Consider the following 57,671-nt stretch of genomic DNA (forward strand, 5'->3'; position numbering starts at 1 on the left):
TTGCACAGGGCGTTGGTTTTCGCAATATGAAAGGTAAATAGAGACCAATGTGATAGGCCGAGCAGGAGGTTCTTCTTGTCTCTTTGCGGAGGCATGGGTTTGAAGGTAGCTCTTCGAGCTACTGCTCAGACCGTTCAGCTTGTTCTCGTCTCCGTGTCAAGGCTTCGGCAATGCTTCTGTCCCTTGTCTCCTGTTCATCTCGCTCCCTCTGAGATAACGGTAAGTCCAGTCCTAAAGCTCTCAGGACACTCTTTATCTCTGGGTAGGTCATATCTTTGTCATGGCTGTATGTTCTGTCCCCCATCTCGGTCAGTAATGCGGTGAGGTCGACTTTATTCAGCCCTGCAGCTTTCACAGTTGCGGTCAGAGAGCGTTTGAGCTTTTCCCTCCCTTGCCAGTCACCTGTTAGGTTGTAGTAGTTTCTGTCTACGATGTTCCATGCTCTGACAAGGAGCATTACTGCCTTGTCCCATTCTCCGTACTTGGCGTGGAGTTTAAAGAAGTCGATATGTCTGTGGTACTTCGTGCGTAGCTCGTTGTAACTTTCCTTTATCTGTGCTGCTTTTTGGAGGGCTTTCTCTTTGCCGTCTTCAAGTAAGGCTTGATGTTCTACTTCCTGTTCGGGGAGGAATAGCTTTCCGTGCGCTTTCAAAAGCATGCCGTTCCTTTCCAGCGTACTCACAGCACGAGACACAGAAGGAAGTAGCAGGGATAGTGATGTTGCCAGCTCTTGGGCGGTTGTAGCCTCTCCTGTACGGATGGCTTCAAGCATGGCTCTTTGGTTTTTACTTAGTCTCACTGGAGGGTCTCAACGGTATGGGCTTAGTGTTAAGAGGGAAAAGTGCAACTTGCGCTTCTTACGGTTAACGATAAGGATGTGATGTTAAGTAGCAGAAGTGCCATCAGCACTTTTTGTGGTTAACGATAGGGTATTTCTTCTGTTTTTTCCTGTTGGTGTTAAGTTTAGAAATCCCAGATTGGACTCTTTGTAGTTAACGCTAAGGTCGGTCTTGAGATGTTAAGTGTTGGGAAGTTCTATAAGAACTTTTGCCCTGTTAACACCTGTATGCTGGCTTTAAGTGTCCGCAAGGAAAAGGGAGATACTGTATGGGGCAGTAATAATGGTTCGGATGCTCGGAGCCAACATTGACTACAGCTCTAAGTTAAGTAGACAGGGGAGGTAAGTCCTCATCAATACCAGTACCTGTACCAGTCCCAGATATGGAGTAAGAGTAGAGCCATTAGTAAGCTGCTATCCAGAGAGACTAATAGTGTAACTTTAAGCTGTCTTAGGGGAGGCTCTCGGTCACTCCCCCATAGGCAGGAAAAAAGATTCAAGCACTGAAGCCTATCATGCGGCCTGCTTTTGGTGACCCATGAGTCTGGTTTCTGCTGCTGTCATTACTTCGGAGCAGGCTTTAGTGACAGCTTGCAGCTCCTCTACGCTCAGACCATCAAGAGCTGTCATGTCCAAACCCAGAGCCAGTACCTTGCGGATGGCCTCAAGAGCAACGTTCTCAGTAGTCAGTACCGCATCCTCCACAGGGAGAGACTCAGGCATCAGGTCTTGCTGGAGGTGGCTGTCTCCCTCTATGACCAGAGGTTCGTCAAAGATGCCGCCTATCTCGGCTTCAAGGAACGCTGCTGTCTCCTCATCGCTGACTGCATGCCAGTTGTTGGTTCTCTTTGCGACGACCTCAGGCTGGCTTGCAGCAGCAATGACCACGGGCTTTGCTACCTTCTCGGTAGTGTCGTGCTTGGCTTTGAGGTCTTTAACTACGGCCTTGATAACCGTCACAGAGAAGCCCTTGCCACGGGAGCAGAGCTGCTTGCTCAGCTTAACGATTTCACCTTGTGCCAGTTTCTCATCAAGCCTGTCAGCTACCCAATTGTCACGCTCACACTTGAGGTCGTCGTTGATATCCTTGAGAACCATCTGAGCGTAACGCTTGGAGCATGCACAGGCCTGCATGACTTCGTTTGTATCAATGACCCAGACCCGCTTGTCTGCCTGTTCTGCCTCGTCCTGTATGAAGGTAGAGTACTTGTGTATTGCCTTCTTCAGGTCATCCTCACCACGAGCCAGTGCAAGGCCATTAGTTGAGTTCACTTTCAGGGATTGCATGAAGGCAGACCGGAAGTCACCCACCTCTACCACTTCCACCTCTACCTCCTTCAGACCTACGCTGTCGCATGCCTTGAAGCGGTGGTAGCCATCAACGAGCCAGAGCAGGGAGTCATCATCGGAAGACTGGACGACCTTGAGAGGCTCCTGTAAGCCAATCTCTTTGATGGACTCAATGAGTTGCTTGATGTGGGACGCATCCTCAGAGACGCGCTGCTGCAATTTGTAATCGGTGGTGATGGTGGACAGATTAACCTTAATCCTGGTCATGATTGATTGCCGTATTGAGAGTTGGTTTTGAGAAGAGAGGGAGTGTTCGCAAAGAGGAAGACAAGATAAGGACTGGAATTACCTGTTACTTCCTCCTGTTCCCGTAGGTCAAGCCTTTGAGTTCAGTCTCAAGGCCTAGCTCATCGCACTTATCGAGGTACGCTTCAACAAGCCCATGGTCTTGCAGTAGGTCAAGCATTACAGAAGCTCGAACTGTACTGCTGGCAGGCTTCCTTTCACCTTTGACATAGTAACTGATCATTGTTGTACCCACACCAAGCATACGGCAGAGGTCAGATCGGGTGACTCTGAGCTTGTCCGTGAGGCTGTCGATGTATTGGACTTTCTTGTCTGGCATTAGGTTCTCCTTTGAGTGACAGTGTTGAAGCCTGTGTGATACAGGGTGAGCTATGCCCCTACAATACATAAGCAGGGGCATAATGTTTTGTGTGTTTTTGGGGGGATTAAGTAAGCGTTAGGATGTCATTGGTTTTGCCTAATGCAATGTCGGTCAATTCTTTTTCCAGTTCAGTTTTACCTTTACCCCAAGTCATTGCATGTCCTTCGTATAGTCCACTATGACGTTGCCATGCGTCATCCTCTGGGTAATACAATGCATAACCTTCGGTTAATGCGCCATGCAAGGCGGTGATTGGGCGGCAGTGATGCTCTTGTCTCTCATACTTTTCAGGTATGGTTATGTGCATCCAAGCGACAACAGGTTCGTATGTAATAGCGCAAGAGTCGGCATCATCGTGCTTGCCGCAGTCAACGACGTATGCCTTGAAAGTTGCAGGAGTGGTTGTGAAGATCTTTTTTGTATCGTCCATGTTGGACACCTTCGCTTGATGTTTTGGGATAGAAGGACGTTTGTATTATTGCTTTACTGCGTTTTTAGGGCAATTGGGTGGGAGGTAAAGGGTTTGTCAATTTGGCGAGTGTGATACCTTCAACCACCATCCATGCAATTCAACCTTGCAGCCTGCAGCCTTCTGTCTATTGATGAAGTATTCGAGCTGCTCTGTGTTGAGCTTGGAGACATTACAGAACATGACGCCACCTCACAGAGAGGCAGCGTTTTGGATGGTGTAGGTGGTGCCTGCATGACGGAAGGTATTCCAGTCACCGTTAAGCATGCAGTCACGAGCGAAAGACTCAGCGTTGAAGTACTGGAGGGCTGCACCAGACAGGCCTAGACATTCCTCTGCGTACTCGTAAGCCAGAGAATCAGGAGCCTCGTCAGTTACCATGACCTCCTCGTATTTCTCTATGGCATCTGCAAAGGAGAGCTGGTTGTTCTCGATGAGGTAAGCCAGTGCGGCCTGCTCGTAACCAGACATAGAGGCCAGACGCTCAGCCATCTCGAAGTAGTCTTCAAGCTCACGGCAACTGTCGAGCATCTCCTGTGAACCTTCACCATCAATGAACTCAAGGCTGTGTTCGTAGTCGCCGCAACAGTTACGCACACGGTCAATGAACTTCGCTGCTTCGAGCTTGGTGTTGTACTCCTCCTCGTTAGAGAAGTAGAAGGCTGGCAGGTCGTAACCGTAAGGCACTGCACAGATGATCTCTGAGTCAGTACAAGGCAGAGCCAATACGGTGCGCTCCAGCTTGGCAGCTCTCACAAGATCACGAACTTCACGAACCTGACCAAGCAATACGCCGATGATCTCGTTATGACCAAAGGTTTCACCGTGAGCGTTGAGCTGTGCCCAAGTACGAATCGTTGCCAGATCAGCGAGGCATTCAGAAGCCCAGACTTGCAGAGTGAAGACAGTTTCAGCGTTGAGAGGCGCATCAATGAGGGCATTAAGGAGAGCCATCAGGGACTTAGAGGTCTCAGCCTTACGTTCTGCGATAGTGCAGCCTTGGCCTGCTGCCAGCTTTTCATTACGTACCAGGCTGACACGGGCAGGGCGAAGGTTAGATACGATGTCACGCAGAGATACACGAGCCTGCTCGATGGTAGCGATGGAGGCTTCAGGCAGGGAGATGTTCAGAGATGCCTTGGTCATGATGTATTGCCTTTATGGAGAAGTTTGAGATTCGAGAAGAGATAAAAACGAAGGCTTGCGCTTTCGTCCTTTAATGGATGACCACCTATTGAGAGTTGGTGGCTGAATGCATCCACTGTGTGCCACTGGAGAGAAAACCAGAGACACACGATTGATACACTCGTTCGCTTGCCATCATCTACCTATCACATTGTTAAAGACCACCTGAACACAGGCTCATGCCTCACCTACATCTAGCCAACGATTATCACTGCAAGCTCGCCTCAGGCCGTAACCTTTTGGCTGCTTCCCTCTCCTTACACAATCCCCTGTTATCCTCCCCTCTCTGAATGACTGAGTGCCAAGCTCCGAGGTGTGCCATAACAAGGAACTTTCAGGCTGAAGTAGGCAGGTGACTTAGAGATGACCTCTTGAGAAGACCCTGCAGCTACCCTCGAAGGTTCGCTATGGATGAGACCGATTGTTAAAGAAGGCGTGAACACATCTCGTCATGCCTGCCTCGATAAGAGGACTTGGGGTCTTGCTCTTTCTCTTTGCGGATTTACCGCTAATGAGTGAGCAAGCCTGAAGTTGTGAGGGTTGGAGCCTCTGTGACTGGCTGCCGTCTCAACTTGGTGCCCATTCTACTGCACAAAGTGCATATGTCAACACGTCAAAGGTCATAAGATATAGATTTTGTAATTCTTGCAGGTGCGCAAGGGTGGCTTAGTGTGTGAACTAAGGGCATAACTTCGTGTGTTTGCCTCTGTGTGTATAGAGAAGGAGGCTAGACCAGTGAGGAGGCGGTGAGATAGCTTTGGGATAGCAAGGTGTTTTGCTCTGGGTCGCTGATGTCTACCTTGTAAGGCTCTCACAAGAGGCTCAGTGGCAGCTCAGAGCCTTTTCTGCTTATGCGGGTGTCAACGCATGGCCTGTACCAAGAGTGCGGCACAGAGTCACACAGAGTCATTTATACGACAGTAGACCCATTCAGTACCGGTAAACTCAATTACCGGCACCAAAGCGAAGGCTGCGTTTATATCCTTTTTACTGGTCTCAAAAGGTTCTCATGGCCTGCTCTGGGAAAGCGTCGGGAGGGCTACGGGGGAAACTGCAGCCCCTTATATATTAAGAGGCCACACGATTTTTTGTGGCAAAAACCTGTCGGGTTGCTCAGTGCCTTACTCTAAGCAAAACAGGTGTCGTACATTAGGTAAAGACAAAAACAGGGGAGCGTGATGCTTCCCTTTGGTTTGGCTTAACCGAGGTAAATGTCTTCAGATGAGAACTCCCGTGGAATACTGTGGGCTTCAGAAGGACACTTACCATTCTCACACAGCGTTGCCCAGAAGGCTTCACTGAATGAGGAGCAGAGGAACATATATCGACAGGCGTGAATGAGCCTTGGACGATCCCAGTGGGTAGTTCCCTGTCTAACCTTATAGTGGTCTTCCAGTTCGTAGAAGGTGATTGGTTTGTTGCTCATCCAGTGGTCATCAAGGAGCTTGGACAGCTCATCCATCATTTCCTCTGTTACGTCGAAGAACTCTCCATAAGGCTTATGCCAGTCAAGACCTTCATCGAAGAGAGGGTAGACACCTTCAGACCAAGCGTAGGCATAGTCTGCACCGATGGTTGCGGTGGTGTTCACATTAGCCTTGAGAGCCAGAATGTTGAACTTCTGGTTCAGGAAGAGCATTTTCTTTATGTCGTCCATTCGTCTTGTTCCTGTTGTTGTCGTCTAGTGGCCTATATCTACCTTGGGGCAGCTCTTTGTTGTTTCAAGGGTGTTCTGGTCTGGAGGCGTAAATAAGGAGGAGGTGGTAGAAGACAATGGCAGGAAAAGCGAACAGGTAGCATCGTTTACAACATAGAGCTAAACACCTGTCGGTGTAAGGCACTAGGTCAGCACGATGCTACCTGATAGAGAAGGAGGGGGGGAGGTGCTGGAATGTGTACTACCACAGTCATCACAGATAGAGGTCTGTGTCTGTCTACTCTCCAGAGTAAGCACAGAGTACAACCTAATGCTGTCTTATAGGTGTCTTTCGGTGTACTCCCCTTTAAGGCAGGAATTATTATTTGTACATTCAGTGAGCAATTTTACCTCTATTTCTTCCCAATCGACTCTCCTCCGCATGGCTAGTTTTTCACACCGGCAGGGTGACTTAATAGCCTCCACTGGGCAGGAAACTGACCACCTATATACAGGAGAACACAGGAGAACATCAGGAGGACTCAATGTCTTGATATTAGTAGGTTTTTCTTGATTTTGAGGTGGCCTTTTTATACCATCGCGGTTACTCGTAAAGCTGACTAACCTTCGCTGTGTCATACACGTTTATGGCGGGTGTGCGGAGGAATACAATACCGAAGGGCACAGGCAGGCCTAATTACCCTGCCTCCTGAGGAAATAGTCTGCGACCACAATTGCCGTGGTTGAGAAGCACCTGCCGCCAAATTCTCAAATTCTCAATATCGGCAAATAAAATGAATAACGCTGTACACCAGCAATCCGTCCGTGAGGCGGTGCTACGTGTGTTGGGTCATTCCTGCAAGAACAGGAACATCGCAGACCTCGTAAGTCGCCTGTACCACTGGTCACAAACTCCTACAGTTATCAAACGTGGTGGTTTCTTCTGGAAGTCACGCTCAGAGCTGACCGAAGAGACAGGCCTCAGTCGTTACCAGCAAGAAGGCGCACGTACTTGGCTCAAGTCCAGAGGATTCCTGGTGGAGACCAAGCAGCGTCTCTGGGGATACTGTGAGCGTATCTGGTTCAAGCTCAACGTAGACGCACTGTTCGCTTTCCTTGGCCTTTCTGTGCCTGATGAGGGTGATGGCACTCCTGCTGGAGTGGAGCCAACACAGAGCCAGTCAGAAGCCTCTAATGAGCAGTCTGCAGCACTTCCTTCACCCGCTCAAGTTCCAACTCCAACACCAGTAAAACGTCAGGCCAAGCCCAAGGCCAGCACCAAGATCACTGTCAACGAAGCTCGTATGTTCGAGGCTCCACTGGTGCAGCGCACTGTACGTAACACCTCTGAGTCTTTCGCCATCGCCTGCTCTGGCAATTATGGTGTCTACCACATGCTGTCAGGTACCCAGCGTACTGCCTCTGAGTGGCATGCAGCTTTCTCACGTCATCTTGTGAATGAGTGGAGGAAGGAGAGAAACCAGCAGGCTTGGCTGACAGAGGACGCTGAGATCGATGCACTGACAGACGATTGTTGTGAGTGGTTGATAGATGGTGAGGAGTGGCTGGCATGAATACCAACAAGGTTCTTCTCTGCATCAAAGGTGCCTTGGTCACTCTGTCATTGGTGACTACCTTCATGTTCCTTCTAGGTATCGGCTCAGGGTTCTCGGCGTTACTCATTGCTACTGCTGGTACTCTGGTGCAGGCCGCATGCCTGATCTTCATGCCAGTAACCATCTCTGAGTCATGGCAGCAGGGAAGACTCATCAATGCGGTACTCTCAGTCTTGGTTATGGTAACGGTGGTACTCCTATCGGTAGTGGGCAGCACGTCGATACTCTCTGGTCTGGTAGCGGAGCAGGAGCAGCTTTCAGGTCAGCGTAACGCAATGCAGGCTCTGGCAGACTCCAAGCTTGACTCAGCGAACAAGCTCATCGAGTTGGGTTACATCACCAAGGCTCAGCCTTTGCTTGAGGAGTCGCAAGGACTACATGCTCTTCTCAGCGACATGGAGCAGCCTTCAGGGTTCTATATGGCAGCTCAACGTATCGCTGGAGACAGGGCTGATGAGCTGACCACAGGTATCATCGTCATCCTGTCGTTACTCTTGGATACCGTGAGTATCCTTCTAGTGTCGCCTAGAGCTTCTTCAGTCACACCTGTTACCACCTTCGATACTGGTTACCCAAACTACTCCTCCCCTGTTTACGGCAGGCCTGAGGTCTCTCTGGTGTTGTCTGCGGTGGAGCAGGGATACATTGAGGCTCCCACTGTAAGGAACGTGAGGATGCTGCTCAACTGCGCTCAGGGAAAGGCGGTGGAGGTTGCAAGAATGTGCAGGGAGGCAGAACAGAGCCTCTGATGGGAGGCTTCGCTGGTTCAATATCTGTCATTGAGAGATATTGCCTTTGTTGTTCTTACCAGTCTTCAGAAGAAAGATTTAATTATAAATCGTTCTTTGGTTAGCGTAGACAAAGAGTTTAAATGTGTGCGCTTGTTTCTTCAGCTTCTATAAGCTCGTCATGGTGTAAAACTTGGAGAAAGTTCACTCCGAATGCTTCAGCAATGGCTTCTTGGTACCAGATGTTTTCCCCTTTTTTACCAAGGAACCCAAGCTCAATGGCGGTTATAAAGAGCTTTTCTAGCGAGCTGACATAACCCTCTATTATTGGGTCATCTTGGCAGTGTTGCCTTGCCTTGTTCACAACAAATGCAAAGTCGATTAAGGGATCGAGGATGACATCATCAAACTCCGACTTTGACTCTTCTGGTATTGAGGAAAGAATGAAAAAGCTATTGGCGTCAGATCGAGGAGATATGAGGGTTTTGAAACCAACCGCTCTTGTTTCACCTTTGTCGAGATTGCCTCTGGTAGGGATATACCAGCCGCAAGGTGTTTCAATTGCTTTTCTGAGGACTTCGGTTGCGTCCTTCACAGCTTGGTGGTGTAGTCCTCGCAGATAATGCTCTTCGTCCTGTTTCTTTTGTTCTTCCATCGCCTTGACTTGAAGCTTCAACGCTTCCGAAGACGCGGCAACTTCTTTCCGTGTTAACTCCAATTCATACCTATTGTTTTCCAAGGCCATGCGTCCTTGGGCTAAAGCATGTTCATTTTGTTGGCGTGAAACTAACATCTCCTCTTTGTTTTGACGCAGCATTTGTCGAGTCTGGCTGAGGCTTAAAAGTAAGAGAATGACTGTGAAGAAGCTGAGTAAAGGGTTTAAAGAGCCTCCTAAAAAGTCTCCAAACCACCCCCAGTGTTCAGGGTTCTTTGAAAAGTTAAAGTACTTAAAGCCGCCAAACCAGAACCAATACAGACAGGGGAGGGCTAATACTGGAGCGGTTACAAACCACATAAGTCCTCCGAGAGCTTGGTTATGTTCTTTCTCGTCGGAGGCGTCTTTTTCTTTGAGAGCTTTAAGTTCTTGCTGAAGGTCTTTTATTTGCTGTTGATGTTCATCAGGCTGGTTCATTTCGCCTTTGCCTTTTTATTGTTTTATCTGTTCTGGGTATCTTATCAAAGAAGATGGCGGGATAAGAAAAGGTTAAAGGGATGGCTGCCCTGAGGCGTCAACAGTAAGTGCAAAAATGACAATAATTACTGCTACACAAACTGCTACACATCTTGCTACACACGCTCCCGTAAGCCCTTGATTTCTGGTACCTTTGGTTATTGTCACTGTGGTTAACAAATCACTACAGTTCAGCAACATCAAAGCACACTTTTTGTGGACTTTTGATGACAGGCATTGCGGTTGACACGTTCTGGTAGTAATAAAGACGAATAAGGAACGGTGTTTTGTAGCGCTTTTTGTTGCATAGAGACGATGCGCTGATTCCAACATCTGGCAGGTGATGTATCATCCGCCCATAGATAATTCAGAGAATGAAGGCAGGTATGACGAGCCCGGTGACTGATTCAACCCCGGAATTTCAACCTTGCACCATTACCGTGCTCGGTGGTGGCAGTTTTGGTACGGCCCTTGCGGATATCGCTGCCCGCAAGGGGCATGTCGTACGACAGTGGATGCGTTCCGAAGAGCAGGCTGCGGAGATGAACCGCACCCATATCAACCAGCGTTACCTTCCCGAATATGAGGTGAGTGAGCAGATTGAGGCGACCAGTAACTTTGATTACGCGGTGTCCGGTTGTGATCTGATCTTTGTGGCGATTCCCAGCCAGCACTTCCGCAGTGTGGTCAGCCGGCTGCAGGGCAAGGTTGGTGAGGCGATGATTATCAGCACCACTAAAGGTGTTGAAGCAGAGACCTTCGATCTGATGAGCGAGATCCTGCACGAAGAAGTGCCGGGTAGCCGTATCGGGGTATTGAGCGGCCCGAATCTGGCCAAGGAAATTATGGCCCGGCAGATCACTGCTACCGTGATTGCCAGTGAGGATGAGGAACTCTGCCAGCTGGTGCAGGACATTCTGCACTGTGACTATTTTAGGGTGTATTCCAATCATGACCGCTACGGTGTCGAGCTGGGCGGAGCCCTGAAGAATATCTATGCCATAGTTGCCGGTCTGGCGACAGCTCTTGGTATGGGCGATAACACCCGCAGTATGTTGATTACCCGTGGTCTAGCGGAGATGAGCCGCTTTGCCGTGAAGTTGGGGGCTAACCCGCTCACGTTCCTCGGTCTGGCCGGGGTGGGTGATTTGATCGTGACCTGTGAATCCCGCCTGAGCCGTAACTTCCGGGTGGGTTATGCCCTGGGTGAAGGGAAATCACTGGAACAGGCGCAGCAGGAGCTGGGCCAGGTGGCGGAAGGTGTGAACACGCTGTCTCTGGTACGGGCCAAGGCCCGGGAGATGGATGTTTATATGCCGATTGTTGATGGGCTGTATGCCATCATTATCGAGAACAAGAATATACGGGATGTCACCAGCACCATGATGATGCGTGAGCAGAAAACCGATGTGGAGTTTCTGCTGCAGGACAACATCATGGCGCAGAACAGTGTGACCCACTGAACACTCAGACCAACGCAAGGAGCCTGCCATGAGTGAGAACCAGGATGCTATGCATACCCTGAAAGAGAATGTGTCTTCCACCTCCATCTGGATGCGCATTGTTTATATGGTGCTGTTTTATATAGCCGGCCATATTGCCATTGCCCTGATCCTGCTGATTGCGGTGGCACAGGCGCTGCTGACGCTGGTTACCGGTTCGGCCAATCAGAACCTGCTGGAATTCTCCACAGGCCTGAACCGCTATCTGCACCAGATGGCCAGCTTTATGACCTTTAACAGTGAAGAAAAACCATTCCCGTTCACCGATTGGCCGGGACAGGATAATCACTAAGCCAGCAGCGGCCGATAAGTAGTGGGTGAACCACCCGGAAGCCTGAGGAGTCGTACCAATGAAGTTGTTTGTGATGCGCCATGGACAGGCAGAGGCTTATGCCGCTTCCGATGAACAGCGTGTTCTTACTGAAGAGGGGCGCGAGGAAGTGGCGCGGGTGGCTCAGTCTCTGATCGGAGTTAAGCTGGACGGGATTCTCTGCAGTCCCTACCAGCGCGCCCGTGAAACCGCCGCGATTGTGGCAGGTGTGCATGGGGGCGGGCTTACGCCCAAGGTGGTTGATGGCTTTACCCCGGATTCTGCTCCCAGAGAGGCCGTTGGCCAGCTGCCGGAAGAGGGTGTCTGGCTATTGGTTTCCCATATGCCGCTGGTCTCCCGATTGACCGGTTTGCTGGTGGATAGTCATGAGCACGCCGGTCCGGGTTTTAATACCGGGATGATTACCGAACTGGATATGGATTACCCGGCCGCTGGTATGGCCTGGCTGAAGAAAACCTTCCGCCCCTGATAGATCTCCTTCCTTCCCATACGACCATGGTCCGAGGCCGCGAAACCTTTTCCGGAGACCATGGTCTATCTCTCAGACCTTAGACCTCGCTGGTGATTGGTGGCACTGAATTTCCGGCTATTGGTCAGGCAGGGGCAGGGAACGCTTCCTATACTTCACGTCCTTTCCCCAACGTGCGTTGATTCGGTTGCCAATACCGCTTAAAGGCGGTCGGGCAAGATCAGCTGTCGGGCGTATCAGCTTATGGGTGGAGGGATGCCATGCGTCTTTCGGGGTTATCAGATCGCTACCAAAGTCTGCTGGTGATGGTTATCGCCTGTGGCTTTTGTATGTACCAGTTTCTGCTGCAGGCCACGCCCGGCTTTATTGCCCAGCCCCTGATGGATGAACTGGGTCTGAGCCGCACAGAAACCGGCGTTTTGGGCAGCTCGCTTCTTTATACCTATGTGCTGCTACAGGTGCCTGGCGGCATGCTGGTTGATCGTTTTGGCGTGCGTAACTGCTTTATTGGCGGGCTGTTGTTTATGATGGCGGGCACCCTGGTGTTTTCCGGTGCCGATTCACTGATCTCAGCCATTATTGGCCGTATGCTGCAGGGAGCAGGAAGCTCTGTGGCTATTGTTGGCGCTCTCTGTCTGGCAGCAGCCTGGTTCCCTTCCCGTTACTTTCCTCTGCTGGTCGGGTTGGTGGAAATGTCGGCGATGATGGGGGGCGTTGTTTGCGGTGCCTTAATACCGGAACTGCTGCAGGATTCGGGATGGCGTGGAACCCTGGAGGCCTCTGCTCTGCTAGGTGTTGTGCTTCTTGTGGCTACCTTGCTCTGGGTTCGCAATGCGCCAAAGAAGGAGCGTGAAGAACCGACCGTTAATGATCAGGGTGCATCGCCTCCCGTACAGGGACAGTTTCTGCAGGTTCTGGGTAGCCGGCAGGTTTGGGTCAGTGCCGGCTTTGGGTTTGGATTGTTTGGCCTGGTGAGCGTTTTCGGCATGATGTGGGGTGTGTCTTTCCTGGCCTGTTTGTACCCGGATAATGCCAGCTTTCCCGCTCAGGGAATGGCCCTGTTCTTTGCCGGAGTCTCTCTCGGAACCGTGTTATGTGGCTGGCTGGCATCCCGTGGCGGTTCCTGTCGCAACACCATGATTCTTGGCTCGACGCTGACCCTGCTGCTGCTTCTCTCTATCGTTTTTATGTCTATGGCCAGTGCTTTGATGGCGGTGGTGCTGTTCTGTCTGGGGCTGGTGATCGGTTCTTATGGGCTGGCTTTTGTAGCGCCGGAAAAGTCTCTGCCACCTTCGGGGCTGGGTGTGGCACTGGCGTTTATTAATGCCATGTTGCTGGTGGCCGGGCAGATACTGCAACCTCTGCTCGGGAGCTTGCTGGATATGCGGGCGACGTCTGCTGGTGTAACACTGCCCGATTATCAGGTGGCGTTTGTTCCGCTGTTGGCACTGGCCGGGATTGCACTGGTCTCTTCTCTGCTTTTGAGGAGGGCTTGAGATGCAGGATAACAAGTCCATCCCCGAAGAAACGGCTGAAGAGCGGGTCACTGAGGTTGTACTGCCGCAGGTGGCATCCACGCGCGGTGTGCTGGCCTACTTGACCGCCGGTTTTCTGGTGATGCTGCAGTTTGTGCTGCAGGGCTCGGTAAGCCTGATGGTTCCGGAAATCAAGGCTGACCTTCAGCTGCAGGAAGCGGGTGTTGGTCTGCTGTCTTCGATCTTCTTTTATCCCTATGTTTTTCTGCAGATCCCTTCCGGCTGGCTGTTGTCCCGCTATGGCTGTCGAACCCTGATTATGGGTGCCGGGCTGGTGATGGCGTTGGGTTGTATGATCCAGTCTTCCGCAGACACGGCATTAATGATGATGCTGGGGCGGGCTGTGACCGGTATCGGAGCGGCCCCTGTGGTGGTCTGTTTTCTGGGGACCATTGAACGGTTCTTTATTGCCAGCATGTTTGGCGCACTGGCGGCCGGGATGGAGATGCTGGGGATGATTGGCGCCTGTTTCGGTGATTTTCTGATTCCCGAAAGTATTGCCCTGTGGGGCTGGCGCTATACCTTGAAGATCTTTGTGTTGCTGTGCCTGATCCCGGTGATTCTCAGTCCGCTGTTGATGAGTGACAGACAGGGGTTGGCGATCGGATCCGATGGTGAATCCAATAACTGGAAATCAGTGTTTCGTAATGGTCGGATCTGGGTGGTTTCGCTTTACAGTGGTCTGATGTTTGCGGTGATCAATGCCTTTGCTGCGCTCTGGGCGATACCATTTCTGGAGGCAGATCCTGAATGTGTCGGCAAGGCCGGGCATATGGTGGGCATGGTTTTTCTGGGTGCGGCGGTCGGGGCGCCGATGCTGGGCTGGCTGGCCGACCATGGTTTGAATATCCGTAACGTTATGATGAGTTGTGCAATCCTGACTGTGGGACTGTTTATGGTCATTCTGTCGGGCATCTTGCCGCCATCCCTGCATTATCCCATGCTGCTGGTGCTTGGGCTGTGTGCCTCGGCTTATATGTTGCCCTTTGTGCTGGTAAAACACTGGCTGGTCGGGGAGGCTCTCTCTATGGGACTGGCGCTGGTCAACACGGTCAGTGTTATGGTGGGTGCTTTGTTCTATCAGCCCGTGATCGGCTGGCTGCTTGGTCTGCATGCGGATGTCTGCATGGAACACTACCGGCAGGCTTTGCTGATTATTCCTGCGGGTGTTGCCGTGGCTGCCTGTCTGGTCATGACTCTGCGTTTTCCTCCTCCGAGGGTGGTCACTATTCCTGTGAAACGTTGAAGCTTCTCGTTGTAGCACTCCCATGAAATGGAGTTTGTAACCAACGTACGACTTCGGTAACCTGCATCGGAATAAAAACCATGTACGTTCTGGGGGAAGTTATGAGTATCTGGAAGTATGAAATCAGCCTTGAGGCCTTGAATAACAGTCTCAAGGACACCCTGTGTGAACATCTTGGCATGGTCGTGACCGAGATTCACGACGATGGTCTGACCGGTACCATGCCGGTGGATTCCCGCACTGTTCAGCCTATGCGCCTGCTCCACGGTGGTGCCAGCGTGGCGTTTGCCGAGTCTCTGGGCAGCATGGCCGCCAATATTGCCGCCGGAAAAGGCAATTACTGTGTTGGTCTGGAAATTAATGCCAATCATGTTCGTTCTGCACGCAGTGGGCTGGTGACTGGTCGTGCAAAAGCCATTCATATTGGTCGTTCCACCCAGGTCTGGGATATCCAGATTCATGATGAGCAGGATAAGCTGCTCTGCGTCTCCCGCCTGACCATGGCGGTGAAATCAATCGGCAAATAACCGGTTGTCTAACAGGCTATAACAACAAAAATATGGATAGTTCACTGACCTTTACCGTCTCCGGCCAAAGCTTCTCGGCATTAAGCTGGGGCGATGAAAATGCGCCGGTGGTGCTGGCGCTCCATGGCTGGCTGGACAATGCCGCCAGCTTCAGCCGTCTGGCACCTCAGCTGGAAGGCATGCGCATTGTCGCTGTCGATCTGGCCGGGCATGGGCACAGTGATCATCGTGGGGTTGGGGCGGATTATCCGCTCTGGTCCCATATACCTGATGTGCTGGCGATTGCCGATCAGTTGGGTCTGGAGAAAATTCATCTGCTGGGGCATTCCATGGGGGCCATTATTGCCACAATGCTGGCGGCAACCGTTCCTGAGCGAGTGGCTTCCCTGACCCTGATTGATGGTTTACTGCCCGCTGCGACACCGGCCGAACAGACCGCAGAACAGTTGCGTAAGGCTGTGCTTTGGCGTAATCGTAAGCGTAATGGCCTGCGACAGTTTGCCAGTATTGAGGATGCCGTACGGGTACGGCAGACCGGATTTGATACCATTAGTGCTGATGCGGCTGAAATTATTGTCCGGCGTGCGCTGAAAGCGCACAATGAAGGCTGGGTCTGGCGCTCGGATCCTCGGCTGATGGCTCCGACGGCACAGCGGCTCACGCTGGAACAGTGTCGGGTGCTGGTAGAGGCTTTGGACGCTCCGGCCTTGCTGGTAACGGCCCGTGACGGATTTGTTGATAAGGCTCTGAGTGCCAGCCAGGAGTTGCAGAAGCATCTGAAAGTGCTGACTCTTGAGGGTGACCATCATCTGCATCTGGAAGCAGATACGGTTGCAGCAGTGGTCAAGGCCATCAGCCCCCATTTACAACAGGTTCTGAACCAGGAACATAACAGTCAAAGGTGATCGCTGCATGCAAAAGGATTGGGTCTCTTCTGTCTTTCGTGCCTTCCTCGCCAGTCTTTGTCTCTTGTCATTGCCAGCGGCTGCCACCGGTGTTGCGGCCGGACCGGAAGCTTTGCCCGTTTATCCTAATGCCAGCCTCACACTGAAAGAGTCCCGGATGGCCCGGGATTATCCGCTGCTGTCGTCTCGGGTCAGCAAGATCCGCGGCAAGATCCGCTCGACCGATGCCCAGTGGCTGAATGGTCAGCTGGAGCGCCGTATCTATGAACTCCCAACTGGCCGTAGCAGTGCTGATGGCTTCCGGTTTATTCAGGAAGAGCTTGGTAAACTGGGAGCTCAGGATATTTTCAGCTGCACAGGGCGTGATTGCGGGCAGAGCAATCTGTGGGCCAATGATATCTTCCAGGTCGCCAATCTTTATGGTCGTGAACGGGAGCAATCCTATCTGCTGGCCAAAAGTGCCGAGGGTGGCAGTTACTGGCTGGCTTATGCGGTCACCCGTGGCACCAACCGCACCTATTTGCTCATCGACTATTTCACGCCTGATACACCTTAAAACACCTCACTGTTTCCGGTTATAACCCCTCCTGTCTCGCCGATAACCCTGGTTAGGGTTTATTGAAGTCAGGCAGGAAGGCGTTATGGCAAAGTCCGTAGCACTGGTACTGGGCAGTGGTGGTGCCCGGGGTTACACCCATATCGGGGTGATTGAAGAGCTGGTGGCGAGAGGTTACGAGATTAAAGCCGTGGCCGGCTGCTCGATGGGAGCGCTGGTGGGCGGATTGTATGTTGCCGGCAAACTTGATCAGTACCGGGACTGGGTGCGGGAGCTGAACTATCTGGATGTGATTCGTTTACTCGACCTCTCTTTTCGCAGCCCCGGTGTGATTCAGGGAGGGCGGGTGTTTGAGGTGATTGGCGAGATGATCGGCGATGTCCGGATCGAGAACCTGCCGACTCCGTTCACCGCCGTAGCCACGGATATTGCTGCCCGAAAGGAGGTCTGGTTTCAGGATGGTGATCTGATGCAAGCCATCCGGGCTTCCATTGCAATTCCGACTCTGTTTACCCCCGTCGAACATAATGGGCGTCTGCTGATTGATGGCGGCGTGCTCAATCCTTTGCCCATTGCCGCTACAGTGTCAGCCCATGCCGATCTGATTATCGCCGTGGATCTGAATACCGATGTGGCCCCGATGAATGTCGCCTGTGAGGCACCGGTACAGGAGAATCGTCAGCAGAAAGTGCTGCACCGCTGGCTGGGTAAGCTGAACTTCCTGTCGAAAAAATATGCCAAGGGCGAGGGCAGTGATGAAGCCGCTACGGTGAAGATGGGTATGCTGGATCTGTTTAACCAGTCGCTGGAAGTTATGCAGGAATCTCTGGCGCGCTATAAAATGGCCGGCTATGCCCCTGACATCCTGATACCTGTGTCACGGAACCAGTGCCGGTTCTATGAATTCAACCGGGCGGATGAGATGATTCAGGTGGGACGTCTGGTCACCGGACAGGTGATTGATAAGTGGGAAGAAGAACAGGCGACTCTGGCCGAGCAACGTGCGTCTGATCCGGGAGAACAGCGCCGGGCTGGCTGACTTTTCATCCATACATTTTGGGGGATGGGTATGTTGCACGGGTTCCGCTGGATAGGGCTTTTGCCTTTTTTGATCTTCACCTCACTGGCCTGGTCGAAAGATCAGGTGATTCATATGGGGCAGCTCTCCGATCCTCATACTCTTAATCCCTTTCAAGTACAAACTTCTGATAGCGCGTTTATTTCCAATAATATTTTTGAATCTCTGGTGGTGGTCGATGCCGACGGGAACATTATTCCCGGACAGGCGGAAAGCTGGCGGCTGGAAAATAATGGTCAGCGTCTGGTATTTACCCTCCGTAAAGGCTTGAAGTGGAGTGATGGTACACCGTTAGTGGCTGAGGATTTTGTTGCCGGCCTGCGTTATATGGCTGACCCGTCGAATGCCTTTATGATGGCCAGCAAGCTGAAGATGATGCGGCTGGTGAATGCTGATGCGGTATTAAAAGGCGAGAAGCCGCCATCAGCTCTGGGGGTCTCTGCACCGGATGCACAGACCGTAGTGATGGAATTGGAGTCCCCGGTCAATTTTGCCTTATCACTTCTGTCCACTACGGCGTTTCCGTTGCCACGGCAGGTGGTCAGCAAGTTTTCTGAAACCTGGTCGCGACCTGAACATATTGTCGTAAATGGTGCTTACCTCCCCGAGAAATGGGTAATAAACGAAAAGCTGGAACTGGTCCGCAATGATCATTATTGGGCGGCTGATCAGGTCGGTATTTATCGGGCTGTTCTGTATCCTCTCGCACCCGATACTGAGCTCAAACATTATGAGGCGGGGCAGTTGGATATGACCCGTTCCGTGGTCAGTAACCGGTCCCAGTGGCTGAAAAAGAAATTTGCCGGTGAATTGCGCATTCAGCCTATGCCCGGCACTTATTTTTATCTGTTCAATCTGGATAACCCGGATTTAAAAGAATCCAGCCTTCGTCAGAGTCTGGCGTTTGCTATTGACCGCACATTAATTACTGACCGGCTATTGGGGCTGGGGCAACAACCTTCTCGATGGTTTGCACCTGCGGAAAGTGTCAATCAGCCGGGCGTGGAGTCGCCACTGGATGCAGGCCGTAAGGCATTGCTGAAAGAGGGCAGAGCTGCCGGTCAATTGCCGGATAAACTGGAAATCCTCTATAATACTATGGACAGCCATCGGCAGATTGCTCTGGCTGTGGCAGATATGTGGAAGCGTAATATTGGCCTGAATGTCGGGCTGCGCAATATGGAGTGGAATGCGCTTTCCGATGAATTGAATAAGAAGCAGTTTGCCATCGCCCGGATGGGTTGGGCGATGGGCGACCCTGATCCCTGTTTCTTATACATTATGTTTACCTCGGGCAGTCCGATGAATCAGACTGGCTACAAGAGCGCAGAGTATGATAGGGCTTTTAATCACGCCTGCTACCAGACAAATCCACAGTTACGGCAGCAAAGTATCCTCAAGCTTGAAGAGCTACTGGCCCGAGATATGCCAGCCATTCCGTTGTACAACTACACTGACGTACGGCTGGTAAAACCTTATGTCAAAGGCTTTCCGGAATCCGGGCAGTACCCGTATTTCCGGATTCAGGATCTCTGGCTGGAAAAATAATCAGCGTGGGCGGCTGAGCAGCACATAGACGGCACCGGTGCCGCCATCAACCGGCAGGCAGGAGGCAAAGCCAAGTACGCCGGGTACCTGTTTTAGCCAGGCATTAACATAGGTTTTCATGGTCGCCTGCTGTTCCCAGCTGCCCCGTGACTTGCCATGCACAATACGCACTGTCGTGTAGTGGTTCTTGCGGCAGAAACTGATAAACCGCTGCAGCATATCCCGGGCATCATCGAAGGTGAAACCGTGCAGATCGAGGTTGTACTGGATCTCCAGCTGGCCCATACGCAGTTTCTGCAGCTTCTTGTGCTGCAGGCCAGGGCGCAGGTGCTCGATATACTCTTCCGGAGCAACCGCCACCAGATGACTGTCTGACAAGCCATCGACATTGATCGAGTTTTCAACCGTAGCCTGACGTCTTCTCAGCCGCAGGGTAAATTCCGGAACTTCAACTTTGCCGCTTTTGATGTCCGCCTTGTTTTGCTTGATCGGGCGGACACCGGACATTTCACGGGCCAGCAGGTCCCGGTCTTCATCGCTTACCATAATGTTTGAAACTGATCATTGATGCGCACCTATTTACCGGTTTTGAGGGGCTGGTGTCAATCTGAAGGGTTGTCGGGAGAGGATTCCTGCTAGAATTTCAGCCGCCGGCAGATTACCCTGCCGGGTTTTCCAATGATGCCTGAAGGATTGGCAATGTCCGGATACCTGACTGAGAACCTGAAAGACACCGATGGCCTGATCACCATTGGTGACTGGCTGCGCTGGACGTACAGCCGGTTCAATGAGCATGAGCTGTTCTACGGCCATGGCAGTGACAACAGCTGGGATGAGGCCTGCCATCTGGTACTGCAGGCTCTGGAACTGCCGTGGGATTTTGATGAATCTCTGTATGGCTGTCGTCTGACCCAAACCGAGCGTGACAGACTGACGACACTGGTTTTGCGCCGGATTGAACAGCGTATTCCAACCGCTTATCTGGTGAACAAGGCCTGGTTCTGCGATATGCCATTTTATGTGGATGAGCGGGTTCTGGTTCCCCGCTCTCCGATTGCCGAGCTGATTCGCAACGGCTTCCAGCCATGGCTGGGTGATGTGGAAGTCGATCGTGTCCTCGACCTCTGCACCGGTTCCGGCTGTATCGGTATTGCCTGTGCCGAGAGCTACCCGGGTGCTCAGGTGGATCTGTTGGATCTGTCCCCTGATGCACTGGAAGTGGCCCAGATTAATATCGACCGTTTTGAACTGTGGGATCGGGTGCAGGCGCTGGAGTCCAACCTGTTCTCTGCGCTGAAGGCCATGGATGAAAAGCCCCAGTATCAGATTATCGTAACCAATCCGCCGTATGTGGATGAAGAGGATATGTCTGATCTTCCGGATGAATATCAACATGAGCCGGAGCTGGGATTGGCCGCGGGTAACGATGGTCTGGATCTGGCCCGGGTGATTCTGCGTGAAGCCCGTGACTATCTGACTGATGACGGTATTCTGGTGATGGAAGTGGGCAACAGCTGCTTTGCCATGGATGAAGCTTTCCCAGATGTACCGTTTACCTGGATTGAATTTGAGCAGGGCGGTCATGGTGTCTGCATGATCACCGCTGCCGAGCTGGATCAATACCGTGATAGTTTTGCCGGCTGATTATTAAGTTCGCAGATTTATAAAAACCGACACTGGCAACAGCGTCGGTTTTTTTGTTCTTTCTTAATGGAACTGCTGCTTAAGTTGAGGGATTTCTGTATCGAGTCGGTTCAGCGCATCCTTCGCACGCTGCAAGGCAGAGTTGGCCATATCAACGTCCTGCGGCGGTAACTCCAGCCCAGGGTAACCCTGATCTCCCAGTGCCTGCATCAGATTATAAAGAATGCGGAATTGCTCAGTATTGTGCTCTAACTTTTGAAAGGCCTGAGCATTTTTCTCCTGATCAGCCCGAGTGCCGGGGAGTTCCATCGACTGTTCGAGATATTCACTGACCAGAACCAGATCATCCAGTCCGTCCGCCAGATTAGGGTTGGTCAGTGCCGGATTCACACTGGAACGAAACAGCCAGAGCCGCTCTCCGGCCAGCTTCTGATAAGTGGTGACATAACTGTTGTAGCGTTGTTTTTTCTCTTCCGGGGTTTCCCGTGCGGCCCAGAGTGATGTGGTGGTGACTGTTGTACTGGCGATAATGCCAGCCAGTAACAAGCGACGAGGGCTGAATGATGAGTGAAGGTTCCGAGAAAACATAAACAGACGTCCAGCAACATAAAGGAGTGAGAAGCATAGACATAACCGCTTTTTTCACCGGAAAACCCGGCATTATTACAGGAATTGGTCGTGGGGAGTGGTGAAGTCAGGTCAGCTGGGTATAATTCGGGCTATCGTGCAGTCTACAAGTGCTATCGAAAAGCGCTATCCAGAACAATAACTGTCGGCGGAGAATTATGGCGGGCAATACAATCGGCAAACTTTTCACAGTCACCACTTTTGGTGAAAGCCATGGCCCCGCACTGGGGTGCATTGTTGATGGCTGCCCTCCAGGGATTGAGCTGTCCGAGCTGGATCTGCAGCAGGATCTCGACCGTCGCAAGCCCGGTACTTCCAAATTTACCACCCAGCGTCGTGAACCGGATGCGGTGAAAATTCTTTCCGGTGTCTTTGAAGGGCGCACCACAGGTACACCGATTGGCCTGCTGATTGAAAATACCGACCAGCGTTCCAAAGATTACTCCAATATCAAGGATATCTTCCGTCCGGCCCATGCCGACTACACCTACAACCAGAAATATGGTTTCCGTGACTATCGGGGCGGTGGCCGCTCTTCAGCACGGGAAACCGCCATGCGTGTGGCTGCCGGTGCGATTGCCAAGAAGTATCTGGCGTCCAAAGGTATTGAGGTGCGCGGTTATCTGGAGCAGATGGGCGATATCCGCATTGAAAGCTTCGACTGGCAGGAAGTGCACAATAATCCGTTCTTCTGTCCGGATGCCAGCAAGGTGCCGGCGATGGAAGCACTAATTAATGATCTGCGCCGGGAAGGGGATTCCATCGGTGCGCGTATTACAGTTGAAGCCTCCGGTGTGATGCCCGGGCTTGGTGAGCCGGTGTTTGATCGTCTGGATGCTGAGCTGGCGCATTCGCTGATGAGTATCAACGCTGTGAAAGGTGTGGAGATCGGTGCCGGCTTTGATGCTGTCAGTCAAAAGGGTTCAGAGCATCGGGATGAAATGACCCCGGAAGGCTTCCTGTCCAATCATGCCGGTGGCATTTTGGGTGGCATCTCGTCTGGTCAGACCATCCGTGCCAGCATTGCCCTGAAACCAACTTCCAGCCTGACTCTGCCGGGTCGTTCGATTGATGTGCATGGCCAGCCTGCGGAAGTGATTACCAAGGGACGCCATGATCCCTGTGTCGGTGTGCGGGCAACGCCGATTGCTGAGGCCATGATGGCCATCACCCTGATGGACCATCTGCTGCGGCACCGGGCCCAGAATTACGATGTCCAGTGTGAAACTCCGGTAATTTAATGCACTAAAGCGTTACCGGCTGTTTCCTGCCCCTCGGAATCAGGCTTCTGCTGCTATCTTTGCCGTCCCTGACAGGCTTTCCGCCCAGAAGGGACGAACAAAGATCAGTCTGGAGCCCCTGTCGTTTGTCTGGATTTCTATCGACTCTGCAGAATATCTGCCGCATAAGGTTATGGTTAGCCTGTGCCGCGCTGCTGGCCGGGCCGATTCAGGCTGCGGGTGAAGACTATGCCCGCCTTGCCAGGATGGCTGATGATCTGGTGCCTGAAGCTTTTTATCAGGCCGGGTATTTGAGTCGAAGTGCCGGTTATACCAATTCCCTGACCGGGCACCTGCTTATCAAGGAGGCATTACCTCTCGCCACACTGGCAGCGACCAGCTTTGGTTTAGCCTTTACCAACCGTTTTCTCTCCGACCGACTGGGCTATGCCGGCCTGCAAAGAGTTACCGCACCTCTGCTGGCTATGGGGCTGCACTTCTTCGTACGCCCTGAACTTGATAGTAAAAATCTGTTGGCGCTGTTGCCTCTTGCAGCGGACACCGTTTTGAATGCTGTAGGAGTAGAAGGACCTTGGCGGGCCCTGCGCAATGCCTACAGCCTCGCTGTGTTGGGAAGTACACTCTGGCCGGATCTTTCCCGAGAGCTAAGTTTGGTGAGTCCGGGCAGTTCTCTGGAGCAACCCGTAATTCTCAGTGCTGGTAATGGTAATCAAAATGCGGCGATTACCTTATTGGATAAACCTCCCATAACACTCTCCGGGATGACTGACCATTGGGTGTTCAGGATTGATATTCAGCAGGCTCATAGTCTGGCCGGTACGCATCCCTTCTTTCAGGAGCTGAGAGCTCTGGCAGAGAGGGTCGGCCATCAGCAGATTCAATCGGTTTACCTCCAGCCTGAACCCAAGGGCATACTGAGGGTTGCCATCGAACAGAAGGATGGGCGATGGCAGTCTGCAGGAATCATCGAGCGATTCGCCGAAGGTGTTGTGCCCTGGTGGACCAGTTGGGAGCTGATAAAAGCATCTGCTGGTGACCAAAGTGAACTGCGATTTATCTCACCACTGTCGGCTCCGGTTTTTAAGGCTGTCCAGAGTTTGTTGGCTGACAACCAAAGGCTGCCGGCTGAGCAACGTAGTACATACCGTATGACCTTTACCGGCACCCTTGAGATAGTACCGGTTCTGCAAGCTGGCGAATATCATATTCTGCCATTGGATTCGGCGATGTCATTATGGCTACGGGAACCTATGGGTGGTGCTCTGCCTTTTGCCCGTATGCCCCTGCCAGAAGTTGTTGTGCACTCTCGGGGACAGTACGACGAACAGGATCTACAAACGATAGCTGCAAGGGTGGTGGCTGACCCTGCGCTGGGACATAACGCCTTGCTCTGGTGTATGGGACGGTTGCTGGCCTCTGCGGCCACATCATCACTCTCTGGTTATGCCGGAGATGTGCTGGCCCGAAATCTCGAAGAGGCTCTGGTGTTTCCGGGTATGTACTTGAGACCTCATACCCGCTTTGATCGAGATTTTCCGCTCTCCGGGCCGCTGACCCAGATGCGGTTAAAGAAGCTCAATATCCCCACAACGGATGGCAAATTGCTGACCGGCGGTGTGCTTGTGCAAGGGGTGAATAAAACCCCCAATAGGGAAAAAACGCTGGTGGTGTTCTTCCATGGCAATGCCGACAATGCCTCCGATATAGCCTACGGCACATTATTTAGGTCATGGTCCGGAAATAATCTGGTGAACTGTCTGGATAGCTGGAAAATGGATGTGGTTTTTCCAGAGTACCGTGGTTATGGCAATACGCTCACGCCGATCAGTAAAGAGCAGTTCCTGGCTGATGCCGAGAGTTATATTGATCATATCCGTGATCAATACAGTGCCTATAAAAATATTGTAGTGGTGGGACATTCCCTGGGTTCAACGGCCGCAGCCTGGCTATCCCGGCATTCCGCTGTGGGGAATGTCATCCTGCTGGCACCGTTTACCAGTATTGTGGATGTGGTGCGTGGTGGTCTTGGTCAATGGCTGCCTTCCTGGCCAATCAAGTTTAACTTCCAGTCCGATGACTATCTGACCGAGGCCACAGCCAGAGTGGCTCTGATTCACGGCGCTAATGATATCAATATTCCCTGGCAGCACAGCAGTCAACTCAATAGCCTGCTTGAGCATCTGGATAAACCTGTTGTGTTCAAAACGGTACCGAATACAGGCCATAACACGATTATGGATACCCAGGCGTTTTGGGACATTCTGAAAGGCATTGTTGCTCCTGCCGAGCATCGTTAACACGAAAAACAGGCAAAACCCCATTTCTGTGACTATAAATGCCACCCGGTATAAATACGTTTCCCGGCAACTGGAATGCGTACGGATTTTGTAATGATTCTTTAAGCGGGGCGTAACGAAAATGGGGGGTAGGGGATGAGCCGTGTAATCGGGATGTGGGTTAGTCCGTTTCAGCGTCTGGCAGGTTGGACTTTAGGCAGTGTTGTATTGGGGGGGCTGTGCAGCAGTTATGCGGCCGCCAGTGGTCTTTCCTTGATCGATTTCACCTCGGTATCGGCTTTTGGCAGTGCCGGCGCAGGCCGTGGGGTAAATGTTGATGCCTCGGTTATGAGTACCAATCCTGCCGGACTGTCTTTGCTGAAAAGGCCTCAGGCGGTGATCGGCGGAATGGGGATTTTTGCTGGTGGGGAAGCCCACGGAACCTATTCCTCCATTGCTTCCAATCCACCCACGGCCGGACGAAGCTATACCCCCGATGAAGTGGAGTATTACCAGTTTCTTGGAAGTGCCAGCAGCAACTACCAAAGCTGTACCGGCTTTGATGGGGATCCCAGCCAGTGTTATGTCCAGAACAGCAAAGAGAGTGGTTTTCTCCACCCAGCTGTTGTGCCATCAATCTATTATGCACAGCCGGTGACTGATGATATTTGGGCGGGTGTCGGTGTTTATGCCTCTTTTGGTGGAGAAACGGACTACCCGATTGAATCAGCTTTCCGCTATCAGGCACTGTCCAGTAAAACCCAGGTTGTAGTGGTGCAGCCGACTGTTTCCATGGCCTTGAGCCCAGAACTTTCTATTGGTGGTGGTTTAAAGATTTCTGCAGGCCAGTTGGCCATGAGCCGGATGCTCAACCCCTGGGCTTCGGCTATTACTGATGCCCAGGCAGATATTACCGGTGATGGCATCGGTGTCGGCGCCAATCTTGGGGCGATCTGGCAACCGGTACCTGAGGTAACTCTTGGTTTGAGCTACAGCTCGCCGGTCAAGGTGAAGTTTAAGGGCGATCTTAAGGCAACAGGCGTTGCTGGCCTTGGGGTGGTGATGGACCGTTTTGCCACAGCTGATGACCCAAGTGCAGCGATGGAGTACCCGGAGCCTATTCCTGCCGCTGTGGACTCAGCGCAATGGATTATGGATACCCGGTTAACCACAACCAAGGAAGATATTCGCACCGATATCACTTTTCCCGAGCATGTTGATTTGAGTCTGTCCTGGCAGCTGAATCCTGAGTGGACTGTGCTTGGGAGCGCCATCTGGACGCGCTGGAGTCGTATGCACAATATCAAGATTACCACCCATGGCAGTGTCGCAGGAGAAAGTGCTTCTGACATTGTCTCCGTCAGCAATGGGGCACCCGGTGGCAATGTGTTGGCCTACGTACCGCAGAACTGGTCGGATGTCTGGGCTTTGGCCGTGGGCACCCATTACCAGCTGAATGATAAAACAGTGCTGCGCTTCGGTTACGCCTATGATAATTCCCCAACTAAAAACAGTACCCGCTCTGCCCGTATTCCGGATAACGACCGACAGTGGCTGACGGTAGGGCTGGGTTATGAGCTGGACAGCACCTATTCCATCGATCTGGCTTATGGCTACATGTTTATGAAGCCATTCAAGATCCATGATGTGAACCACAAAGTGGATGGCAGTCAGCAGGCCGTGAATCCGGAAACTGCACTGTTTGAAGACCCGGGTGTTTTGAATGCCAAATACAAGCGCATGCATGCCCATGCTTTGGCGGCTCAGCTCAAGGTGAAATTCTGATGAGAGGCTGTGAAGGTGTCTGCAGCCGGACAGGAGAAAGTACCATGATGAAACACGTGAAATTGTTTTCTGCGTTCACGCTGGCTTTGGGGCTGTTGAGCGCAGGGTTTGCCGCAGCCGTCGACAGTGACTGGAAGCCTTATCCGACGAACCTCTACAAGCCGGACCTGACCGGCGATAACCTGCAGAAGCTCTGGCCGAAGCTGAGTCGGGCAACACAGGATCCATTCCCAGCTGATGAGGGGCTGCAGGATGCCTGGCGGTCAGACTTTGAAGGTGACTTTGCCGGAGCCAAAAAGAAAGGGCTTGCCCTTGGTACGCCGGAAGGTGCCTATGTCGCTTACCGTGCCCAGACCATCTATGCCATGTATATGGCTCCGGATCCACAGCCAGGGCAGGAGGCACAGGCAGAGCGTACTGTTTTGTTGAAAGATGCTGCGGATCAGCTTTTGAATGTGGTCAACAACTTGAAGAGCCAGGGTAAAGAACCTCCCGTCCAGATTGTGTTCTGGGGTGCCTATGCCATGGGTCGTTACGTTCAGATCATGAAGCCAACCTGGAGTCTCCTGACCAAGAAAGCTCAGGTGAAGGCTCTGCTGACTCAGGCTGGCCTGGTGCCGAATCCATCCCTGATGCCTGCACTGCACGGTTTGTATGGTGGTGCCTATGCAGCCATTTATCAGGATGGTTACGCAGCCCGTCTGACTTTCCGTAGCTATGTGAAAGACTGCCAGGGCACAGTGACCCCGGGTGATTACGTGAAGGCCAGCTCCCAACAGTTTGATTGTGCGTTGAAGGCTTTGGGGGATACGCCATTCCCGGAAATTTATAACAGCTATGCCAAGGCTCTGCTGGAGTTGGATCCGGTTGCCAACAAGGTTCAGGCTGAAACCTATAAGCAGTATGCAACGGGAGCCAGCGTACCACCGGGCGTGACCAATATGATTTTCAGTGCGGAAGATGCACTGGCCAGAGAGTTTGCAAAAAAGCCGTAAGCAAGGAAGCTGGGATGGTTAAGAACAAGGGGAAGTGAACCATCAATAACAAGAACTCTAAACCGGCCAGCCATCATTGATGGCTGGCCTTTTTTATTGTGATTCAGTCAGTTATTTGCAAAAGCAGGGCAACGGCCTTAACTACGGTATCCTCTGCCTCTCTTCGCCCACTAAGACCGCTTTCCTGAATCGCTTCAGGCCAGCTTTTATGCTGGAGAAAGCGGGATACCAATAATATCTGCTGCTGTGTGTTCAAATATTTGTGTCGTGCACCTAGGTGCTCAATCATCAGGGAGTGAAGTTCGGGCAGACAGCTATCGATACTCTGTGACCTATGCGCTAATGCCAGCAGTCGTTCAGAATGGTTTTCTGCAATCGGCTTTTCCGCTTGATCCGACAGAGCTATCAGAATCTCCGCTTCCATTTGTTGCAGGCTCAGAGGAGCCTGATAGGGAAGAGCCATCACGAATCGGGCGCAGACCTGTTCAGCAAGCTCTTTACTGGCTGGAGAGAGTGGAGTGATCACTGTCAGGTTATAACAGCCACTGGCGGCATTACGGGTGCTGCCAATATGGGCCGGCATCAAGCCACACTGTCGCCAGAACTGCACCAATTCCGCAGTCGTGCCAAAGCAGCTGCCGAGCATATCAAGGTTATTGTTCTGCAGAGACTCTTTAATACGGCTGACCATAAGTTTTCCCAGGCCTTGCTGCTGTCGCTCGGGATGAACGGCAATACGCATAATGCGGGCCATGGTCAGCGTGGCTGCCTGCTGGAAACCGGCATGGGTGCAAAGGGTTTGCGGTAAAAGATGACCCTTGGGGCGACGCCGGCCAGACCAGATCTCCTGAGCCAGTTCAGCCTCAAAACCACCCTCTATGCTGATCAATGCTGTAGCCAGCAGTTGCTCGCCCTGTTTCAGGGTGAACAGCCTGAGATCGTCACGATCCAGCAGGTAGCGAATATCTTCCGGGCGGGTCTGGTAGTGGGCATTGATCAATAGTCCGGTGATCTGGCCCAGCAAATCCTCGTGGTCCAGTAGGCTATGACGGCTGATTTCCTGAAAGATAAGGTTTTCCGTACTCACTTCAGACTGCTGTGAACCAGTAAAGTCACTAAAACTTGGTATATCCGCATTCAGCAGCAACAGCTGGTTAATCAGTTGTTCGGTTGGGTCATGTTCAGCCCAACGTACCGGTGTTGTGATCTGGCAGCGTTGCCACTTGGGCGTAACGCGATCCAGGGTTTTATGAAAGCGAATAGCAAAGCCTCGGCCGGTACCTTCATAGCCATGGATGGTGCTGGCAAATACAATGCGGGAATATTGCTTGAGCAGCCTGCTCAATAACGGTGCCGGTAGCGCAGCGGCTTCATCGACCAGCACCAGACTGGCTTCAACCGGGTTGCGAGCCAGTTCATCAGGAGCAATAAAGGTGAGTTCGCTGTTGTTGGCAACGATATGTCCTTTGCGAACCTTGAGGGCTTCAAGGCCACTAGCGGCATGTACAAACAGCGTATCGGTGGTTTTAAGGGAGGGACCAGTAACAACAATACGGAGCCCACTTTCCTGCATCATCAATTGTGCTGCGGCTATGCCTAAAGCTGCGGACTTCCCTCGTCCTCGATCTGCGGTCAATACCAGTGGGCGCCGACGATGGCCGGTCTTGACCCGTTTGATGGCCTCTACTGCTTGCTGTTGTTCGCGGGAGGCATAGGGCTGAGTACTCTCAATAGTGTAAGGTTTGACCTCAACTATATCTGGTTGCTGTACCAGACCTGTCTGTTGATCCCAGTGCAGAGCGGAATGGCTATTGAATAGAATCCGCTGTGATCGTTTAAGAAAACCGGAATCGCCTACCCATTGTCCTTTGTGAGGGCAGAGCAAAACCAGCAGACCTCCGCCTTTCACTGTGCCGGAAACAATGCCGAGATTGTCTGCCGGAATATCTTCGGTCAAATCCAGGTAGAGAGTGGAAACCGTCTGACCCAGATACTGGTTGGCTTTATTCCATCCCCTGCAGGTGATGCTGTCTGATAGAGACCAGTCAGTCCGGTTGCTGAACAGGGTTCCGGCCAGTGGTTCACCGTTGGGAAAGGTTGTTGCGGACAGGGCGGCGAGTTGCTGGGAGAGCCATTCCTGATCACCGGTCAGAATCAGTGGCAGCCGGTGGTTATATTGGCCGGCTGCCTGAAGATGGGCATGAAGAGTTTCAGAAAATGAAGACGTAGGCTGTGGGCACATACATGGCTATCCCTGTAACAAGTGCCCATTCTATCAGTTTCTCCAGAAAGACGGAGTCATCAGTACCAGTACAGTCAGGATTTCCAGTCGTCCCATCAGCATACCCACACTAAGGATCCATTTAGCGGCATCGGGCAGAGGAATAAAGTTACCGGCAGGACCAATAATGGAGCCAAGGCCCGGTCCGACATTGCTCACCGCCGTAATGGCACCGGTCATACTGGTAATTAAATCCAGACCAAGCGCAGACAGCAGCATGGTGATCAGGGCAATGAGCAGCCCGTAGAAGAAGCTGAAGGCGACAAGAGAGCGGAGAATATCATTGGTAATCTCCTGGCCGTTGTAGCGTTGCACCAGAAAGGCCCGGGGGTGAGAGGCTTGCTTTAACTGCAACTGCAGCAGCTTGAAGCCGATCTGGAAACGAAAAATTTTCATGCCGCCAGCGGTGGAGCCGGAACAGCCACCGACAAACATCAGAAAGAAGAAGATAACAGTGGTGAACAGGCTCCAGGTGGCATAGTCGGTCAGTGCAAAGCCGGTGGTGCTCACCACCGAAGCGGTATTGAAAGCGACCAGGGTCAGGGCATGGAAGAACTGCCAGTCTTTCTCAAAAGTCAGCCATAAGGCCATAACAACCCAGAGCGCGACCATAAAACCGACCAGTGTCTGAACCTGACTATCTTCAAACAGGTCGGTGGTGTGGCCACGGGCAAATTTTACAAACAGGACAAAGGGCATGCTGCCCAGCAGCATAAACACGGTACCGTTCCAGTACACCCAGTAGCTTTTGAAATGGCCGATGGACGCATCCCAAGTTGAATAGCCACCAGTGGAGAGGGTGGTCATGGAGTGGTTGATGGCATCAAACCAGGTCATATCGCCGATCCAGTAACCCAAAGCACACAGCAGGGTCAAAGCCAGATAAGTGCCGACAATACGCTTGGCGATAGAGCCTGAGCGGGGCATGATCTTATCCGACCAGTCCGAGGATTCACTCTGGAACAGGCGCATGCCGCCCACTTTCAGAAACGGCAGAATGGCTACCGCCATCACGATAAAACCGATGCCACCCAGCCATTGCAGCAGCGAGCGCCACAAGAGGATGCCACGATCAACCTGATCCAGACCGGCAATCACCGTAGAACCGGTGGTGGTAATGCCGGACATGGTTTCAAAGAATGAGTCGGTAAAGCTCATATCTTCCACAAACATAAACGGCAGAGCGCCAAAGGCACTCACCGCCATCCAGCAGATGGTGGTCAGCAAAAAGATCTGGCGGGGATCAAGCCGGAACAGGGTAAACCGGGTGCTCATGGAGCAGACGCCACCGCAGACAAAAGTCACAATGGCGGCTTGGAAGAAACCGGCCCCTCCACCTTCTTCGGCAATCAGATCATAGGTGCCGGGGATGACCATCACCACACCCAGCAACATCAGAAACAGACCGACAACGTAAAGGACCGGTTTAATATTCATTGGTCAGAGTAATGCACTACAAACAGAACAGCGTAGTCTCATTCAGACAAATGGCTGTGTAATTAAGTGCTTATACGTGTCTGCTCAGGGTTTAGGTGGTTCGGTGAGCAGATTAATCAAGGCCTGCCCGGCGTTGGAGAGTGTACGGTCTCGGTGGTGGATATAACCCAGCTGTCGGTTAATACGAATCTGTTTGGGGGTAATGTCCTGCACATCATCGCTGAGCATGGTGGCCGGCAGGACGCTCCAGGCCAGTCCGATACTCACCATCATCTTCAGGGTTTCCAGGTAATTGGATTCCATCAGCACATCAAGACTTAATCCCAGTTGCTGGAAATAACCGGTGACGATCTTCTTGGTAAAGGTATTCTCTCCCGGGAAAACGCCGGGGTAGGCACTGATATCGGTAAGCGACGGTTGCCGAATACGGGCCAGAGGGTGATCCCGGGCCACCATAAAGATCAGGGGATCGTCCCAGACCGGTTCGGATATCACTCTTTCATCATTGCGCTGGGGGGCCAGTGTGACGATGCCCAGTTCGATATCACCACGCTGAACGGCACTGTACGCCCATTCGGAATCAACAAACTGAATATCCAGAGAGACGCCCGGGTAGTTGAGACTAAAGGCTTTCAGGACCTCGGGAAGACGATGCAGGCCGATATGGTGGCTGGTGGCCATACGCAGGCGTCCGGAGATTTCGCCGGACAGGTTAGATAGTGCCTGCCGGGTGTCGTCGATATCCTGAAGAATCAATCGTGCACGCTCCATCAGGACCTGGCCGGCTTCGGTCAGGGTTACGCTCCGACCAATACGATCAAACAGGCGTACATCCAGCTGACCTTCCAGCTGGGCAATCCGTTTGCTGACCGCAGGTTGGGTGAGATGGAGTTTATCCCCGGCCAGAGAGAAAGAACCGGTCTCGGCGACCGCCAGGAAGGCAATCAGGTTCTGGCTGTCCATCAGTGACTCCAGGTGCTAAGAGTTGAAAATCCTACAACTTTTCAGGGTTGTTGTTCGTCGGGCTTACTATTTCTGAGCTATTTCTTAGTTATTCCTGTTGGTAATCCAAACTATCAAAAAGATGAATTTGTTTTATCTGTAAGCGTGGCATAGGATGCAGGCTAATAACAAGAAATAACAATTTAAAGTCGTGTTACGGTCGGTTGTAGAAGCGGTTGCAGTCGGTTGTAAAAGTCAGGCAGGAGCAGATAATGGCGGGTAGAACTCTTTACGACAAACTCTGGGATGACCATCTGGTGAAAAGCCGGGATGATGGCTCTGCTCTGCTTTATATTGATCGTCACCTTCTGCACGAAGTTACCTCTCCGCAAGCCTTTGAAGGTCTGCGGATTGCCGGTCGTCAGCCCTGGCGGATCAATGCCAATCTGGCCACGCCAGACCATAACGTACCGACCACCCTGAATGAACGTAATGCCGGGATTGAAGGTATTGTCGATCCGGTCTCCCGGATTCAGGTACAGACTCTGGATGATAATTGCGATGAGTTCGGTATTACCCAGTACGCCATGGGGGATGTCCGCCAGGGTATCGTTCATGTAGTAGGCCCGGAGCAGGGTGCCACTCTGCCGGGTATGACCGTGGTCTGTGGTGATTCCCATACCGCGACTCACGGAGCGTTCGGTGCGCTGGCTCACGGTATCGGCACATCGGAGGTGGAGCATGTTTTGGCTTCCCAGTGTCTGGTGGCCAAAAAAATGAAAAATATGCGGGTGCGGGTGGAAGGTAAGCTCGGCCGTGGCGTGACTGCCAAGGATATTGTTCTGGCCGTCATCGGCGAGATTGGTACCGCTGGTGGTACCGGTTGTGCCATCGAGTTTGCCGGTACCGCGCTCGAAGACCTGTCTATGGAAGGGCGGATGACGATCTGCAATATGGCGATCGAAGCTGGTGCACGGGTCGGGCTGGTGGCCGTTGATAACACCACGATTGATTATATCCGTGGCAAACCGGGTGCTCCGAAAGGCGCAGACTGGGATGCGGCGGTGAACTACTGGCATACCCTGCATTCTGATGTGGATGCGGTGTTTGACCATGAAGTGATTCTGGATGCGGCAGCCATTGAGCCGCAGGTGACCTGGGGCACCTCCCCGGAAATGGTGGCTCCGGTGGGGGCTTCAGTTCCCGATCCTGATCAAGAAGCGGATGCGACCCGAGCTGATGGGATTCGTCGTGCCCTGCAATATATGGGGCTGAGCGCCGGACAGGCGTTAACCTCTATTCAGCTGGATCGTGTTTTTATCGGTTCGTGCACCAACTCCCGGATTGAAGACCTGCGTGAAGCCGCAGCTGTCGTGAAAGGCCGTAAGGTGGCGGAAACCATCAAGGAAGCCATTGTGGTGCCTGGTTCCGGACTGGTAAAGCAGCAGGCGGAAGCGGAAGGTCTGGACAAGATCTTTATCGAAGCTGGCTTGCAGTGGCGTGAGCCCGGCTGTTCCATGTGTCTGGCGATGAATGCGGATCGTCTGGGCGAAGGTGAGCACTGTGCTTCAACTTCCAACCGTAACTTTGAAGGCAGGCAGGGTTTTGGCGGGCGTACCCATCTGGTCAGTCCGGCCATGGCGGCTGCAGCCGCAGTCACCGGGTATTTTGTTGATGTGCGTGAATTGATGGGGGATGCAGCATGAAGGCATTAACTGTACATCAGGGGCTGGTTGCGCCATTGGATCGTGCCAATGTCGATACCGATATGATCATTCCTAAGCAGTTTCTGAAATCCATCAAGCGCACCGGATTTGGCAAGAACCTGTTTGATGAGCTGCGTTATCTGGATGTGGGTGAGGCCGACCAGGATTGCAGTGGCCGTCCGCTGAATCCTGACTTTGTGTTGAATCAGCCACGTTATAAAGATGTCTCTATCTTGTTGGCCCGGCAGAACTTCGGTTGTGGCTCCAGCCGTGAGCACGCGCCCTGGGCATTGGAAGACTATGGCTTCCGCTGTGTGATCGCCCCCAGCTTTGCAGATATTTTCTATAACAACTGTTTCAAGAATGGTCTGTTGCCGATCGTTCTGTCTGAGCAGCAGGTGGATGATCTGTTTGCGGCCTGTCAGACCGAAGAAGGTTTCAATCTGACCGTAGATCTGGAACGTCAGGTGGTGGTGACCCCCGGTGGTGATGAGCTGAGTTTTGAGATCGACCCATTCCGTAAGGAGTGCCTGTTGAAAGGGCTGGATGAGATCGGCCTGACTCTGCAGGAAGAAGACACAATTCGTGCCTTTGAAAACAAGCATCAGAAGAAATTCCCGTGGCTGTTTCAAGAGCTGGCGTAAAGGGTAATAGGGAAGAGGGGAAAGAAAGCATGAAAAAGGTTCTGGTTTTACCGGGTGACGGTATTGGTACCGAAATTGTTGCCCAGGGTGTACGGGTTCTGGATGCGGTTAAACAGAAGTTTGGCCTGCAGATCGAGACTGATCACGCCTTGATTGGTGGTTCAGCGATTGATGCCACGGGTGTTCCCCTTCCTGATGAAACGCTGAATAAAGCCCGAGCTGCTGATGCGATTTTGCTGGGCGCTGTTGGTGGCCCTAAGTGGGATGATCTGGATATGGCGGTACGCCCGGAGAAAGGTCTTCTGGGTATTCGCTCCCAGCTGGAGCTGTTTGGCAATCTGCGTCCGGCCATTCTCTACCCGCAGCTGGCTGATGCTTCCACCCTGAAATCTGAGGTGGTGAGCGGGCTGGATATTCTGATTGTGCGTGAGCTGACCGGTGGTATTTATTTTGGTCAGCCCCGCGGCATCCGCACACTGGAGAATGGTGAACGGGAAGGTTTCAATACTTACGTCTACAGCGAATCAGAAATTGAACGTATTGGTCGGGTGGCTTTTGAGGCGGCTCAGAAGCGCGGTGGCAAGCTGTGCTCCGTCGATAAGCACAATGTACTGGAAGTGACTGTTCTGTGGCGTGAGGTGATGGACCGGCTGGCACCGGAGTATCCGGATGTCGAACTCTCCCATATGTATGTTGATAATGCCGCCATGCAGCTGGTTCGGGCGCCAAAACAGTTCGATGTGATGGTGACCGGTAATATGTTTGGCGATATTCTGTCCGACTGTGCCGCCATGCTGACCGGTTCCATCGGGATGCTGCCTTCTGCGTCTCTGGATGCCAACAATAAGGGTATGTATGAGCCGGTGCATGGTTCTGCTCCGGATATTGCCGGTCAGGATCTGGCGAATCCGCTGGCCACCATTCTCTCTGTTGCGATGATGCTGCGTTACTCCCTGAATGAAGTGGCAGCGGCAGATGCGATTGAGCAGGCGGTCAGCAAGGTGCTGGATGCCGGTATTCGTACCGGTGACATCTGGTCAGAGGGTTGTGAGAAAGTCGGCACTCAGGCAATGGGTGATGCTGTGGTTCAGGCCTTGAATGAACTGTCACTGAATGGGGAAGACGCGTGAATAAGGTTGGATTGATCGGCTGGCGGGGCATGGTGGGCTCCGTCTTGATGCGGCGTATGGCGGATGAGGGTGATTTTGCCCATATAGAGCCCGTGTTCTTCACCACCTCCCAGGCTGGCCAGGCTGGTCCTGCACACCTGATCGGGCCGGATGCCAAGGTTCCGGCTCTGAAGAGTGCTTATGACATCGATGAACTGGCGGGCATGGATATTATTATCTCCTGCCAGGGCGGTGATTTTACCGGTGAGGTTTATCCAAAGCTGCGAGCGGCCGGCTGGAATGGCTACTGGATTGATGCTGCCTCCAAGCTGCGTATGGACGACAGTGCAGTGATTGTTCTTGATCCGGTCAACCGTCCGGTGATCAATCGTGCTCTGAACGATGGCATCAAGACCTATGTGGGTGGCAACTGTACAGTGAGTTTGATGCTGATGGGCCTGGGCGGTCTGTTTACCGAAGGGCTGGTGGAGTGGACTTCCGCCATGACTTACCAGGCCGCCAGTGGTGGCGGTGCCCGTCATATGCGCGAACTGCTTAATGGTATGGGCGTGGTTCGTGACAGTGTTGCCGCTGAACTGGCTAATCCGGCATCGGCCATTCTCGAAATCGACCGCAAGGTTACCGCAACCCTGCGTGGTGGTATGGATACGCCAGAGTTTGGTGTCCCTCTGGCTGGCAGCCTGATCCCTTATATCGACAGTCAGCTGGATAATGGTCAGAGCCGGGAAGAGTGGAAGGCTCAGGTTGAGAGCAACAAGATTCTGGGTTCGGATCAGATTATTCCGGTTGATGGAATCTGTGTCCGTGTTGGAGCTATGCGCTGCCATTCCCAGGCGCTGACTTTGAAGCTGAAGCGCGATCTGCCTTTGGCGGATATCGAAGCGCTGATTGGCGAAGCCAATGATTGGGTAAAATTTGTACCCAATGACCGACAGGCTTCCATGGAGCAGCTGACTCCGACTGCGGTAAGCGGTTCCCTGACCATTCCAGTTGGCCGGGTACGTAAGATGAATATGGGGCCGGAATATATCTCTGCCTTTACCGTTGGCGACCAGCTTTTGTGGGGGGCGGCCGAGCCTCTGCGCCGGATGCTGAATATTATTCTGGGCAAGCTGTAGCTTTCTCGTTTAAGAAAATTAAACCGCCAGTGATTTACGTCACTGGCGGTTTTTTATTACGGAGACTCAGTGCTGGGGCAGTCGTTAATTCTGTTTCTGACTTTTGAGTAGGAGTTCAGTTTTCAACCGGTGGTTTTCTTCGATAGAAACAATGGCTGCAAAAATCCCTGAAATAAGAAAGGCAAGAATTGAAAGGATCAGGAAAAGGTATCCTGATGTGTTTAGGATTTGCAGCCAGAGGCTGGTCAGCGGAAAGAACAGGCTGGCAACAGAGCAAGCCATTGAGGCAAGAAACAGGGCAGCCATAAACATGCCAAAGCCGGCGAAGATGCGGGCAATGAGCAGAACGAGTGAGAGGTTTTTCGATTTCAGGTTCTTATAAGGCTTCATTATTATTTGGACTCGAATAGAGAGGCTACGGCTGAAAACTAATACATAGCGGCAATATCTAATGATAACTGTCGTTTTATTTTATAAAAGATAATTGAGTGCTGTTCAAATCGTACCGGTGACATTGAGGTGTTTGGAACTGACAGAAGAGTGTATGGATTTGATCTCTTTGCATCCAAACCCTGCAGCCTTTAAAGTTACGCCATTTCTTCAAGAGCTGTCTTTCTATGTCTCTCTCCGAACACGCTGCACTTGTTCTGGTTGGTGCTGATACCTTTGCCGGTGAGGCTGCGCTGAATCTTCTGGCTGATATCCCGAGCGTAGAAAAAGTGACTGCGCTGAGTGCCAGTCCGGCAGATGATGCCACCGTTGAATTTTCCGGGGACTCTGTTCAGATTGAATCTCTGGCGGATTTTCGTTTTCAGGCGGGTCAGCTGGTGTTGTGTGTCGGTAATGCCTTGCTGGCAGAGCAGGCGATCCAGATGGCAGGTGATGCTGGTGCGCTGGTCATTGATGCCACTTCATTCACACGCAGTCAGCAGTATGCTGAGCTGGTTCATCCACGTATCAACAGTGAAGCACTGATGTCACTCAGTCAGAACGGTGTGGTGGCTGTGCCGGGTGATGTTGGCATGGTGGTCGCTCCGGTGGTGCGGGCACTCCGCCAGCTGGGTGGTGTGGCTCGGGTTGATTTGAACTGCAGCCTGTCTGTCAGTGGTGCCGCCGATGAACGTGGTGTTAGTGAGCTGGCTTCGCAAACCAATCGTCTGCTGAATGGCCTGCCTGCGGAGCATGAAGTTTTCCAGGATCAGGTGGCATTCAATCTTCTGCCGGGATTTTTCCATCAGCAGGGTGACGCCCAGACTGCGGCCCGTGAGATTGTTGAGCTGGCCGGTCATGAAGGACTGCCGGTTCATGTCAGCAGTATTGTTGCTCCGGTATTTTATGGGCAGATCATTCGCATGAGTGTCACCCTGGAGTGGCCGGTCAGCGAAGGTGAAGTCATGGATGTGCTGGAGTCTGTTCCGGGTCTGGTCATTATTCAGGATCAGGAAGAGTTTCTGACTCCGGTTGCTCTGGTTAGTCGTGACGATGAAGAACGTCAGCAGGTTTTCCTGGGTGGTTTGGCGACATCCGACGTTCAGGATAATGTGCTGAATATGTGGATTGTGTCTGATAATGCCCGTTCAGGTGCTGTTTATGGTGCAGTTAAGCTCTATCAGCAGTTGATTAGCGAGTTTCTGCAGTGATAACTTATCATACGTATCTGTCAGTGGATCAATACTGGCAATTTTGTCTTTTAGTCTGATGCGTATTTGTACAACTGCATCAGCCAAGGGAAGAAAGCCTCTCGGTTGGCGGTAATCATTGCCCGGACATTGTTTCATCTTAGTGATGAAGGTAAGGCGCAGGGGGATAGGGCAGACACAAACAGTCTGCCCACACCGGCACTTAACCAGGACCGGTTTGGGTAATAACAAAAAAGGATAGGGGATATATGTTACGCAAGCTGGCAGCAGCCATAGCCATTGCGGGCGGCATGGGCAGCATGATGGCCTCCACATCAGCCCATGCACTGGGATTGGGTGAGATTGAGCTGGACTCGGCTCTGAATCAACCCCTGAAAGCCGATATAGAACTGGTAGAACTGCGTGATCTGACCGCAGCAGAAATTCTTCCAAACCTTGCGACGCGGGACGACTTTGATCGGGCCGGTGTCGAACGTCCTTATTTTCTCTCGAAGCTGCGCTTTGAAACGGTGACCCGTGATGATGGCTCTGTCTATATCCGGGTCAGCAGTCGTCAGCCGGTTATTGAGCCTTATCTGAATTTCCTGGTGGAAGTGCATTGGCCAAATGGCCGTCTGCTGCGCGAGTACACGTTGTTACTGGATCCCCCATCCTTCAGTGACTCTGTTGTCAAAGGCGTAGCCGGTACCCCGCCAAAAACCGTCACTGCCGGAGAGCCTGAAAAAGCCGCTGCACCAGAAGTGGCTGCAGCGCCGGTATTGAATTCCCGCATTCCACAGGCGCAGCCTGAAACGTCCGGTGCGACTGGCAGCACCTATCGTGTTAAGAAAGACGACACTCTCTGGGAGGTCGCACTCAATACCCGTCCAGGTCGAGATGTCAGCCCGATTAAAATGATGGCTGCGTTGCAGCAGCAGAACCCATCCGCATTTATTAAAGGCAATATCAACCTGCTCAAGCAGGGTTCCCTGCTAACCATTCCTGACCGCAGTGCTATTGAGGCGATGGATGCTTCCGCCGCTGCACAGAATGTTTCCAATCAGAACAAGGAGTGGAAAAGCGGCCAGGTACAGGTGGATGCCACCCGTCAAACCGAAGTCCGCGAAACGGCCCGTGGTGTGGTTGAAGATGATCGTCTGAGCATTGTTTCCGGTAGTACCGGTGATAATGGCGAAGGCGCTGATCAGGGTGATGGCAACAGTGCCGGTGGTTCCGCTCGTGAGCTGGAAGACGCTCTGATCATCAAGCAGGAGCAGCTTGATAGTCTGTCCCGTGAAAATACAGATCTGAAAGATCGTCTGGGTGATCTGGAGGAACAGATTGCCACCCTTGAACGTCTGGTGACGTTGAAGAATGATCAGCTGGTAGCTGCCCAGACGCTGGCTGATGAAAATGCCCTGGCTGCCAATGCGAATAACGGTGGCGCTGCTACGGATGCCAAGCCGGCAGAAGAGATTGATTACAACTTTAGCGATGGTCAGGAAGTCGCTGATGCCGGTGCTGAGGTTGCAGTAACACCGGCTGGTGGCCCGCCAGCTCAGGAACCTGCGAAAGCTGCTAAGCCGAAAACACCTCCGCCTCCGCCACCACCAGCTCCGGAACCAGGCTTCCTCGATAAGCTGCTGGCGAATCCGTTGTACCTTGGCGGTGGTGCCGCAGTCCTGCTGTTGCTGGGTCTGTTGGGTGTTGTTGCCAAGCGTCGTCGTGATGCTGAGCCTGAAGACGACAGTGATAACACGCCTTCGCCAATGCCGACCGACTCCGGTGATCTGGCGGATGAGCTCCCGGAAGCAGATGATCTGTTTGCCGACAGCACTTCCGACGCTGATGCAGCGCAGGATCAGGATGAGCCTGATCTGGATATTGATAAGTCCCTGCTGGATCCTCAGGGTGGTGTGGCTCCTGAAACCGCAGATGCACTGGGTGAAGCGGATATCTACATTGCTTATGGTCGTTATGATCAGGCGGCAGAGTTGCTGAATCAGGCGATTGCCGCTGAGCCAGAGCGTGCTGATCTGCGCATTAAACAGCTGGAGGTTTTGGCTGAATTGCAGGATGCGGAAGGTTTCGTGACTCAGGAGATGGCGCTGAAAGATCAGGGTAGCTCCGAAGGTGTCAACCGCGCTGCTGAACTGCGCGGTCGCTTCCCGGCTGAGGCTCTGGCTGCTGTGGCCGCCACTACTGTTGTGACTGCAGTTGCTGCGGAAGCTCAGGCCGCTGATCCGGTTGATTCTGATATCGATATGACCGAGTTCGATGCCATGGCGGCAGAGGAAGGTTTGGAGTTTGATCTCCCGGATGTTGATCTGACTGAAGAACCAGCTGCCGAAGTCTCTAATGATGAAGATGATGACTTCGGTCTTGATTTTGGTGATCTTGAAGCCGAGCTGGATGATCAGCTGACCGATATGGCTACTGATTCAGAGACCCAGTCGGTTGATAATGAAGCCCTGGAATTTGGCGATATCGAGCTGGAAGGTCTGGAGCAGGATCTTGATGCCGAACTGGCTGAAGAGCCTGAAGCGACCGTTGAAGCTGATAGTAACGATCTGCCGGATCTCGAGTTTGATATTGCTCTGGATGATGCTGAGCTGGACGTTGCCGATGAGACTGCCGCACCTGTGGCTGAAGAGCCGGTAACTGAGGCTGATGCTGAATCGGTATCCGACTTCGATAGCGAACTGGAACAGCTGGATGCCGAGCTGGCTGATCTGTCTGTTGATATGGATCAGGCCGAGATCGACAAGGCACTGGCTCCGGAAGAAACTGCTGAAGTCGCTGCCGAGCCTGAGGCCGAAGAGGTTGCCGAGCCGTCCGCTGAGCTCTCCCTTGATGACCTTGATCACGATCTGGATATCGAGTTTGAAAGCTCTGACCTGGAAGGTCTGGACGAAGCCGAGCCAGAAGTGGCTTCTGTAGAAGTGGAAGAGGCTCCTGTAGTGGAAGCGGTTGAGGATGCCGAACCAGCAGCGCCAGCCACTGATGCACTGGAAACGGCTCTGGCTGATCTGGGCGATGTTGATGCGGACGGCGATCTCGGTCAGATGGAAGAGGACTTTGCCTTCCTGAATGAGACCGATGAAACTGCGACAAAGCTTGATCTGGCTCGCGCCTATATGGAAATGGGTGACGAAGAGGGTGCGAAAGATATCCTTGACGAAGTTTCCCGCGAAGGTAGTGAAGCCCAGCAGGCGGAAGCCCGTGAGCTGATAGGGAAGATGGGCAGCTGATCGCTGTTTCGGATTCTCATACAAAAAAGGCTGGTATATTATACCGGCCTTTTTTTATGGCCTTTTGGGTGGTTTGTGATTATGCGTGATACAGACGGAACGGATACGCTTGCAGGTGAGCAGGAGCCCGTGAAGGACGGGGTGGCCGAGCAGCCTGTTTACCGGTTTGCCGCCTGTATTGAGTATGATGGCTCCAGTTATCATGGCTGGCAGAGTCTGAAGAGTGGTCTGCCGACTGTGCAGGCGGCGGTGGAGTCGGCGATTGGCAGGGTTGCCAATCATCCGATCTCTGTCGTCTGTGCTGGCCGGACCGATGCCGGCGTACATGGCAGTCATCAGATTATCCACTTTGATACCACTTCGGTGCGGGATTTAAGAGGCTGGGTTTACGGCACCAACACCCATTTGCCTGATGCTATTGCCATGCGCTGGGTGAAGCCGGTTTCCGAGGCGTTTCATGCACGCTTCTCAGCACTGGCCAGACGTTACCGCTACGTGATATATAACAATTCTATTCGTCCTGCGCATCTCAGTAAGGGGGTGACCTGGAATTACCGGCCCCTGGATGTGGAGCGAATGCGTGAAGCGGGGCAGTATCTGGTAGGAACCCATGATTTTAACTCCTACCGGGCGGTTCAGTGTCAGGCGAAAAGCCCGGTACGCACCATTGAGCATCTTGAGCTGAACCGTTATGGTGATCTGATCGTGATGGATGTGAAAGCCAATGCCTTTCTTCACCATATGATCCGTAATATCGCCGGTGTGTTAATGGCTATTGGTACCGGTAAGCGGGAGCCAATCTGGGCCAAAGAGGTGCTGGATGCCCGTGACCGTAAAGCCGGAGGCGTAACAGCTGCACCATGGGGACTGTATTTTGTCGATGTCCTCTATCCGGATGAGTTTGAATTGCCCCGGGAGCCATTAGGCCCTTCTTTTGTGACGGCGTTGATGGATTCCTAGGGAGCAGACATCCCGTATGAGCATAACAGCGGCTGGCATAGGATCAGCCGCACAGGGAGTAAATCATGCTATTGGGGAAGCAGGCCAACTCCGTTCATGGAGTGGCAGTCAAGGTGAAAGTCTGTGGGCTGCGTGAAGTAGAGCATGCTGAGGCGGCCGTAGATAATGGTGCGGATGCGATTGGGCTGATGTTTTATGCCCCCAGCCCTCGCCATATTTCCAATGAGGAAGGCGCCGCAATCAGCAAGGCTGTTAAAGGGAAGGCCTCCCGTGTAGGCGTCTTCGTTAATCCCGAGCCCGACTATCTGCAGCAGGTGCTGGCTGATGTGGAACTGGATATTCTGCAGTTCCATGGTGATGAAGATGATGACTTCTGCGAGCAGTGGGGATTGCCATGGATCAAGGCGGTGCGGGTCGCCGGCAGTACCGATGTGGAGGCCGAGCTGGCACGCTGGCCCAATGCCTCCGCGTTTTTGCTGGATGCCTATACCCCGGACGCCTATGGTGGTACGGGAGAAGCATTTGATTGGCGGTTGTTCCCGAAAGAGCAGAACAAGCCGCTGATTCTGGCCGGGGGCTTGAACCCCGGCAACGTGGCACAGGCTGTGGCCACGGTTTCCCCCTGGGCTGTCGACGTTTCGAGCGGCGTTGAAAGTGCCAGGGGTATAAAGGACGAAGCCCTGATCAAGGGTTTTCTAAATGAGGTCAAAAATGTCCGTTGATAACAGAGGAACTGCGCCAGAGGCTTATCATCAGCCCGATGAGCGTGGGTTTTTTGGGGATTTCGGGGGCCGGTTTATTCCGGAAACCCTGATGCCAGCCATTCAGGAACTGACAGAAGCGTTTGAAACGTTTATTAAAGATCCTGAGTTTATGGAAGAATTTGATCGGGATCTGGCCCACTTTGTTGGCCGCCCGTCACCACTCTATCATGCAGAGCGATGGTCCCGTGAGCTCGGCGGGGCGCAGATCTATCTCAAGCGTGAAGATCTGAACCATACCGGTGCTCATAAAATTAATCATGCCGTTGGCCAGATTCTGTTGGCCAAGCGTATGGGCAAGAAGCGCATCATTGCTGAAACTGGTGCCGGTCAGCACGGCGTAGCAACGGCAACGGTTGCTGCCCGTCTGGGCCTTGAGTGTGTCGTTTATATGGGGGCCAAAGATGTAGAGCGTCAGGCAGCCAATGTTTACCGTATGAAGCTGCTGGGTGCGACCGTTGTGCCGGTTGAAAATGGCTCACGTACCCTGAAAGATGCGATCAACGCCACCCTGCGCGACTGGGTCAGCAATGTTGACGACACCTTCTATCTGTTGGGTACGGTTTGTGGTCCGCATCCGTTCCCGAAAATGGTGCGCACCTTCCAGAGTGTGGTAGGTCGTGAAGCCCGTCGTCAGATCGTCGAGATGACTGGCCGCCTGCCGGATGCCCTGGTGGCCTGTGTCGGCGGTGGCTGTAATGCCATTGGTCTGTTTACGCCGTTTATCGATGATAAAGACGTCAAACTCTACGGTGTGGAAGCCGGTGGTGAAGGTGTTGAATCCGGCAAGCATGCGGCCCGTTTCAGTGACGGTCGCAAGGGTGTTCTGCAGGGTAATCGTACCTTTATTATGTGCGATGATGCCGGCCAGATTACTGAAAGCCATTCTGTATCTGCGGGTCTGGACTATCCGGGTGTGGGGCCTGAGCATGCCTGGCTGCACGAAATTGGTCGTGCGGAGTATCCGTACGCGACCGATGTTGAAGCGCTGCAGGCGTTCCATGATCTGACCCGTCTTGAGGGTATTATTCCCGCGCTGGAGAGTAGTCATGCTCTGGCCTATGCCACCAAGCTGGCACCAACCATGGGTCCGGATCAGAGCATTATCGTGAACCTGTCAGGTCGCGGTGATAAGGATATGCATACTGTTGCCGCCATTGACGGCATCACGTTGTAAGGGAGAGTGGACTGATGACTGTACAACAACACTCTTTCTCGACCCGTCCGGACAGCAAGCGCATTGATGCCTGCTTTGCCCGCCTGCAGGCGGAAGGCCGGAAGGGTTTGATTCCTTACGTGACCGCCGGTGATCCTCATCCTGATGTGACCGTGCCGCTGATGCATGCGATGGTTGAAGCGGGTGCAGATATTATCGAGCTGGGTATTCCGTTCTCTGACCCGGTCGCCGATGGCCCGGTTATTGAGCTGGCGCATCAGCGTGCTGTGTCACAGGGTGTTACACTTGCTGACGTTCTGGTAATGGTTACAGAGTTCCGAAAGAAGGATAATGTAACTCCTGTAGCTCTCATGGGGTATTTGAACCCTGTCGAGATTATGGGCTACGACGAATTTGCAACCCGCGCTGCAGTTGCGGGTGTAGATGCGTTGCTGACGGTGGATGTGCCACCGGAAGATGCAGACTTCCTGGTAGAGCCAATGCGTAAAGCAGGGCTGGAAGCGATCTTCCTGGTGTCTCCGAATACCGCCGATGAGCGAATTACCGGCATTACCCGGGTGGCAGGCGGTTATATCTATTACGTCTCCATCAAAGGCATTACCGGAGCCGGTGGTCTGGATACCGATGCGGTGTCCCGCCGGGTGGCCCATGTGAAGAGCATGACGCCATTACCGGTCTGTGTGGGCTTTGGTATTCGTGACGGGGAATCCGCAGCAGCGCTCAGTAAAACGGCAGACGCAGTGATTGTCGGTACGGCCCTGGTTCAGGAGCTGGCTTCCCATGAGAAACCAGCCGACGCTATCGCAGCGGTAGCGGCCAAGGTGGCTGATATGCGTACGGCCATGGATAGATAATTGTTGGCTGTCAGTTCCATGTGTTTCGGGGCTGGCAGCCCCGGAACACATGTGCACTGGAATATACGTGCAAATGTATAGCACAGAATGAGAGATAGTCATGAGCGGCAGCTGGCTGGATAAACTTGTACCTTCGCTTTCCCGTTCCTCGCGCCAGACCGGCAAGAGCAACGTGCCGGAAGGTCTATGGAAAAAGTGCGTGAAGTGTGAGGCGGTTCTGTACCGTCCTGAACTGGAACGCAACATGGATGTCTGCCCCAAGTGTGAGCACCATATGCGTGTTCCCGCCCGCCAGCGTCTGGAGTGGTTGCTGGGTGACAGCCGGGAAGAATTGTTCGCCGATCTGGAACCGGTTGACCGCCTGAAGTTCAAGGACAGCAAAAAATATAAGGATCGTCTCAGTCAGGCTCAGAAGGATACCGGCGAGAAAGATGCCCTGATCTGTATGAAGGGTTCTCTCGATGGTCTGGATGTGGTGACGGCAGCCTTTGAGTTCTCGTTTATGGGTGGCTCCATGGGTACCGTGGTTGGCGAGAAGTTTGTGCGCGCCGGCGAGTATTGCCTGGAACACCGTATTCCGCTGGTCTGTTTCTCCGCCAGTGGTGGTGCCCGTATGCAGGAGGCACTGTTCTCCCTGATGCAGATGGCCCGCACCAGTGCCGTACTGGAGAAAATGAAGCAGGCTGGTATTCCTTATATCTCGGTACTGACCGACCCTGTTTACGGTGGTGTATCGGCGAGTCTGGCAATGCTGGGTGATCTGAATATTGCCGAGCCGCGTGCTCTGGTTGGCTTTGCCGGCCCTCGGGTTATTGAACAGACCGTACGTGAAAAACTGCCGGAAGGTTTCCAGCGCAGTGAATTCCTGCTGGAGCATGGTCAGGTAGATATGATTGTTCATCGTCATCAGATGAAAGAGACACTGACCCGTTTGCTTAAGCGAATGACCGGTACTCATCAGCCAGCACAGCTGACTGCCGGTACGGATGCTGAGTTCACTGCCGAGTAATTGGTTCCCTGTTCCGGGATAAGGGTTGAAAATGGTGCGGTTTCACGGTACTAAAGTGCGGTCATTTCTTTGCTGCGCTGGTTGCTGATGAACGCCAACGAGACTTCTTATCCCGAATCCCTTTCTGCCTGGCTCGCCTTTCTCGAAGCCCGACGTCCTGAGCATCAGATGGCGCTGGGGCTTGAGCGAGCTGATCGGGTTGCCTGCAAGCTGCTTCCTGCCAGTTTCTTTAACGAACAACGTGAAATCCAAGTCATTACTGTTGGGGGCACCAACGGTAAGGGCAGTACCGTCGCAACCCTTTCTGCGCTGTTAAAGGCGGCCGGTATCCGTTTTGGTGCCTGGACCTCTCCCCATATCCAGCTGTTTAACGAGCGGATTCGTATTGATGGCGAGATGGTGGCTGACGAATTGATCAGCGATTCATTTGCCCGTATCGAGCAGCAGCGTGGTGATGACTATCTCAGCTACTTTGAATTTGGTGCGTTGGCGGCTCTGGATATCTTTGTTCGCGAAGCCGTTGAGGTGATTGTGCTGGAAGTAGGGCTGGGTGGTCGCCTGGATGCGGTCAATATTGTTGATGCTGATGTCAGCATTGTGACCACCGTCGATCTGGATCATCAGGCCTGGCTTGGTGACACCATTGAGAAGATTGCCTATGAGAAGGCCGGTATTTTTCGCAGTGGCCGTCCGGCGATCTGTGGTGAGTATCAACCGGCAAGCAGTCTGACTGGTTATATCGCCGAGATTGGTGCGCTGGAGCTGCGCCGAGGCCAGGCTTTCGAGCTGGATGAGAGTCATCTGGCTGAGAATGTTATGGCTTTCCACTGTGATCAGGCTAATGGTGATAAGCGCACCATTTCCAACCTGCCGGTTCCTAATCTACCGCTGACCAGTGTTGCCTGTGCGCTGGAAGCTTTTTTGTGGCTGTATCCTGAAACTGCTGATTCGGTCATTCATACAGGCATGGAAAACAGTCGTCTGGAAGGGCGGTGTCAGACGGTCACGGCCCGCAATGCTGCCGGTGAAGAAGTGACTGTGCTGCTGGATGTTGCCCATAACCCTCAGGCTGCACGTTATCTTGCTGACAAGCTCCAGTCTTTGTCTGAGCCGGTTGCGGTGCTGGGCATGCTTAACGATAAGGATCTTGAAGGTGTGCTGCAGCCTTTGGCAGGACTATTCAAACATTGGCATGTGGCGACCGTGGATTTTCCGGCACGGGCGCGGGACGGTGTTGAGTTACAACAGGCTTTATCCGATATGGGCGAACAGGTTGCTGGTTATGGCTCAGTTGCCGAGGCGTTGCACTCCGCTGTTGATCAGGCTTCTGCCGGGCAGACTGTCGTGGTGTTTGGCTCTTTCCATACCGTGGGTGAAGCGTTGGCAGCCTTATCCTGAATGTCGCTGGGGCAGGGCGGTGGCATGGGATTCGTGGATCGAATTGCACGTCAGGTTCGACAGCCCGTCTTGCCCCTCGGTACAATGGGTACATTGGATGTGTGGGTTCCGCCTGGAACCAGAGGTGATTGATAGATGGAACGAACACGTTTGCAAAGGCTGACCGGGGCAGTGGTGTTGATAGCCGCCGCTGTGATCCTGTATCCGGTGCTCTTTACCTCGGAGCAGGCCGATGAATCCCTGAACCTGACCATTCCGGAGCCACCACCGGCGCCTGAGATTCCAGAGTATGTCGAACAGATCAACCGACCTCTGGCGATTCCGGAAGAACCGGCGGATTTTGAGCCACCACCGGAAGTTGCTGCAGAAAGCACCTCGCCTTCTGGCGTTGAGAAAACACCTCCTACCCTTGATACCGAAGGTCTGCCGATCAGCTGGACACTGCAGCTGGCTGCTTTTTCTCAGGCTGATAATGCCAATGTACTGCAGGACAAGCTGCGCAAGGATGGTTATCGGGCCTACACCCGGGAAGGCAGTGCTGCGGATAACAAGAGTCTCTATCGAGTCTATGTCGGACCGGATTTGCGTAAGGACAAATTGCTGGAGCTAAGGAGAGCCATCGAGCAAAGCTACTCATTAAAAGGGATGGTGGTGCGTTTCCGGCCTTAACAGACCTGACGATAGCCGCCAATTATTGATAGAATCATTTTTATAACCGGTTTTCTTTATCCGGTTATTGTTTTTACCCGTTTCGAGAACCTTGATGACTTTGACCTGGGTTGACTGGGCCATTGCGGCCATTATTTTAATTTCTGCGCTGATCAGTCTGGCGCGGGGATTCTTTCGGGAAGTTCTTTCCCTGGTAACCTGGCTGGCTGCGGTTGTGATTGCCTGGCTGTTCAGTGGCAGTCTGGCGATTGCCTTTGAAGGTTACATTTCCACACCTTCACTTCGTACCATTGCTGCGGCAGCTATCCTGTTCATCGCCACGTTGCTGACCGGCGGTTTGATCAATGCCGTTATCGGCAAGCTGGTCGAGGTGACCGGTCTGACCGGTACCGACCGTGCGCTGGGTATGATTTTTGGTGCTTTGCGTGGTGTGGTGCTGGTTACCATGTTGATTGGCATTGCTGCCTATATGCCGGTTCAGCAGGATGAGTGGTGGCGTGGTTCCGCCCTGATTCCACATTTTGAGATGGTTTCAGACTGGCTCAAACGTCTGGCCATGGATACGCTGGCGCCTCTATTTGGAGGTGAATAGAAGTTGGAAGTGAATAAAGGTTGTTGGTGAATAAGGCTCTGCGATAGACAGCCCATCAGCCAACCGCTGACTGCGATAAAAAGATACCGGGAATCAGCCCCACCCAGCTGATTCTTGATAATAATGGCAGGCGCAGAACGCCTGTGTAATAACAAAGATCAGGGCTGCTCTGGTGGTCCTGTCTGAATGTAATGAGGTATACGGACGCATGTGCGGTATCGTCGGGATTTCTGCAGCCAGCCCGATCAATCAGGTGCTCTATGACGCGCTCACTGTGTTGCAGCACCGTGGGCAGGACGCAGCAGGCATGATGACCTGCCACGAAGGGCGCTTTCACTTGCGCAAGGACAACGGACTGGTCAGGGATGTGTTTCACACCCGCCATATGAAAGTCCTGCAGGGGAATATCGGCATCGGCCATGTTCGTTACCCCACGGCCGGCAGTTCCAGTTCTGCCGAAGCCCAGCCCTTCTTTGTTAACTCTCCTTACGGTATTGCTCTGGCCCATAACGGTAACCTGACCAATGCCGAGGCCATCAAGAATGATATGTATCGCACCCAGCTGCGCCATATCAATACCAGCTCTGATTCGGAAATCCTGCTTAACGTTCTGGCCCATGAACTCTATGCCCAGAAGCAGCTGGAGCCTCGTCCGGAACACTTCTTTAATGCAGTCAGCAATGTGTTTGTCCGTTGTCAGGGCGGCTATGCCGTTGTTGCGGTGATCAATGGTCATGGTCTGCTGGGCTTCCGTGATCCCAACGGTATCCGCCCGCTGATGTATGGCAAGCGTGTGACTGATGAAGGCACCGAGTACATGATTGCCTCCGAGTCTGTGGCCTTAACGGCGCTGGGCTTTGAGCCGGTGCGTGATCTGCATCCGGGGGAAGCGATTCTGATTGGTGAAGATGGTCGTCTTCACAGTCAGATCTGCACTTCTCGCGGCAAGTTGACTCCATGTATCTTTGAATACGTTTACTTTGCCCGTCCTGACTCCATTATGGATGGTGTTTCTGTCTATCAGTCCCGTCTGCGTATGGGGCAGAAGCTGGCAGAGAAAATTCAGAAGGAATGGGCGGATCATGATATTGATGTAATCATGCCGATTCCGGACAGCAGCCGTCCGGCAGCGATGGAAATGGCCCAGTGTCTCGGGCTGACCTATCGCGAAGGTTTTGTGAAGAACCGCTATATCGGTCGTACCTTTATCATGCCGGGGCAGACCGAACGCAAGAAGTCGGTGAAACAGAAGCTGAATGCTATTGCCGAGGAGTTCCGAGGCAAGAACGTGATGCTGGTGGATGATTCCATTGTACGTGGGACGACGTGTAGCCAGATTATTGAGATGGCTCGCGAAGCCGGTGCCAACAAGGTTTACTTCAGCTCTGCTGCACCGGAAGTGCGCCATCCGAACGTTTACGGTATCGATATGCCGGTAGCCAGTGAGCTGATCGCCCATGGCCGTACGGTTGCTGAAATTGCGGAGCTTATCGGGGCCGACCGTCTGGTCTACCAGAGCCTTGAGGATCTGGTGGATGCCGTGAAAGCGGATAACCCGGATATTGTCGAGTTCGACTGCTCGGTGTTCGATGGCAAGTATCTGACCGGTCATGTGGATGAGGTCTACCTCAACCAACTGGCCATGAAGCGCAGTGATGATGCCAAGATCGATCGGGAAAAAGACGACTCGGTTATAGATATGTACAATCAGTCAGCCTGAATCGCGGGTTGAGCAGCAGCCTGCCATTCGCAGGCTGCTTTTTTATGTCGGGCTCTGGCTGAATCCAGGCGAGTCCCGCACCAAGCAAGAGACTATTTTTCATGAGCCAACGGTGGCCGCTGCCTGAAGATGCAGCTTTTGAAACCCTTTCCGTGCGTGCCGGTTCCATCCGTTCGGGTGAGCGTGAGCACAGCGAAGCCGTTTATCTCACTTCCAGCTTTACTTACGAGTCTGCCGCCCAGGCTGCGGCGGTCTTTGCCGGTGAGGAAGAGGGTAATGTCTACTCCCGTTACACCAACCCGGGTGTACGAATGTTTGAAGAGCGGATGATGGCGCTGGAAGGGGCGGAAGAGGGCTGTGCTACAGCTTCCGGTATGGCTGCGATTCTTGGTATCTGCATGGCCCACCTGAAGACCGGTGACCATGTGGTGTGCTCCCGCAGTGTGTTCGGTACCACCGTTACCATCTTTGCCAAGACGCTGGCCCAGTTTGGGGTAGTCACTACGTTTGTCGATCTGGTCGATCTTGATCAGTGGCGTGATGCGATGCAGGACAACACCAAAATGCTGTTCCTGGAGACACCATCCAACCCGCTGTGTGAAGTGGCAGATCTTGAAGCACTGGTAAAGATTGCCCATGACGGTGATGCGCTGCTGGTGGTTGATAACTGTTTCTGTACTCCGGCGCTACAACAGCCGCTGGCGTGGGGCGCGGATATCGTGATGCATTCCGCTACTAAATACATTGATGGTCAGGGTCGCTGTATGGGCGGTATTGCCCTCGGTAGCAAGAAGCTGATTGAACCTATGCAGCTGTGGCAGCGTGCCGCTGGTGCCAGCCTGAGTCCATTCAATGCCTGGGTGCTGATGAAAGGTCTGGAAACCCTGAAGCTGCGTATGGATGCCCATTGCCGTAATGCCCAGCAACTGGCCTGGTGGCTGGCTGAACACCCAAAGGTAACCGACGTCCACTATTGTGGCCTGCCGCATCATCCGGGTGTAAAGCTGGCCCGTAAGCAGCAGCAGGGTTATGGCGGAGTGCTGTCGTTTGAAGTGGACGGTGGCCGCGAGGCAGCCTGGAAGATTATTGATGCGGTTCAGATTATGTCCCGTACCGCCAACCTGGGCGATACCCGCACCACCATTACCCATCCGGCGACCACAACCCACTGCCGTTTGTCTGATGAAGACAAGCAGCGTGCCGGTATCAGCGAAGGCCTGATTCGGGTGGCTGCCGGTCTGGAGAATGTGGAAGACCTGAAGAAGGATCTTGAGCGCGGATTGTCTCAACTTTGATTCCTGGCCCTCCAAATAGCAAAAGCCCCTGTTGATTCAGGGGCTTTTCGTTTCTACCTACATAACATTTACGCAGAAGACAGTGGCGAGAATCATCAGGCTGCGGCCAGATCTCCGTCCCGGTCAAGGGTGTTGGTGTCCACCGGTTTGGTGAAGAATGCAGCGAAACCTGCAATGGCCAACATCACTGCGGAGATGGTGTAAGCCATGCCGTAGCTACCGGTGCTATCGACAATCATGCTGGCAATAACCGGGCCCATAAAGCCGCTGGCACCCCAGGCGGTATAGAGTACACCAAAGTTGGTGCCGTAGTTTTTGATGCCGAAGAAGTCTGCCGTCATGGATGGGAAGATGCTGAGCAGGGCACCATAACCAATACCCGCGATTACAGCTCCGAGGATAAAGCCAAACTCGGTGGTAAAGGTCGGGAACAGCACCATGTTGACGGTTTGCAGGGCGATCGCCAGCAGCAGGGTTTTGGTCCGGCCCAGTTTGTCGGAAAGCATGCCCATCAGGACCCGACCGCCGGTGTTGCTGACGGCCAGCAGGGATACCAGATAAGCGGCACCGGTGATATTTCCCTGAAGGGCAGCAATGCTGGTGATGTTACCGATCAACAGAAGACCAGCAGAAGAAGCAAAGGCAAAGGCGATCCACATCAGATAGAACTGACGGGTTTTTACCATTTCACGCCAGGTGAAGTTGACGGCTGGGGCACTGTTATTTGCCACATAGCCGGCCGGTTCTTCCGGTTTGTATCCGGCTTCCGGTACGACGATGGTAAATGCCAGTGGCAGACCGATGACCAATACCATCCCCCCCAGGATCATAAAGGTCGAGCTGATGCTCATGCTGGCGATCAGGCTGCTGCTCAGTGGTGCCAGATAGAGCGGCGCCATACCAAAGCCCCCCGCAATCAGGCCGTTCACCATGCCTTTCTTGGACGGATGGAACCATTTCATAGCCGTTGGGCTCAGGCAGGCATAGGCAAAACCAATGCCGGTACCGACGAGTACACCAAAGGTCATTAGCAGGAAGAAGGGTGAGTTGACGGCAAAGGATGAGATCACCATGCCAATACCGACCATGGCGACGCCGGCGATAACCAGTTTGCGTGGTCCCATTTTGTCCTGCAGGGTACCGGCAATCAGTACACCGGCGGCAAAGGTCACCACGGCTATGGTATAGGGAAGACTGGCTTCAGAATTGCTCCAGCCAGCGGCCACAAGGGCACGACTGATAACGCTCCATGCGTAGAGTACGCCGATGCACAGGTTGATAAAGACACCTGCGGTCAGGATCCGGAAGGCTCGGTTCATTGTGTGTCCAAAACAGTAGATGCACACGGACGTGTGCTTAATAGAATGTTAATTGTTGTGCGTATATGTGTAGGGACCCGACCACTATGACGGTGAAAGGTATGGGTTTATATAGGGTTTTTATGAATAAAAGTCGGGACTTATACGTGCTTTGTGAGTGGGGTGTGATGGCACCGTGATGGTTTTGTGAGTCGCCTGTCTGCAGTTACTATTTATTATTTCAATAGTTTACTAAATGGCTTTGGCACATCCGGCTGAACGGTCTGGTAATTGCAATTTACTTAAGTTTTTCAATAGGCTTAACGGGACAATTAAAATAATAAAAAGGTCTGCCTGGATGCTTGCTGCACGTCTTGTATTCCCTGTCGTTATGACGCTTTGCCTTCTCTCTGTCTGGTTGTTGCTGGAGCAGGGTGTTCATGAAGGGATCGCCGTATTCGCCGTTCTTTTGCCGGGAGCGTTCATAATTGCCTTGCTGGAACGGATTATGCCTTACCGGCAGGATTGGAATAAGAGTGACGGGGATGCCCGCACGGATCTCATTCATCTTCTGGTTGCGCAGATTGCCATTCCCCGGCTGATGAAACCGGTGTGGCTGGCTGCGCTCACAACGGCCAGTGCCTGGGCTGCCCAGCGCTTTGGTCCCAATCTCTGGCCCCATGACTGGCCGCTCATCGCACAACTGTTTCTGGTTTTGGTGATTGCGGAATTTGGACGCTACTGGGTGCACCGGGCTGCTCATAACATCACGCCACTTTGGCGGCTGCATGCTGTGCACCACAGTCCGAACCGCCTCTACTGGATGAATGCCGGTCGTTTTCATCCGATAGAGAAGGTGCTGTTTCTGATTCCTGAAGTCGTTCCCTTTGTCATTCTGGGTACCAATGCCGAAGCACTGGCTCTGTATTTTGTGTTTAATGGCATTCATGGCCTGTTCCAGCATAGTAATATCAATGTACGACTTGGCTGGTTAAATTACATCTTCTCCATGACCGAGCTGCATCGCTGGCACCATTCCAAGTGGATAGAAGATTCCAACAATAATTACGGTAACAATTTGATTATCTGGGATATTGTGTTTGGCACTTTCTATTGGCCTAAGGGTAAGAAAGTCGAAAGTATCGGTGTGTTCAACCCGGATTATCCCAAAGGTTATTTAGGTCAGTTGGCTGCGCCATTTCAGGGGGATATTGATAAAACCTCAACGGATGGTGTCTGTCATCATCAGGATAAGCCTGCCTGAATGTTTATCGTAAGCTCTGTAATTGCAGGGCTTACTTATTGAATTTATTGATATCACCGGCAGCCTGATAACTGATATCCAGTTCTTCCAATTGGTCAGCAAGTTCTCTGGCAACAGTTTGTACCAGTTGCTCGGTTAGTTCGGACTCTTCAGGGGCGACTTTCTCGCCGGTCAGTGAAAGCCAGGTCTGTAAGCTCTGGCCAACACTGGTTTCTTCGTTGAGATAATTATTCGAGAGCATGCCGCTAAGACGGTTGGAGTCAGAGAGCTTGCCGAGCAGATCACCAAAGCGTTCAACGGGTTGTTTATGTTTCTGACTGGCGGCATAAAGATCACTCACCAGTAGCTGGCTGATGCTGGCACCAAGCTCTTCCACCACACAGCGGTTAAAGGCCTGATTCAGCATTTCCGACTCTTGAACGCGTTCCGCCAGTTCACTGCGGCCTTTCAGCAGGGCTTTTATTGAGGGGTAGTCCTGTCGCAGGGCATCGATAATATCTTCGAGTGAGTCCGGCTGATCCTGATCTTCAATAGTCATTTCACGGGATTGGATGCTGCCAAAGCGCACTTCCTTTGGAGGCGACTCCTGATCATCGACAAAGTCGATCATGGTCAGCTCATAATCGGCATCAATGACATCATCCATATTGGTGTATTCCACCAAGCCTTTGTCGAGGTGATCTTCTGCAGCGTCCTTGACCAGAGAATCCAGCCAGAAGTCCGGAGATACCATGGTCTCGGGTTTGGGGGCTGTGATTTGAACATTGTATTCAGACAGAGTCTTTCTCTGAGCCTGAAGATTATCGAAGCTGTTGGATGAGGGCAGCCAGGGGGCAGTTTTCAGGTTAACCACCGAGTGCTGTCGAAAACTGCCTGATGATTGTGAGAGCGGATCCTGCTTGCTCAGGCTCTGGTATCCCGTCAATGGCAGAGAGCTGCCGGTGGGTTGTGATACCCCATTCGATGATAATCCCATAACGTCGCCGTTTTTATCTTGTCCTTCTTTTCATCTTAGATAGCTTCTGGACGTTTCCGGTAACCGTGCTGTAACACAAAGATATTGCATTTCAGAGCCGGACACTGTTACATATTGGCATATATGCCACATAGAGATGGCATATGGGCAAGTGCCATAGGGCGAAGCTGCTATGGCGCTGTCGCAGTTCCGGAGTGAAGTATCCCGCTTCCCGGTGGCGATACAGCGGCAGTCCCGGAGACCCATAAAACAATAATAATCAGGGGCACACACACAATGTCTCCATTTCGAGCAAAACCGTCGCTCCCCAGCGGGCGTCCACTTGCGTTTGCTATTTCCATGATTCTCGCGCAACAGGCCTATGGTCTGGAGTTCTCCCACGGTGACATCGACGGTAGTCTGAATACCCAGCTTTCGGTGGGTGTGAGTCGGTCCCTGGAAAATCCGGACAGCGATACCATAGCTGTCAGTAACGGGGGAGGCGGCTACAGTAGCGCCAGTGATGATGGCAAGCAGAACTTCAAGAAGGGCGATACCTTCTCCGAAATTTTCAAAGGGAATATGGACCTTTCGTTGAACTACGAGAACTATGGCGCCTTTGTGCGTGGCAAGTTCTGGTACGACAACCGTCTGAAGAATGGCAATGTGGACCATGGCCATTTCAATACCGGTTATGTGGATTTTGCGACCAAGGCCGACAATCGCACCAGCAAAAAACTGGATGATTCCGGCTTTGATGATCTGGCCAAGTTCTCCGGCGCAGAAATCCTCGATGCCTATGTCTACGGTGACTTTGAACTGGGTAACACCCTGATTGATGCTCGTCTGGGCCGTCAGGTGGTGAGCTGGGGGGAGAGTACCTTTATCCGTGGTGGCATCAACGAAGCCAACCCTGTCGATGTCAGCTCCTTCCGCCGCCCGGGTGCGGAGATCAAGGAAGGTCTGATGCCGGTGAATATGGCCTATACCAATATCTCCCTGACCGACAACCTGAGTCTGGAAGCCTTTTACCAGCTTGAATGGCAGAAGACCGTTCTTGATGGTTGTGGCACCTTCTTCTCTGCCGGTGATCTGTATGGTGGTTGTGATTTTGCCTCTATTGGCGGTAACTCACCGGGTGTATCGGACAATATGGCCAACACGGTACTGGCTTCCGCTGCCAAGCTTGAGCGTCTGGATGATCGTGATCCCGGTGACTCCGGTCAGTTCGGTATTGCTGCCCGTTACTACGCAGCTGAGCTGAACGATACCGAGTTCGGTGCCTACTTTATGAACTACCACAGCCGCACGCCGGTGCTGGGTGGTGTTGCCGCACCAGCAGGTGCTCCTGATTTCCGGGGACAGTACTTCCTGAGCTATGCCGATGATATTCGCCTTTACGGACTGAGCTTCTCGACGTCTCTGGGTGATTACTCTGTGTCCGGTGAGATCAGTTACCGTCCCAATACGCCGGTACAGATCAATCCTGTTGATATGCTGCTGGCTAACCTGACCGGTGGTGCGGTACCTGGCCTGAGCCCGGTGAATGATCGTATCCAGGCTGTTGGCCCAATGGGTGAAGTCTCCGGTTATGACCGGCTGGAAGTGACTCAGGCGCAGGTGACTGTGGTTCGCTTCTTTGAGCAGGTTCTCGGCGCCAGTCGTCTGACTATGCTGGGTGAAGTCGGTTTCTCCCATACCGGTTCACTGCCATCTGTTGATGAGG

Annotated in this window: 50 protein-coding genes (1 of these 50 cut by a window edge); 36 read left to right on the plus strand and 14 right to left on the minus strand. The window is 52.8% G+C overall.

Annotation, left to right across the window (positions count from 1 at the left end):
• Positions 1-118: 118 nt before the first annotated feature.
• From EHSB41UT_RS12095 to EHSB41UT_RS12120, 6 genes are all read right to left on the minus strand, one after another.
• Positions 119-772, minus strand: a complete 654-nt coding sequence (locus EHSB41UT_RS12095; protein WP_133060490.1) for a hypothetical protein — start codon at positions 770-772, stop codon at positions 119-121.
• 579 nt (positions 773-1,351) lie between these two features.
• Entirely contained in the window at positions 1,352-2,395 is a 1,044-nt protein-coding gene (locus EHSB41UT_RS12100; protein WP_087110151.1) for a ParB/Srx family N-terminal domain-containing protein, read from the minus strand.
• 85 nt (positions 2,396-2,480) lie between these two features.
• A complete protein-coding gene (locus tag EHSB41UT_RS12105; protein ID WP_087110153.1) occupies positions 2,481-2,753 on the minus strand; it encodes a helix-turn-helix domain-containing protein in 273 nt (90 codons plus the stop codon).
• A gap of 106 nt (positions 2,754-2,859) precedes the next feature.
• On the minus strand, positions 2,860-3,225 hold the full coding sequence (locus tag EHSB41UT_RS12110) for a hypothetical protein (protein ID WP_087110155.1): 366 nt from the start codon (positions 3,223-3,225) through the stop codon (positions 2,860-2,862).
• 231 nt (positions 3,226-3,456) lie between these two features.
• Positions 3,457-4,410, minus strand: a complete 954-nt coding sequence (locus EHSB41UT_RS12115) for an antirestriction protein ArdA (protein WP_087110157.1) — start codon at positions 4,408-4,410, stop codon at positions 3,457-3,459.
• Between the two features lie 1,237 nt (positions 4,411-5,647).
• Entirely contained in the window at positions 5,648-6,106 is a 459-nt protein-coding gene (locus EHSB41UT_RS12120) for a hypothetical protein (RefSeq protein WP_087110159.1), read from the minus strand.
• 773 nt (positions 6,107-6,879) lie between these two features.
• Between EHSB41UT_RS12120 and EHSB41UT_RS12125 the strand changes: the two genes are divergently transcribed.
• Positions 6,880-7,659: a hypothetical protein gene (locus EHSB41UT_RS12125; RefSeq protein WP_087110161.1), complete on the plus strand. Its 780-nt coding sequence runs from the start codon at positions 6,880-6,882 to the stop codon at positions 7,657-7,659.
• Complete coding sequence (locus EHSB41UT_RS12130; protein ID WP_087110163.1) at positions 7,656-8,450, plus strand: hypothetical protein; 795 nt, start codon at positions 7,656-7,658, stop codon at positions 8,448-8,450. The genes EHSB41UT_RS12125 and EHSB41UT_RS12130 overlap by 4 nt, the downstream gene beginning before the upstream one ends.
• A gap of 118 nt (positions 8,451-8,568) precedes the next feature.
• Here the strand turns inward: EHSB41UT_RS12130 and EHSB41UT_RS12135 are convergent, their stop codons facing one another.
• A complete protein-coding gene (locus EHSB41UT_RS12135; protein WP_087110165.1) occupies positions 8,569-9,561 on the minus strand; it encodes a hypothetical protein in 993 nt (330 codons plus the stop codon).
• Between the two features lie 437 nt (positions 9,562-9,998).
• On the opposite strand from EHSB41UT_RS12135, the gene EHSB41UT_RS12140 reads away from it, so the two are divergent.
• From EHSB41UT_RS12140 to EHSB41UT_RS12185, 10 genes are all read left to right on the plus strand, one after another.
• Positions 9,999-11,063 (plus strand): NAD(P)H-dependent glycerol-3-phosphate dehydrogenase, encoded by a 1,065-nt coding sequence (locus EHSB41UT_RS12140; RefSeq protein ID WP_242667300.1) that lies wholly within the window; start codon positions 9,999-10,001, stop codon positions 11,061-11,063.
• Between the two features lie 28 nt (positions 11,064-11,091).
• Entirely contained in the window at positions 11,092-11,394 is a 303-nt protein-coding gene (locus EHSB41UT_RS12145; RefSeq protein WP_087110168.1) for a DUF4389 domain-containing protein, read from the plus strand.
• A 58-nt stretch (positions 11,395-11,452) separates the two neighbouring features.
• A complete protein-coding gene (gene sixA / locus EHSB41UT_RS12150) occupies positions 11,453-11,902 on the plus strand; it encodes a phosphohistidine phosphatase SixA (RefSeq protein ID WP_087110170.1) in 450 nt (149 codons plus the stop codon).
• 260 nt (positions 11,903-12,162) lie between these two features.
• Positions 12,163-13,398 (plus strand): MFS transporter, encoded by a 1,236-nt coding sequence (locus EHSB41UT_RS12155; RefSeq protein ID WP_087110172.1) that lies wholly within the window; start codon positions 12,163-12,165, stop codon positions 13,396-13,398.
• A 1-nt stretch (position 13,399) separates the two neighbouring features.
• Positions 13,400-14,683, plus strand: coding sequence for an MFS transporter (locus EHSB41UT_RS12160; RefSeq protein WP_087110174.1), 1,284 nt, complete (start codon positions 13,400-13,402; stop codon positions 14,681-14,683).
• A gap of 101 nt (positions 14,684-14,784) precedes the next feature.
• The gene (locus EHSB41UT_RS12165; RefSeq protein WP_087110176.1) at positions 14,785-15,210 is read left to right on the plus strand and encodes a hotdog fold thioesterase; all 426 of its coding nucleotides are present in this window, start codon (positions 14,785-14,787) and stop codon (positions 15,208-15,210) included.
• A gap of 32 nt (positions 15,211-15,242) precedes the next feature.
• Entirely contained in the window at positions 15,243-16,115 is an 873-nt protein-coding gene (locus EHSB41UT_RS12170) for an alpha/beta hydrolase (protein ID WP_087110178.1), read from the plus strand.
• Between the two features lie 7 nt (positions 16,116-16,122).
• Positions 16,123-16,671, plus strand: a complete 549-nt coding sequence (locus EHSB41UT_RS12175; RefSeq protein ID WP_087110179.1) for a DUF4892 domain-containing protein — start codon at positions 16,123-16,125, stop codon at positions 16,669-16,671.
• 85 nt (positions 16,672-16,756) lie between these two features.
• Entirely contained in the window at positions 16,757-17,710 is a 954-nt protein-coding gene (locus EHSB41UT_RS12180) for a patatin-like phospholipase family protein (RefSeq protein ID WP_087110181.1), read from the plus strand.
• A 60-nt stretch (positions 17,711-17,770) separates the two neighbouring features.
• Positions 17,771-19,297, plus strand: a complete 1,527-nt coding sequence (locus EHSB41UT_RS12185) for a peptide ABC transporter substrate-binding protein (RefSeq protein WP_165767246.1) — start codon at positions 17,771-17,773, stop codon at positions 19,295-19,297.
• On the opposite strand, the gene EHSB41UT_RS12190 is transcribed toward EHSB41UT_RS12185, so the two are convergent.
• A complete protein-coding gene (locus tag EHSB41UT_RS12190) occupies positions 19,298-19,843 on the minus strand; it encodes a Smr/MutS family protein (protein WP_087110185.1) in 546 nt (181 codons plus the stop codon).
• A gap of 153 nt (positions 19,844-19,996) precedes the next feature.
• Between EHSB41UT_RS12190 and prmB the strand changes: the two genes are divergently transcribed.
• Complete coding sequence (prmB, locus tag EHSB41UT_RS12195; protein WP_087110187.1) at positions 19,997-20,941, plus strand: 50S ribosomal protein L3 N(5)-glutamine methyltransferase; 945 nt, start codon at positions 19,997-19,999, stop codon at positions 20,939-20,941.
• A gap of 63 nt (positions 20,942-21,004) precedes the next feature.
• Here prmB and EHSB41UT_RS12200 read toward each other — a convergent pair whose 3' ends face one another.
• The gene (locus tag EHSB41UT_RS12200) at positions 21,005-21,529 is read right to left on the minus strand and encodes a hypothetical protein (RefSeq protein ID WP_133060491.1); all 525 of its coding nucleotides are present in this window, start codon (positions 21,527-21,529) and stop codon (positions 21,005-21,007) included.
• A gap of 197 nt (positions 21,530-21,726) precedes the next feature.
• Between EHSB41UT_RS12200 and aroC the strand changes: the two genes are divergently transcribed.
• From aroC to EHSB41UT_RS12220, 4 genes are all read left to right on the plus strand, one after another.
• Positions 21,727-22,809, plus strand: coding sequence for a chorismate synthase (gene aroC, locus EHSB41UT_RS12205; RefSeq protein ID WP_087110191.1), 1,083 nt, complete (start codon positions 21,727-21,729; stop codon positions 22,807-22,809).
• Between the two features lie 125 nt (positions 22,810-22,934).
• Complete coding sequence (locus EHSB41UT_RS12210) at positions 22,935-25,106, plus strand: alpha/beta hydrolase (protein WP_087110193.1); 2,172 nt, start codon at positions 22,935-22,937, stop codon at positions 25,104-25,106.
• 135 nt (positions 25,107-25,241) lie between these two features.
• Entirely contained in the window at positions 25,242-26,870 is a 1,629-nt protein-coding gene (locus EHSB41UT_RS12215) for an OmpP1/FadL family transporter (RefSeq protein ID WP_087110195.1), read from the plus strand.
• Positions 26,871-26,914: 44 nt separating this feature from the next.
• Positions 26,915-27,865, plus strand: a complete 951-nt coding sequence (locus EHSB41UT_RS12220) for a hypothetical protein (protein WP_087110197.1) — start codon at positions 26,915-26,917, stop codon at positions 27,863-27,865.
• A gap of 103 nt (positions 27,866-27,968) precedes the next feature.
• Here the strand turns inward: EHSB41UT_RS12220 and EHSB41UT_RS12225 are convergent, their stop codons facing one another.
• From EHSB41UT_RS12225 to EHSB41UT_RS12235, 3 genes are all read right to left on the minus strand, one after another.
• Complete coding sequence (locus EHSB41UT_RS12225; RefSeq protein WP_087110199.1) at positions 27,969-30,107, minus strand: tRNA(Met) cytidine acetyltransferase TmcA; 2,139 nt, start codon at positions 30,105-30,107, stop codon at positions 27,969-27,971.
• A gap of 33 nt (positions 30,108-30,140) precedes the next feature.
• Positions 30,141-31,583, minus strand: coding sequence for a TrkH family potassium uptake protein (locus tag EHSB41UT_RS12230; RefSeq protein WP_087110201.1), 1,443 nt, complete (start codon positions 31,581-31,583; stop codon positions 30,141-30,143).
• An 84-nt stretch (positions 31,584-31,667) separates the two neighbouring features.
• Entirely contained in the window at positions 31,668-32,546 is an 879-nt protein-coding gene (locus tag EHSB41UT_RS12235) for a LysR family transcriptional regulator (RefSeq protein WP_087110203.1), read from the minus strand.
• Positions 32,547-32,797: 251 nt separating this feature from the next.
• Here EHSB41UT_RS12235 and leuC point away from each other — a divergent pair, with 251 nt between their 5' ends.
• From leuC to EHSB41UT_RS12320, 17 genes are all read left to right on the plus strand, one after another.
• The gene (gene leuC, locus EHSB41UT_RS12240; RefSeq protein ID WP_087110205.1) at positions 32,798-34,231 is read left to right on the plus strand and encodes a 3-isopropylmalate dehydratase large subunit; all 1,434 of its coding nucleotides are present in this window, start codon (positions 32,798-32,800) and stop codon (positions 34,229-34,231) included.
• On the plus strand, positions 34,228-34,875 hold the full coding sequence (gene leuD / locus EHSB41UT_RS12245) for a 3-isopropylmalate dehydratase small subunit (protein ID WP_087110207.1): 648 nt from the start codon (positions 34,228-34,230) through the stop codon (positions 34,873-34,875). Before leuC ends, leuD begins: the two co-directional genes overlap by 4 nt.
• Before the next feature lie 29 nt (positions 34,876-34,904).
• Entirely contained in the window at positions 34,905-36,005 is a 1,101-nt protein-coding gene (gene leuB, locus EHSB41UT_RS12250) for a 3-isopropylmalate dehydrogenase (RefSeq protein WP_087110209.1), read from the plus strand.
• Positions 36,002-37,123 (plus strand): aspartate-semialdehyde dehydrogenase, encoded by a 1,122-nt coding sequence (gene asd / locus EHSB41UT_RS12255; RefSeq protein ID WP_087110211.1) that lies wholly within the window; start codon positions 36,002-36,004, stop codon positions 37,121-37,123. Before leuB ends, asd begins: the two co-directional genes overlap by 4 nt.
• A gap of 151 nt (positions 37,124-37,274) precedes the next feature.
• On the plus strand, positions 37,275-37,505 hold the full coding sequence (locus EHSB41UT_RS24485) for a hypothetical protein (protein WP_133060492.1): 231 nt from the start codon (positions 37,275-37,277) through the stop codon (positions 37,503-37,505).
• A 235-nt stretch (positions 37,506-37,740) separates the two neighbouring features.
• Positions 37,741-38,763: an Asd/ArgC dimerization domain-containing protein gene (locus EHSB41UT_RS12265; protein WP_087110214.1), complete on the plus strand. Its 1,023-nt coding sequence runs from the start codon at positions 37,741-37,743 to the stop codon at positions 38,761-38,763.
• Positions 38,764-39,011: 248 nt separating this feature from the next.
• The gene (locus tag EHSB41UT_RS12270) at positions 39,012-41,993 is read left to right on the plus strand and encodes a FimV/HubP family polar landmark protein (RefSeq protein ID WP_087110216.1); all 2,982 of its coding nucleotides are present in this window, start codon (positions 39,012-39,014) and stop codon (positions 41,991-41,993) included.
• 81 nt (positions 41,994-42,074) lie between these two features.
• Entirely contained in the window at positions 42,075-42,953 is an 879-nt protein-coding gene (gene truA, locus EHSB41UT_RS12275) for a tRNA pseudouridine(38-40) synthase TruA (RefSeq protein WP_087110218.1), read from the plus strand.
• 65 nt (positions 42,954-43,018) lie between these two features.
• Positions 43,019-43,675: a phosphoribosylanthranilate isomerase gene (locus tag EHSB41UT_RS12280; RefSeq protein ID WP_087110220.1), complete on the plus strand. Its 657-nt coding sequence runs from the start codon at positions 43,019-43,021 to the stop codon at positions 43,673-43,675.
• Complete coding sequence (trpB, locus tag EHSB41UT_RS12285; protein ID WP_207626628.1) at positions 43,665-44,891, plus strand: tryptophan synthase subunit beta; 1,227 nt, start codon at positions 43,665-43,667, stop codon at positions 44,889-44,891. Before EHSB41UT_RS12280 ends, trpB begins: the two co-directional genes overlap by 11 nt.
• Before the next feature lie 14 nt (positions 44,892-44,905).
• Positions 44,906-45,745, plus strand: coding sequence for a tryptophan synthase subunit alpha (trpA, locus tag EHSB41UT_RS12290; RefSeq protein ID WP_087110224.1), 840 nt, complete (start codon positions 44,906-44,908; stop codon positions 45,743-45,745).
• 100 nt (positions 45,746-45,845) lie between these two features.
• Positions 45,846-46,754 carry an acetyl-CoA carboxylase, carboxyltransferase subunit beta gene (gene accD / locus EHSB41UT_RS12295; protein WP_087110226.1) on the plus strand — a complete coding sequence of 303 codons (909 nt, stop codon included), beginning with the start codon at positions 45,846-45,848 and terminating at the stop codon, positions 46,752-46,754.
• Positions 46,755-46,841: 87 nt separating this feature from the next.
• Complete coding sequence (locus tag EHSB41UT_RS12300) at positions 46,842-48,152, plus strand: bifunctional folylpolyglutamate synthase/dihydrofolate synthase (protein WP_133060493.1); 1,311 nt, start codon at positions 46,842-46,844, stop codon at positions 48,150-48,152.
• Positions 48,153-48,287: 135 nt separating this feature from the next.
• The gene (locus EHSB41UT_RS12305) at positions 48,288-48,821 is read left to right on the plus strand and encodes an SPOR domain-containing protein (RefSeq protein WP_087110230.1); all 534 of its coding nucleotides are present in this window, start codon (positions 48,288-48,290) and stop codon (positions 48,819-48,821) included.
• Positions 48,822-48,915: 94 nt separating this feature from the next.
• Entirely contained in the window at positions 48,916-49,413 is a 498-nt protein-coding gene (locus EHSB41UT_RS12310; RefSeq protein WP_087110232.1) for a CvpA family protein, read from the plus strand.
• 208 nt (positions 49,414-49,621) lie between these two features.
• Positions 49,622-51,133, plus strand: coding sequence for an amidophosphoribosyltransferase (purF, locus tag EHSB41UT_RS12315; protein WP_087110234.1), 1,512 nt, complete (start codon positions 49,622-49,624; stop codon positions 51,131-51,133).
• A gap of 101 nt (positions 51,134-51,234) precedes the next feature.
• Positions 51,235-52,428, plus strand: a complete 1,194-nt coding sequence (locus tag EHSB41UT_RS12320) for an O-succinylhomoserine sulfhydrylase (RefSeq protein WP_087110236.1) — start codon at positions 51,235-51,237, stop codon at positions 52,426-52,428.
• A gap of 95 nt (positions 52,429-52,523) precedes the next feature.
• Here the strand turns inward: EHSB41UT_RS12320 and EHSB41UT_RS12325 are convergent, their stop codons facing one another.
• The gene (locus tag EHSB41UT_RS12325; RefSeq protein WP_087110238.1) at positions 52,524-53,747 is read right to left on the minus strand and encodes an L-lactate MFS transporter; all 1,224 of its coding nucleotides are present in this window, start codon (positions 53,745-53,747) and stop codon (positions 52,524-52,526) included.
• 337 nt (positions 53,748-54,084) lie between these two features.
• Between EHSB41UT_RS12325 and EHSB41UT_RS12330 the strand changes: the two genes are divergently transcribed.
• Positions 54,085-54,990, plus strand: a complete 906-nt coding sequence (locus tag EHSB41UT_RS12330; protein WP_165767247.1) for a sterol desaturase family protein — start codon at positions 54,085-54,087, stop codon at positions 54,988-54,990.
• Positions 54,991-55,021: 31 nt separating this feature from the next.
• Here EHSB41UT_RS12330 and EHSB41UT_RS12335 read toward each other — a convergent pair whose 3' ends face one another.
• A complete protein-coding gene (locus EHSB41UT_RS12335; RefSeq protein ID WP_133060494.1) occupies positions 55,022-55,966 on the minus strand; it encodes a hypothetical protein in 945 nt (314 codons plus the stop codon).
• A 276-nt stretch (positions 55,967-56,242) separates the two neighbouring features.
• Between EHSB41UT_RS12335 and EHSB41UT_RS12340 the strand changes: the two genes are divergently transcribed.
• Positions 56,243-57,671 carry the 5' portion of a DUF1302 domain-containing protein gene (locus EHSB41UT_RS12340; RefSeq protein ID WP_087110244.1) on the plus strand. The gene runs 407 nt beyond the window's last position, so the window shows 1,429 of its 1,836 coding nt (coding positions 1-1,429); it begins with the start codon at positions 56,243-56,245; its stop codon lies beyond the right edge, outside the window.

The sequence above is a fragment of the Parendozoicomonas haliclonae genome, from assembly GCF_900174585.1.
GTDB lineage: Bacteria > Pseudomonadota > Gammaproteobacteria > Pseudomonadales > Endozoicomonadaceae > Sansalvadorimonas > Sansalvadorimonas haliclonae.

Bases quoted from the DNA above. Each gene is read 5' to 3' on its own strand.
- EHSB41UT_RS12095 (WP_133060490.1), bottom strand. From the start codon at position 772: ATGCTTGAAGCCATCCGTACAGGAGAGGCTACAACCGCCCAAGAGCTG.
- EHSB41UT_RS12100 (WP_087110151.1), bottom strand. From the start codon at position 2,395: ATGACCAGGATTAAGGTTAATCTGTCCACCATCACCACCGATTACAAA.
- EHSB41UT_RS12105 (WP_087110153.1), bottom strand. From the start codon at position 2,753: ATGCCAGACAAGAAAGTCCAATACATCGACAGCCTCACGGACAAGCTC.
- EHSB41UT_RS12110 (WP_087110155.1), bottom strand. From the start codon at position 3,225: ATGGACGATACAAAAAAGATCTTCACAACCACTCCTGCAACTTTCAAG.
- EHSB41UT_RS12115 (WP_087110157.1), bottom strand. From the start codon at position 4,410: ATGACCAAGGCATCTCTGAACATCTCCCTGCCTGAAGCCTCCATCGCT.
- EHSB41UT_RS12120 (WP_087110159.1), bottom strand. From the start codon at position 6,106: ATGGACGACATAAAGAAAATGCTCTTCCTGAACCAGAAGTTCAACATT.
- EHSB41UT_RS12125 (WP_087110161.1), top strand. From the start codon at position 6,880: ATGAATAACGCTGTACACCAGCAATCCGTCCGTGAGGCGGTGCTACGT.
- EHSB41UT_RS12130 (WP_087110163.1), top strand. From the start codon at position 7,656: ATGAATACCAACAAGGTTCTTCTCTGCATCAAAGGTGCCTTGGTCACT.
- EHSB41UT_RS12135 (WP_087110165.1), bottom strand. From the start codon at position 9,561: ATGAACCAGCCTGATGAACATCAACAGCAAATAAAAGACCTTCAGCAA.
- EHSB41UT_RS12145 (WP_087110168.1), top strand. From the start codon at position 11,092: ATGAGTGAGAACCAGGATGCTATGCATACCCTGAAAGAGAATGTGTCT.
- sixA (WP_087110170.1), top strand. From the start codon at position 11,453: ATGAAGTTGTTTGTGATGCGCCATGGACAGGCAGAGGCTTATGCCGCT.
- EHSB41UT_RS12155 (WP_087110172.1), top strand. From the start codon at position 12,163: ATGCGTCTTTCGGGGTTATCAGATCGCTACCAAAGTCTGCTGGTGATG.
- EHSB41UT_RS12160 (WP_087110174.1), top strand. From the start codon at position 13,400: ATGCAGGATAACAAGTCCATCCCCGAAGAAACGGCTGAAGAGCGGGTC.
- EHSB41UT_RS12165 (WP_087110176.1), top strand. From the start codon at position 14,785: ATGAGTATCTGGAAGTATGAAATCAGCCTTGAGGCCTTGAATAACAGT.
- EHSB41UT_RS12170 (WP_087110178.1), top strand. From the start codon at position 15,243: ATGGATAGTTCACTGACCTTTACCGTCTCCGGCCAAAGCTTCTCGGCA.
- EHSB41UT_RS12175 (WP_087110179.1), top strand. From the start codon at position 16,123: ATGCAAAAGGATTGGGTCTCTTCTGTCTTTCGTGCCTTCCTCGCCAGT.
- EHSB41UT_RS12180 (WP_087110181.1), top strand. From the start codon at position 16,757: ATGGCAAAGTCCGTAGCACTGGTACTGGGCAGTGGTGGTGCCCGGGGT.
- EHSB41UT_RS12190 (WP_087110185.1), bottom strand. From the start codon at position 19,843: ATGGTAAGCGATGAAGACCGGGACCTGCTGGCCCGTGAAATGTCCGGT.
- prmB (WP_087110187.1), top strand. From the start codon at position 19,997: ATGTCCGGATACCTGACTGAGAACCTGAAAGACACCGATGGCCTGATC.
- EHSB41UT_RS12200 (WP_133060491.1), bottom strand. From the start codon at position 21,529: ATGTTTTCTCGGAACCTTCACTCATCATTCAGCCCTCGTCGCTTGTTA.
- aroC (WP_087110191.1), top strand. From the start codon at position 21,727: ATGGCGGGCAATACAATCGGCAAACTTTTCACAGTCACCACTTTTGGT.
- EHSB41UT_RS12215 (WP_087110195.1), top strand. From the start codon at position 25,242: ATGAGCCGTGTAATCGGGATGTGGGTTAGTCCGTTTCAGCGTCTGGCA.
- EHSB41UT_RS12220 (WP_087110197.1), top strand. From the start codon at position 26,915: ATGATGAAACACGTGAAATTGTTTTCTGCGTTCACGCTGGCTTTGGGG.
- EHSB41UT_RS12225 (WP_087110199.1), bottom strand. From the start codon at position 30,107: ATGTGCCCACAGCCTACGTCTTCATTTTCTGAAACTCTTCATGCCCAT.
- EHSB41UT_RS12230 (WP_087110201.1), bottom strand. From the start codon at position 31,583: ATGAATATTAAACCGGTCCTTTACGTTGTCGGTCTGTTTCTGATGTTG.
- EHSB41UT_RS12235 (WP_087110203.1), bottom strand. From the start codon at position 32,546: ATGGACAGCCAGAACCTGATTGCCTTCCTGGCGGTCGCCGAGACCGGT.
- leuC (WP_087110205.1), top strand. From the start codon at position 32,798: ATGGCGGGTAGAACTCTTTACGACAAACTCTGGGATGACCATCTGGTG.
- leuD (WP_087110207.1), top strand. From the start codon at position 34,228: ATGAAGGCATTAACTGTACATCAGGGGCTGGTTGCGCCATTGGATCGT.
- leuB (WP_087110209.1), top strand. From the start codon at position 34,905: ATGAAAAAGGTTCTGGTTTTACCGGGTGACGGTATTGGTACCGAAATT.
- EHSB41UT_RS24485 (WP_133060492.1), top strand. From the start codon at position 37,275: ATGGCTGCAAAAATCCCTGAAATAAGAAAGGCAAGAATTGAAAGGATC.
- EHSB41UT_RS12265 (WP_087110214.1), top strand. From the start codon at position 37,741: ATGTCTCTCTCCGAACACGCTGCACTTGTTCTGGTTGGTGCTGATACC.
- EHSB41UT_RS12270 (WP_087110216.1), top strand. From the start codon at position 39,012: ATGTTACGCAAGCTGGCAGCAGCCATAGCCATTGCGGGCGGCATGGGC.
- truA (WP_087110218.1), top strand. From the start codon at position 42,075: ATGCGTGATACAGACGGAACGGATACGCTTGCAGGTGAGCAGGAGCCC.
- EHSB41UT_RS12280 (WP_087110220.1), top strand. From the start codon at position 43,019: ATGCTATTGGGGAAGCAGGCCAACTCCGTTCATGGAGTGGCAGTCAAG.
- trpB (WP_207626628.1), top strand. From the start codon at position 43,665: ATGTCCGTTGATAACAGAGGAACTGCGCCAGAGGCTTATCATCAGCCC.
- trpA (WP_087110224.1), top strand. From the start codon at position 44,906: ATGACTGTACAACAACACTCTTTCTCGACCCGTCCGGACAGCAAGCGC.
- accD (WP_087110226.1), top strand. From the start codon at position 45,846: ATGAGCGGCAGCTGGCTGGATAAACTTGTACCTTCGCTTTCCCGTTCC.
- EHSB41UT_RS12300 (WP_133060493.1), top strand. From the start codon at position 46,842: ATGAACGCCAACGAGACTTCTTATCCCGAATCCCTTTCTGCCTGGCTC.
- EHSB41UT_RS12305 (WP_087110230.1), top strand. From the start codon at position 48,288: ATGGAACGAACACGTTTGCAAAGGCTGACCGGGGCAGTGGTGTTGATA.
- EHSB41UT_RS12310 (WP_087110232.1), top strand. From the start codon at position 48,916: ATGACTTTGACCTGGGTTGACTGGGCCATTGCGGCCATTATTTTAATT.
- purF (WP_087110234.1), top strand. From the start codon at position 49,622: ATGTGCGGTATCGTCGGGATTTCTGCAGCCAGCCCGATCAATCAGGTG.
- EHSB41UT_RS12320 (WP_087110236.1), top strand. From the start codon at position 51,235: ATGAGCCAACGGTGGCCGCTGCCTGAAGATGCAGCTTTTGAAACCCTT.
- EHSB41UT_RS12325 (WP_087110238.1), bottom strand. From the start codon at position 53,747: ATGAACCGAGCCTTCCGGATCCTGACCGCAGGTGTCTTTATCAACCTG.
- EHSB41UT_RS12330 (WP_165767247.1), top strand. From the start codon at position 54,085: ATGCTTGCTGCACGTCTTGTATTCCCTGTCGTTATGACGCTTTGCCTT.
- EHSB41UT_RS12335 (WP_133060494.1), bottom strand. From the start codon at position 55,966: ATGGGATTATCATCGAATGGGGTATCACAACCCACCGGCAGCTCTCTG.